General features: G+C 66.8%; 63 protein-coding genes and 2 tRNA genes. 54 read left to right on the forward strand and 11 right to left on the reverse strand.

The features are described from left to right. From AC07O8_RS26515 to AC07O8_RS26675, 33 genes are all read left to right on the forward strand, one after another. On the forward strand, positions 1-93 hold a 93-nt coding region (locus AC07O8_RS26515), incomplete at its 5' end, for an EF-Tu C-terminal domain-related protein (protein WP_495050954.1). Positions 94-227: 134 nt separating this feature from the next. After that, positions 228-542 (forward strand): 30S ribosomal protein S10, encoded by a 315-nt coding sequence (gene rpsJ / locus AC07O8_RS26520; protein WP_067278868.1) that lies wholly within the window; start codon positions 228-230, stop codon positions 540-542. Between the two features lie 306 nt (positions 543-848). Next, the gene (gene rplC, locus AC07O8_RS26525; protein ID WP_297524273.1) at positions 849-1520 is read left to right on the forward strand and encodes a 50S ribosomal protein L3; all 672 of its coding nucleotides are present in this window, start codon (positions 849-851) and stop codon (positions 1518-1520) included. Continuing rightward, a complete protein-coding gene (gene rplD, locus AC07O8_RS26530) occupies positions 1520-2140 on the forward strand; it encodes a 50S ribosomal protein L4 (RefSeq protein WP_495050922.1) in 621 nt (206 codons plus the stop codon). The genes rplC and rplD overlap by 1 nt, the downstream gene beginning before the upstream one ends. After that, a complete protein-coding gene (gene rplW / locus AC07O8_RS26535; protein WP_297524275.1) occupies positions 2137-2451 on the forward strand; it encodes a 50S ribosomal protein L23 in 315 nt (104 codons plus the stop codon). Before rplD ends, rplW begins: the two co-directional genes overlap by 4 nt. Then, positions 2451-3275 carry a 50S ribosomal protein L2 gene (gene rplB / locus AC07O8_RS26540; RefSeq protein WP_297524276.1) on the forward strand — a complete coding sequence of 275 codons (825 nt, stop codon included), beginning with the start codon at positions 2451-2453 and terminating at the stop codon, positions 3273-3275. Before rplW ends, rplB begins: the two co-directional genes overlap by 1 nt. 13 nt (positions 3276-3288) lie before the next feature. Continuing rightward, complete coding sequence (gene rpsS / locus AC07O8_RS26545) at positions 3289-3567, forward strand: 30S ribosomal protein S19 (RefSeq protein ID WP_058933599.1); 279 nt, start codon at positions 3289-3291, stop codon at positions 3565-3567. A gap of 11 nt (positions 3568-3578) precedes the next feature. Beyond that, positions 3579-3908, forward strand: coding sequence for a 50S ribosomal protein L22 (rplV, locus tag AC07O8_RS26550; RefSeq protein WP_067283213.1), 330 nt, complete (start codon positions 3579-3581; stop codon positions 3906-3908). A gap of 15 nt (positions 3909-3923) precedes the next feature. After that, positions 3924-4733 (forward strand): 30S ribosomal protein S3, encoded by an 810-nt coding sequence (rpsC, locus tag AC07O8_RS26555; RefSeq protein ID WP_297524277.1) that lies wholly within the window; start codon positions 3924-3926, stop codon positions 4731-4733. A gap of 12 nt (positions 4734-4745) precedes the next feature. Continuing rightward, positions 4746-5162 carry a 50S ribosomal protein L16 gene (gene rplP, locus AC07O8_RS26560; RefSeq protein ID WP_297524278.1) on the forward strand — a complete coding sequence of 139 codons (417 nt, stop codon included), beginning with the start codon at positions 4746-4748 and terminating at the stop codon, positions 5160-5162. Between the two features lie 14 nt (positions 5163-5176). After that, entirely contained in the window at positions 5177-5374 is a 198-nt protein-coding gene (gene rpmC / locus AC07O8_RS26565) for a 50S ribosomal protein L29 (RefSeq protein WP_088404614.1), read from the forward strand. Then, positions 5371-5640, forward strand: coding sequence for a 30S ribosomal protein S17 (gene rpsQ / locus AC07O8_RS26570; RefSeq protein ID WP_067278841.1), 270 nt, complete (start codon positions 5371-5373; stop codon positions 5638-5640). The genes rpmC and rpsQ overlap by 4 nt, the downstream gene beginning before the upstream one ends. A gap of 162 nt (positions 5641-5802) precedes the next feature. Continuing rightward, on the forward strand, positions 5803-6312 hold the full coding sequence (locus AC07O8_RS26575; RefSeq protein WP_495050955.1) for a peroxiredoxin: 510 nt from the start codon (positions 5803-5805) through the stop codon (positions 6310-6312). Between the two features lie 258 nt (positions 6313-6570). Then, positions 6571-6939 carry a 50S ribosomal protein L14 gene (gene rplN / locus AC07O8_RS26580; RefSeq protein ID WP_058933605.1) on the forward strand — a complete coding sequence of 123 codons (369 nt, stop codon included), beginning with the start codon at positions 6571-6573 and terminating at the stop codon, positions 6937-6939. A 25-nt stretch (positions 6940-6964) separates the two neighbouring features. Continuing rightward, positions 6965-7282: a 50S ribosomal protein L24 gene (gene rplX / locus AC07O8_RS26585; protein ID WP_067278835.1), complete on the forward strand. Its 318-nt coding sequence runs from the start codon at positions 6965-6967 to the stop codon at positions 7280-7282. A 10-nt stretch (positions 7283-7292) separates the two neighbouring features. Next, positions 7293-7832 carry a 50S ribosomal protein L5 gene (rplE, locus tag AC07O8_RS26590; protein ID WP_067278833.1) on the forward strand — a complete coding sequence of 180 codons (540 nt, stop codon included), beginning with the start codon at positions 7293-7295 and terminating at the stop codon, positions 7830-7832. 8 nt (positions 7833-7840) lie between these two features. Then, entirely contained in the window at positions 7841-8146 is a 306-nt protein-coding gene (gene rpsN / locus AC07O8_RS26595) for a 30S ribosomal protein S14 (RefSeq protein WP_067065192.1), read from the forward strand. 23 nt (positions 8147-8169) lie between these two features. Continuing rightward, entirely contained in the window at positions 8170-8565 is a 396-nt protein-coding gene (gene rpsH, locus AC07O8_RS26600; RefSeq protein ID WP_058933609.1) for a 30S ribosomal protein S8, read from the forward strand. Between the two features lie 18 nt (positions 8566-8583). Beyond that, the gene (gene rplF, locus AC07O8_RS26605) at positions 8584-9117 is read left to right on the forward strand and encodes a 50S ribosomal protein L6 (protein ID WP_495050923.1); all 534 of its coding nucleotides are present in this window, start codon (positions 8584-8586) and stop codon (positions 9115-9117) included. A gap of 11 nt (positions 9118-9128) precedes the next feature. Beyond that, positions 9129-9488 (forward strand): 50S ribosomal protein L18, encoded by a 360-nt coding sequence (gene rplR, locus AC07O8_RS26610; RefSeq protein WP_067278827.1) that lies wholly within the window; start codon positions 9129-9131, stop codon positions 9486-9488. A gap of 18 nt (positions 9489-9506) precedes the next feature. After that, complete coding sequence (gene rpsE / locus AC07O8_RS26615) at positions 9507-10025, forward strand: 30S ribosomal protein S5 (protein ID WP_067278825.1); 519 nt, start codon at positions 9507-9509, stop codon at positions 10023-10025. Between the two features lie 16 nt (positions 10026-10041). Then, positions 10042-10224: a 50S ribosomal protein L30 gene (gene rpmD / locus AC07O8_RS26620; RefSeq protein WP_088385516.1), complete on the forward strand. Its 183-nt coding sequence runs from the start codon at positions 10042-10044 to the stop codon at positions 10222-10224. 25 nt (positions 10225-10249) lie between these two features. Beyond that, entirely contained in the window at positions 10250-10681 is a 432-nt protein-coding gene (gene rplO, locus AC07O8_RS26625) for a 50S ribosomal protein L15 (RefSeq protein WP_297524281.1), read from the forward strand. 26 nt (positions 10682-10707) lie between these two features. Continuing rightward, positions 10708-12018, forward strand: a complete 1311-nt coding sequence (secY, locus tag AC07O8_RS26630) for a preprotein translocase subunit SecY (protein WP_088404618.1) — start codon at positions 10708-10710, stop codon at positions 12016-12018. A gap of 120 nt (positions 12019-12138) precedes the next feature. After that, positions 12139-12252, forward strand: a complete 114-nt coding sequence (rpmJ, locus tag AC07O8_RS26635; RefSeq protein ID WP_058933616.1) for a 50S ribosomal protein L36 — start codon at positions 12139-12141, stop codon at positions 12250-12252. Between the two features lie 36 nt (positions 12253-12288). Next, complete coding sequence (gene rpsM, locus AC07O8_RS26640) at positions 12289-12654, forward strand: 30S ribosomal protein S13 (protein ID WP_088404620.1); 366 nt, start codon at positions 12289-12291, stop codon at positions 12652-12654. Between the two features lie 26 nt (positions 12655-12680). After that, positions 12681-13085: a 30S ribosomal protein S11 gene (gene rpsK, locus AC07O8_RS26645; RefSeq protein WP_088404621.1), complete on the forward strand. Its 405-nt coding sequence runs from the start codon at positions 12681-12683 to the stop codon at positions 13083-13085. Between the two features lie 258 nt (positions 13086-13343). Continuing rightward, a complete protein-coding gene (rpsD, locus tag AC07O8_RS26650; protein WP_495050924.1) occupies positions 13344-13967 on the forward strand; it encodes a 30S ribosomal protein S4 in 624 nt (207 codons plus the stop codon). 141 nt (positions 13968-14108) lie between these two features. Further along, entirely contained in the window at positions 14109-15101 is a 993-nt protein-coding gene (locus AC07O8_RS26655) for a DNA-directed RNA polymerase subunit alpha (RefSeq protein WP_067278809.1), read from the forward strand. Between the two features lie 92 nt (positions 15102-15193). Then, on the forward strand, positions 15194-15583 hold the full coding sequence (gene rplQ / locus AC07O8_RS26660) for a 50S ribosomal protein L17 (RefSeq protein WP_495050925.1): 390 nt from the start codon (positions 15194-15196) through the stop codon (positions 15581-15583). A 210-nt stretch (positions 15584-15793) separates the two neighbouring features. Beyond that, a complete protein-coding gene (gene dsbD / locus AC07O8_RS26665; protein WP_495050926.1) occupies positions 15794-17674 on the forward strand; it encodes a protein-disulfide reductase DsbD in 1881 nt (626 codons plus the stop codon). Positions 17675-17741: 67 nt separating this feature from the next. Further along, positions 17742-17818: transfer RNA gene (locus AC07O8_RS26670), tRNA-Met, on the forward strand. A 119-nt stretch (positions 17819-17937) separates the two neighbouring features. After that, positions 17938-18014, forward strand: a tRNA-Met gene (locus tag AC07O8_RS26675). Between the two features lie 46 nt (positions 18015-18060). Here the strand turns inward: AC07O8_RS26675 and selD are convergent. The 4 genes from selD to AC07O8_RS26695 form a co-directional block, all read right to left on the reverse strand. After that, positions 18061-19137, reverse strand: coding sequence for a selenide, water dikinase SelD (gene selD, locus AC07O8_RS26680; protein ID WP_495050927.1), 1077 nt, complete (start codon positions 19135-19137; stop codon positions 18061-18063). A gap of 11 nt (positions 19138-19148) precedes the next feature. Continuing rightward, the gene (locus AC07O8_RS26685; protein ID WP_495050928.1) at positions 19149-19787 is read right to left on the reverse strand and encodes a tRNA-uridine aminocarboxypropyltransferase; all 639 of its coding nucleotides are present in this window, start codon (positions 19785-19787) and stop codon (positions 19149-19151) included. Positions 19788-19794: 7 nt separating this feature from the next. Next, on the reverse strand, positions 19795-20679 hold the full coding sequence (locus AC07O8_RS26690) for a ProQ/FINO family protein (RefSeq protein ID WP_495050929.1): 885 nt from the start codon (positions 20677-20679) through the stop codon (positions 19795-19797). 130 nt (positions 20680-20809) lie between these two features. Continuing rightward, positions 20810-21013, reverse strand: coding sequence for a hypothetical protein (locus AC07O8_RS26695; protein WP_082938792.1), 204 nt, complete (start codon positions 21011-21013; stop codon positions 20810-20812). Positions 21014-21214: 201 nt separating this feature from the next. On the opposite strand from AC07O8_RS26695, the gene AC07O8_RS26700 reads away from it, so the two are divergent. Then, a complete protein-coding gene (locus AC07O8_RS26700; protein WP_495050930.1) occupies positions 21215-21775 on the forward strand; it encodes a thymidine kinase in 561 nt (186 codons plus the stop codon). Positions 21776-21812: 37 nt separating this feature from the next. On the opposite strand, the gene AC07O8_RS26705 is transcribed toward AC07O8_RS26700, so the two are convergent. Further along, complete coding sequence (locus AC07O8_RS26705) at positions 21813-22049, reverse strand: hypothetical protein (protein WP_067278790.1); 237 nt, start codon at positions 22047-22049, stop codon at positions 21813-21815. 344 nt (positions 22050-22393) lie between these two features. Here AC07O8_RS26705 and AC07O8_RS26710 point away from each other — a divergent pair, with 344 nt between their 5' ends. The 5 genes from AC07O8_RS26710 to AC07O8_RS26730 all read left to right on the forward strand — a co-directional run bounded on the left by AC07O8_RS26710 (position 22394) and on the right by AC07O8_RS26730 (position 28071). After that, entirely contained in the window at positions 22394-22933 is a 540-nt protein-coding gene (locus AC07O8_RS26710) for a GAF domain-containing protein (RefSeq protein WP_495050931.1), read from the forward strand. Positions 22934-23202: 269 nt separating this feature from the next. After that, positions 23203-24237 (forward strand): branched-chain amino acid ABC transporter permease, encoded by a 1035-nt coding sequence (locus AC07O8_RS26715; RefSeq protein ID WP_495050932.1) that lies wholly within the window; start codon positions 23203-23205, stop codon positions 24235-24237. Beyond that, positions 24224-26095, forward strand: coding sequence for a branched-chain amino acid ABC transporter ATP-binding protein/permease (locus AC07O8_RS26720; protein WP_495050933.1), 1872 nt, complete (start codon positions 24224-24226; stop codon positions 26093-26095). The genes AC07O8_RS26715 and AC07O8_RS26720 overlap by 14 nt, the downstream gene beginning before the upstream one ends. Before the next feature lies 1 nt (position 26096). After that, the gene (locus AC07O8_RS26725; RefSeq protein WP_495050934.1) at positions 26097-26828 is read left to right on the forward strand and encodes an ABC transporter ATP-binding protein; all 732 of its coding nucleotides are present in this window, start codon (positions 26097-26099) and stop codon (positions 26826-26828) included. 310 nt (positions 26829-27138) lie between these two features. Further along, complete coding sequence (locus AC07O8_RS26730; protein ID WP_495050935.1) at positions 27139-28071, forward strand: HDOD domain-containing protein; 933 nt, start codon at positions 27139-27141, stop codon at positions 28069-28071. A gap of 21 nt (positions 28072-28092) precedes the next feature. Here the strand turns inward: AC07O8_RS26730 and AC07O8_RS26735 are convergent, their stop codons facing one another. Both AC07O8_RS26735 and AC07O8_RS26740 read right to left on the reverse strand, forming a co-directional pair. Further along, the gene (locus AC07O8_RS26735) at positions 28093-29694 is read right to left on the reverse strand and encodes a glycine betaine ABC transporter substrate-binding protein (RefSeq protein ID WP_495050936.1); all 1602 of its coding nucleotides are present in this window, start codon (positions 29692-29694) and stop codon (positions 28093-28095) included. Then, complete coding sequence (locus AC07O8_RS26740) at positions 29691-30587, reverse strand: LysR family transcriptional regulator (RefSeq protein ID WP_495050937.1); 897 nt, start codon at positions 30585-30587, stop codon at positions 29691-29693. The genes AC07O8_RS26735 and AC07O8_RS26740 overlap by 4 nt, the downstream gene beginning before the upstream one ends. Positions 30588-30686: 99 nt before the next feature. Here AC07O8_RS26740 and AC07O8_RS26745 point away from each other — a divergent pair, with 99 nt between their 5' ends. Together AC07O8_RS26745 and AC07O8_RS26750 are read left to right on the forward strand one after the other, a co-directional pair. Next, a complete protein-coding gene (locus AC07O8_RS26745; protein ID WP_495050938.1) occupies positions 30687-31637 on the forward strand; it encodes a DMT family transporter in 951 nt (316 codons plus the stop codon). A gap of 124 nt (positions 31638-31761) precedes the next feature. Continuing rightward, entirely contained in the window at positions 31762-32370 is a 609-nt protein-coding gene (locus AC07O8_RS26750; RefSeq protein WP_495050939.1) for a hypothetical protein, read from the forward strand. Positions 32371-32400: 30 nt separating this feature from the next. On the opposite strand, the gene AC07O8_RS26755 is transcribed toward AC07O8_RS26750, so the two are convergent. Further along, complete coding sequence (locus AC07O8_RS26755) at positions 32401-33066, reverse strand: GntR family transcriptional regulator (RefSeq protein WP_495050940.1); 666 nt, start codon at positions 33064-33066, stop codon at positions 32401-32403. A 216-nt stretch (positions 33067-33282) separates the two neighbouring features. Between AC07O8_RS26755 and yajC the strand changes: the two genes are divergently transcribed. The 4 genes from yajC to AC07O8_RS26775 all read left to right on the forward strand — a co-directional run bounded on the left by yajC (position 33283) and on the right by AC07O8_RS26775 (position 39173). Continuing rightward, positions 33283-33612, forward strand: a complete 330-nt coding sequence (yajC, locus tag AC07O8_RS26760) for a preprotein translocase subunit YajC (protein WP_067278751.1) — start codon at positions 33283-33285, stop codon at positions 33610-33612. Positions 33613-33767: 155 nt separating this feature from the next. Beyond that, on the forward strand, positions 33768-35675 hold the full coding sequence (gene secD, locus AC07O8_RS26765) for a protein translocase subunit SecD (RefSeq protein ID WP_495050941.1): 1908 nt from the start codon (positions 33768-33770) through the stop codon (positions 35673-35675). 36 nt (positions 35676-35711) lie between these two features. Then, positions 35712-36746: a protein translocase subunit SecF gene (secF, locus tag AC07O8_RS26770; protein WP_495050942.1), complete on the forward strand. Its 1035-nt coding sequence runs from the start codon at positions 35712-35714 to the stop codon at positions 36744-36746. A 33-nt stretch (positions 36747-36779) separates the two neighbouring features. After that, positions 36780-39173: a DUF1631 family protein gene (locus AC07O8_RS26775; protein WP_495050943.1), complete on the forward strand. Its 2394-nt coding sequence runs from the start codon at positions 36780-36782 to the stop codon at positions 39171-39173. 119 nt (positions 39174-39292) lie between these two features. Here the strand turns inward: AC07O8_RS26775 and AC07O8_RS26780 are convergent, their stop codons facing one another. From AC07O8_RS26780 to AC07O8_RS26790, 3 genes are all read right to left on the reverse strand, one after another. After that, positions 39293-39745 carry a Smg family protein gene (locus AC07O8_RS26780; RefSeq protein ID WP_297529036.1) on the reverse strand — a complete coding sequence of 151 codons (453 nt, stop codon included), beginning with the start codon at positions 39743-39745 and terminating at the stop codon, positions 39293-39295. 111 nt (positions 39746-39856) lie between these two features. Then, a complete protein-coding gene (gene dprA / locus AC07O8_RS26785) occupies positions 39857-40972 on the reverse strand; it encodes a DNA-processing protein DprA (RefSeq protein ID WP_495050944.1) in 1116 nt (371 codons plus the stop codon). 43 nt (positions 40973-41015) lie between these two features. Further along, the gene (locus AC07O8_RS26790) at positions 41016-42176 is read right to left on the reverse strand and encodes a LysM peptidoglycan-binding domain-containing protein (RefSeq protein WP_495050945.1); all 1161 of its coding nucleotides are present in this window, start codon (positions 42174-42176) and stop codon (positions 41016-41018) included. A 227-nt stretch (positions 42177-42403) separates the two neighbouring features. On the opposite strand from AC07O8_RS26790, the gene def reads away from it, so the two are divergent. The 9 genes from def to AC07O8_RS26835 all read left to right on the forward strand — a co-directional run bounded on the left by def (position 42404) and on the right by AC07O8_RS26835 (position 50804). After that, positions 42404-42916 carry a peptide deformylase gene (gene def, locus AC07O8_RS26795; protein WP_495050946.1) on the forward strand — a complete coding sequence of 171 codons (513 nt, stop codon included), beginning with the start codon at positions 42404-42406 and terminating at the stop codon, positions 42914-42916. A gap of 11 nt (positions 42917-42927) precedes the next feature. Then, positions 42928-43884, forward strand: a complete 957-nt coding sequence (gene fmt / locus AC07O8_RS26800; protein WP_495050956.1) for a methionyl-tRNA formyltransferase — start codon at positions 42928-42930, stop codon at positions 43882-43884. A 142-nt stretch (positions 43885-44026) separates the two neighbouring features. Further along, the gene (gene htpX, locus AC07O8_RS26805) at positions 44027-44872 is read left to right on the forward strand and encodes a zinc metalloprotease HtpX (protein WP_495050947.1); all 846 of its coding nucleotides are present in this window, start codon (positions 44027-44029) and stop codon (positions 44870-44872) included. A gap of 222 nt (positions 44873-45094) precedes the next feature. Further along, positions 45095-45511: a hypothetical protein gene (locus tag AC07O8_RS26810; protein WP_495050948.1), complete on the forward strand. Its 417-nt coding sequence runs from the start codon at positions 45095-45097 to the stop codon at positions 45509-45511. A gap of 203 nt (positions 45512-45714) precedes the next feature. After that, complete coding sequence (locus tag AC07O8_RS26815; RefSeq protein WP_495050949.1) at positions 45715-46497, forward strand: head GIN domain-containing protein; 783 nt, start codon at positions 45715-45717, stop codon at positions 46495-46497. A gap of 102 nt (positions 46498-46599) precedes the next feature. Then, entirely contained in the window at positions 46600-47346 is a 747-nt protein-coding gene (locus AC07O8_RS26820; RefSeq protein ID WP_495050950.1) for an AzlC family ABC transporter permease, read from the forward strand. After that, positions 47343-47672, forward strand: coding sequence for an AzlD domain-containing protein (locus tag AC07O8_RS26825; RefSeq protein ID WP_495050951.1), 330 nt, complete (start codon positions 47343-47345; stop codon positions 47670-47672). Before AC07O8_RS26820 ends, AC07O8_RS26825 begins: the two co-directional genes overlap by 4 nt. 201 nt (positions 47673-47873) lie before the next feature. After that, positions 47874-49067, forward strand: coding sequence for a phosphoglycerate kinase (locus tag AC07O8_RS26830; protein WP_495050952.1), 1194 nt, complete (start codon positions 47874-47876; stop codon positions 49065-49067). A gap of 183 nt (positions 49068-49250) precedes the next feature. Beyond that, positions 49251-50804, forward strand: coding sequence for a M48 family metallopeptidase (locus AC07O8_RS26835; protein WP_495050953.1), 1554 nt, complete (start codon positions 49251-49253; stop codon positions 50802-50804). The last annotated feature ends 97 nt before the right edge of the window (positions 50805-50901 follow it).

Here is a 50901-nt window from a genome sequence, read left to right on the forward strand (position 1 = left end):
GCTCCGATCGCCATGGAGCAGGGTCTGCGCTTCGCCATCCGTGAAGGCGGTCGTACCGTCGGCTCGGGCGTCGTGGCCACCATCATCGAGTAACTCTTTTGCTGGTACCCGTCGGGTACCGGTGAGGCGTGCCACCCGCTTCGGCGGGTGGTGCGTCCCCAGCTCGGCGGCGCCATCGCTGCCTCCGCGATGCCTCAGGCATTGCGTCGCTCTTTGAAGGAAAAGTCATGTCTACCAAGCAAAAGATCCGCATCCGGCTGAAAGCCTTCGATTACAAGCTGATCGACCAATCGGCGCTGGAAATCGTGGAAACCGCCAAGCGCACCGGCGCGATCGTCAAGGGTCCCGTGCCCCTGCCGACCCGCAAGGAGCGTTTCGACATCCTGCGTTCGCCGCACGTCAACAAGACGTCGCGTGACCAGTTTGAAATCCGCACCCATCAGCGTCTGATGGACATCGTCGACCCGACCGACAAGACGGTCGACGCGCTGATGAAGCTGGACCTGCCGGCCGGCGTGGACGTCGAGATCAAGCTGCAGTAATGCGGCCAGGCGCCGGGTGATCCGGCACCTTCCCAAGAGGCGACCTTCCGGTCGCCTTTTTCTTTATGCGCCGACGGTAGCTGGCTTGCGGTGTGGTCAGGGTTGACGCTATACTCCGCAGCTTTTCCGCGCCGGGATTCCTGGTGCGGCTTCGTCGTATCGCCGTCGAAGAGGTCTGGGGCCTTTACCCCTGTCCTCGTCGAAGGAGCGGTGCTTGTCGGCCCGGCCAACCGATGTCGGGTGTGTGAAATGACTTCAGGTGCGCGGCGGTGTCTCCGCTGGTGCATTCGGGGTCAGGAGAAAACCATGAGTCTTAGCAATCGTCTCGGATTGCTGGGCCGCAAGGTGGGCATGATGCGTGTGTTCACGGTCGACGGTGATACCGTCCCCGTGACCGTGCTGGACGTGTCCAACAACCGCGTGACCCAGATCAAGACCGAAGAAACCGACGGCTACAGCGCCATCCAAGTGACGTATGGCGCCCGCAAGGCGTCGCGCGTCACCAAGCCGCAGGCGGGTCACCTCGCCAAGGCTGGTGTTGAAGCCGGTGAAATCATCAAAGAATTCCGCGTGGATGCTGCGGTCGCTGCCGAATACAAGGCTGGCGCTCAAGTCCCCGTGACGCTGCTCGCCGCCGGCCAACTCGTCGATGTGCAAGGCACCTCGATCGGCAAGGGCTTCGCAGGCACCATCAAGCGCCACAACTTCGGTTCGCAGCGCGCTTCGCACGGTAACAGCCGCTCGCACAACGTTCCTGGCTCCATCTCGATGGCGCAGGATCCGGGTCGCGTGTTCCCGGGCAAGAAGATGTCGGGCCACCTCGGCGACGTCACCGTGACCGTCCAGAACCTGGATGTCGTCCGTATCGACGAAGCTCGCCAGCTGGTGCTGGTGCGCGGAGCCGTTCCTGGCGCGAAGGAAGGATTCGTCGTGATCCATCCGGCCGTCAAGGTCAAGGCCAAGAAGGGAGCCAATTGATGCAACTCGAGCTCCTGAATGAGCAGGGTCAGGCAACGTCGAAGGTCGACGCTCCCGACACCCTTTTCGCTCGTGATTACAACGAAGCCCTGGTGCACCAGGTGGTCGTGGCCTATCAGGCGAATGCCCGCCAAGGCACTCGCGCCCAGCTGACCCGCGCTGAAGTCCGTCACTCGACGAAGAAGCCGTTCCGTCAGAAGGGCACCGGCAACGCGCGTGCTGGTATGACGTCCTCGCCGCTGTGGCGTGGGGGCGGCCGCATCTTCCCGAACAAGCCTGACGAGAACTTCTCGCACAAGCTGAACAAGAAGATGTACCGCGCCGGCATGGCCGCGATCCTGTCGCAGCTGGCCCGCGAAGGCCGTCTGGCCGTGGTCGATTCGATCTCGATCGAAGCACCGAAGACCAAGCTGCTGGCCGCCAAGCTGAAGGGCATGGGCCTGGATCACGTCATGGTGATCTCCGACCAAGTGGATGACAACCTCCTGCTCGCCTCGCGCAATCTGCCGAACGTGCTGGTCGTCGAGCCGCGTTATGTCGATCCGCTGTCGCTGGTCTTCTACAAGAAGGTCCTGGTGACGAAGGCCGCGATCGAGCAACTGAAGGAGATGCTGGCATGAGCGCGCCCAAGTTTGCTGATGGCCGTCTGGCCAAGGTGCTGCTCGCTCCGATCGTGTCCGAAAAGGCCACGATGGTTGGTGAAAAGCACAACCAAGTCCTGTTCAAGGTCTTGCGTGACGCCACGAAGCCCGAGATCAAGGCCGCTGTTGAACTGATGTTCAAGGTCGAAGTCGATGCGGTGAACGTCGTCAACGTCAAAGGCAAGACCAAGCGCTTCGGTGGCCGTCAGGGCCGTCGCGACCACGTCAAAAAGGCGTACGTGTCGCTGAAGGCTGGCCAGGAGCTCAACTTCTCCGGGGAGGCTGCGTAATGGCCGTCGTTAAAGTCAAGCCGACTTCGCCTGGCCGTCGTGGCGTGGTGAAGGTGGTGCACAAGCACCTGCACAAGGGCGCTCCCGAGGCTTCGCTGCTGGAGCCCCAGAAGCAGAATTCTGGCCGCAACAACAACGGCCACATCACGATGCGCCACAAGGGCGGTGGTCATAAGCACCACTACCGTGTGGTGGACTTCCGTCGCAACAAGGATGGAATCCCGGCGAAGGTCGAGCGCATCGAGTACGACCCGAACCGCACGGCCCACATCGCCCTGGTGTGCTACGCCGATGGCGAGCGTCGGTACATCATTGCTCCGCGCAACCTGGAAGTCGGTTCGACGCTCCTGAGCGGCGCCGAAGCCCCGATCAAGGTTGGCAACACGCTGCCTATCCGCAACATCCCGGTGGGTTCGACGATTCACTGCGTGGAATTGCTGCCGAGCAAGGGTGCTCAGATTGCCCGCTCTGCTGGTACTTCTGCGGTGCTGATGGCGCGTGATGGTTCGTACGCCCAGATCCGTCTGCGCTCCGGCGAAGTCCGCCGCGTGCACATCGACTGCCGTGCCACCATCGGTGAAGTGAGCAACGAAGAGCACAGCCTCCGTCAGTACGGCAAGGCCGGCGCCATTCGCTGGAAGGGTATTCGCCCGACCGTGCGTGGTACCGCCATGAACCCGGTCGACCACCCGCACGGTGGTGGCGAAGGTCGTACGGGTGAAGGTCAGGCCCCTGTGTCGCCGTGGAACACCCTGACGAAGGGCTACCGCACTCGCAACAACAAGCGCACGCAGACTTTCATCGTCTCGCGTCGCAAGAAGTAAGGGGTAGACCAACATGGCTCGTTCCCTCAAGAAGGGTCCCTTTGTGGACCATCACCTGATGGCCAAGGTCGACAAGGCTGTTGCCATCAAGGACAAGAAGCCCATCAAGACCTGGTCGCGCCGCTCGACGATCCTGCCCGAGTTCATCGGTCTGACGATCGCCGTGCACAACGGCAAGCAGCACGTTCCGGTCTATGTGTCTGACCAGATGGTCGGCCACAAGCTGGGTGAATTTGCTCTGACCCGTACCTTCAAAGGCCATCCGGCCGACAAGAAGGCCGGGAAGAAGTAAGGATGGCGACGATGGAAACCAAAGCAATCGTTCGTGGCGTCCGCCTCTCGTTTGATAAGGGTCGCCTGGTGGCGGACCTGATCCGCGGCAAGAAGGTGGACCAAGCGCTGAACATCCTCGAGTTCACCCAGAAGAAGGCCGCGCTGATCATCAAGAAGGCGCTGGAATCGGCGATCGCCAATGCCGAGCACAACGACGGTGCCGACATTGACGAGCTGAAGGTCACTTCGATCTACGTGGAGCAGGGCACCACCCTGAAGCGGTTCTCCGCGCGCGCCAAGGGCCGCGGCAATCGCATCAGCAAGCCGACCTGCCATATCTACGTGACCGTCGGCCACTGAGCCTGAAGGAAGACTATGGGACAGAAAATTCATCCGACTGGCTTCCGCCTGCCCGTCACCCGTAACTGGGCGTCGCGCTGGTACGCGAACAACCAGAACTTCGCCACCATGCTGGCCGAAGATCTGCAAGTGCGCGAGTTCCTGAAGGCCAAGCTGAAGAACGCCGCCGTTTCGCGCATCCTGATCGAGCGTCCGGCCAAGAACGCCCGCATCACGATCTACTCGGCGCGTCCGGGTGTGGTGATCGGCAAGAAGGGCGAGGACATCGAAAGCCTGAAGGCCGAGCTGACCAAGCGACTGGGCGTGCCCGTCGCCGTGAACATCGAGGAAGTGCGCAAGCCTGAAATCGATGCTCAGCTGATCGCCGACTCGATCACCCAGCAGCTCGAAAAGCGCATCATGTTCCGCCGCGCGATGAAGCGCGCGATGCAGAACGCGATGCGTCTGGGTGCTCAAGGCATCAAGATCATGTCCGCCGGCCGTCTGAACGGCATCGAAATCGCTCGCACCGAGTGGTATCGCGAAGGTCGTGTGCCGCTGCACACCCTGAAGGCGGACATCGATTACGGCTTCTCCGAAGCCAAGACCACCTACGGCGTGATCGGCGTCAAGGTGTGGGTGTACCGCGGTGACCGCCTGGCAAATGGCGAAGCCCCCGTGATCAACACCCCCCCGGGTGCCGAAGATGATCGTCGTCCCCGTCGCAACGCCCGTCCGGGCGCGCCGGGTGGCCGCGGTCGTGGCGACAAGCCTGCCGAAGGCGGCGACAAGCCTGCTGCGAAGCGTGTGGTGCGCAAGCCCGCCGCTGACGGCGGCCAGGCGTAAGGAGAACTCAACATGCTGCAACCCGCTCGTCGCAAATACCGCAAGGAGCAAAAGGGCCGCAACACTGGTGTTGCGACCCGCGGCGCGACCGTCGCTTTCGGTGACTTCGGTCTGAAGGCCACCGAGCGCGGCCGTATCACGGCTCGTCAGATCGAAGCGGCTCGCCGTGCCATCTCGCGTCACATCAAGCGCGGTGGCCGGATCTTCATCCGCATCTTCCCGGACAAGCCGATCTCGCAAAAGCCCGCCGAAGTCCGTATGGGCAACGGCAAGGGCAACCCGGAGTACTACGTGGCTGAGATCCAGCCCGGCAAGGTGCTCTACGAGATCAACGGCGTGCCTGAGGCTCTGGCGCGCGAGGCGTTCACGCTGGCCGCTGCCAAGCTGCCCCTGCGCTGCACCTTCGTGGCCCGCCAGCTCGGCGCCTGATTGGAGAACACCCCATGAAAGCATCTGAACTGCGCGCGAAAGACGTGGCTGCCTTGAAGAAGGAAGTCACCGATCTGCTGAAGGCCCACTTTGGTCTGCGCATGCAAAAGGCGACGCAACAACTGACCAACACTTCGGTGTTGGGCAATACGCGTCGTGACATCGCACGCGCCAAGACCATCCTGGCCGAGAAGAAGGGAGCCGCGAAATGACGCAAGCTCAAGAGAAGAACACCCGCACCCTGATCGGTCGCGTCGTCAGCGACAAGCGCGCCAAGACGATCACCGTGCTGGTTGAGCGCCGTGCCAAGCACGAGCTCTACGGCAAGATCGTGGCCCGTTCCCGCAAGTACCACGCCCATGACGAAAATGGCGAGTACAAGATGGGCGACGTGGTCGAGATCGCCGAAGGCCGTCCGCTCTCGAAGACCAAGAGCTGGGTCGTGACCCGCCTGGTCCAGAAGGCTCAGCTGGTCTGATCGCCAATGTCGCGCGTCGAGCGCGACGTGTGCCACGAGCGGGAAACCGTGTCGTGGCCGGAAATGGCTGGAACATCGGAATTCCCGGTGTCCAGCCATTTTTCATTTTTCGCGGCACACTCTGCCGCTTTCATTCACCGACAACAGAATCAGGAGCACGACATGCTGAAAGTGGGCGATCGGCTGCCGGCCGGCAATCTGCAGGAGTTCATCGAGGTCGAGGGCGAAGGTTGCTCGCTCGGCCCGAACAGCTTCGACATCGAGAAGCTGACCGCGGGGAAGACTGTGGCGATCTTTGCACTGCCTGGCGCGTTCACACCGACTTGCTCTGCCCAGCATGTTCCGGGCTACGTCGCGCAGGCTGAAGCGCTGAAGGCTGCGGGCGTGGATGAGATCTGGTGTGTCTCCGTCAACGATGCATTCGTGATGGGTGCCTGGGGGCGTGAGCAGAAGACGGCGGGCAAGGTTCGCATGATGGCCGACGGCAGCGCGACGTTCACCCAGGCGGCCGGCTTGACGCTCGACCTCGTCGCGCGCGGCATGGGTCTGCGCTCGCAGCGCTACTCGATGCTGGTCAAGGATGGCGTGGTCAAACACCTCAATATCGAAGCGCCGGGCAAGTTCGAGGTCAGCGACGCCGGAACGCTGCTCAAGCAGGCGCAGTCGCTCTGAGGCGCAACAACATCAGTTGACAGGCGGATTGTGCTTGCCGCATAATCCGCAGCTTCGCCGAATGGTGGCTCCGTCGCTCGACGGGTCCTGTGACCAGCGCACAGGGCAGCAGCCTTCGGTTCTAGGTTTCTTGCCCATTTAGGCCAGACGCGGGTCGCCGCAAGGTGACAGGTGATTGGCTTACGGGCCCAAGACTGACCGCTTTCTGGATGGCTGCGATGGTCGCAGTTGCCTGAGCGGGAAAAGTTGGGGACAGACATGATCCAAATGCAATCGCGACTCGACGTCGCGGACAACACTGGCGCCAAGTCCGTCATGTGCATCAAGGTGCTTGGTGGTTCCAAGCGTCGCTATGCACATATTGGCGACATCATCAAGGTCAGCATCAAGGAAGCTGCGCCGCGTGGACGCGTCAAAAAAGGCGAGGTCTACAACGCGGTGGTCGTGCGCACTGCCAAGGGTGTGCGCCGCCAAGACGGCTCCCTGGTCAAGTTCGACGGCAATGCCGCCGTGCTGCTGAACGCCAAGCTGGAGCCCATCGGCACCCGGATCTTCGGCCCGGTCACGCGTGAACTGCGTACCGAGCGCTTCATGAAGATCGTGTCGCTGGCGCCTGAGGTGCTCTAAGCCCCGCTCAGACAAAGGTATTGCCATGAACAAGATTCGCACAGGCGACGAGATCATCGTCCTGACCGGCCGCGACAAGGGTAAGCGCGGCACCGTGACGCTGCGCGTGGACGCTGACCATGTCGTCATCGACGGCATCAACGTCGTCAAGAAGCACGTCAAGCCGAACCCGCTGAAGGGTACGACCGGCGGCATCGTCGACAAGTCCATGCCCATCCATCAATCCAACGTGGCGATCTTCAACGCCGCTTCCGGCAAGGCCGATCGCGTGGGCATCAAGCTCGGCGCCGACGGCAAGCGGGTGCGCGTGTTCAAGTCGACCGGCGAAGAGATCAAGGCCTAAGGGGTAAGACATGGCTCGTTTGCAAGAGTTCTATCGCGAGAAGGTCGTCCCCGGTCTGACCGAGAAGTTCGGCTACAAGTCCGTGATGGAAGTGCCGCGCATCACCAAGATCACGCTGAATATGGGTGTGAGCGAAGCGGTCGCTGACAAGAAGGTCATGGATCACGCCGTGGGCGACCTGACCAAGATCGCTGGCCAGAAGCCTGTGGTGACGAAGTCGAAGAAGGCGATCGCCGGCTTCAAGATCCGTGACGGCGTGCCTATCGGCTGCATGGTGACCCTGCGTGGCGCCACGATGTACGAATTCCTGGACCGTTTCGTGACCGTGGCCCTGCCGCGCGTGCGTGACTTCCGCGGTATCTCGGGTCGTTCGTTCGACGGTCGCGGCAACTACAACATCGGCGTCAAGGAACAGATCATCTTCCCCGAAATCGAATACGACAAGGTGGATGCTCTGCGTGGTCTGAACATCAGCATCACGACGACGGCCAAGACGGACGACGAAGCCAAGGCACTGCTGGCTGCGTTCAAGTTCCCGTTCAAGAACTGAGGTGACCCGTGGCAAAACTCTCGATCAAGCAACGTGAGCTGAAGCGCGCCCAACTGGTCGCCAAGTACGCGAAAAAGTACGCGGAACTGAAGGCCATCATCGACGACAGCAAGAAGTCGGACGAAGAGCGCTATCTGGCCCGCCTGGAGCTGCAGAAGCTGCCCCGCAACGCCAACCCGACCCGCCAGCGCAACCGCTGCGAGCTGACCGGTCGCCCCCGTGGCACGTTCCGCAAGTTCGGCCTGGCACGTAACAAGATTCGTGAGCTGGCCTTCAAGGGCGACATCCCCGGTGTCGTCAAGGCCAGCTGGTAATCGGCAGGTTTAGGAGATTTCGTATGAGCATGAGTGATCCTATCGCCGATATGCTGACCCGCATTCGCAACGCCCAGAGCGTTGAGAAGGCCAGCGTCGTGATGCCTTCGTCGAAGCTGAAGGTCGCGATCGCCAAGGTCCTGAAGGATGAAGGCTATATCGATGATTTCGCGGTGCGTGGCGATGCTGCCCGCCCCGAGCTCGAGATCGCGCTGAAGTATTACGCCGGCCGTCCGGTGATCGAGCGCATCGAGCGCGTGAGCCGTCCCGGCCTGCGCATCTACAAGGGCCGCCACGATATTCCCCAGGTCATGAATGGCCTGGGTGTGGCGATCGTCACCACCCCGAAGGGCGTGATGACCGACCGCAAAGCACGTCAAGCCGGTGTCGGCGGCGAAGTGCTCTGCTACGTCGCATAAGCCAAGGAGAGACAGACAATGTCCCGCGTTGGAAAAATGCCGGTCGTCCTCCCGCAAGGCGTGGAAGTGACGATCAGCGCTGAGAAGATCAGCGTCAAGGGTACCCAAGGTACCCTGTTCGTGGCCGTCAACCCGCTGGTTACGGTCAAGCTCGAAGGCGGCAAGCTGACGTTCGTTCCGGTCAACGAATCGGCTGAAGCCGATGCGATGAGCGGCACGATGCGCGCCTTGCTGGCCAACATGGTCAACGGCGTCAGCAAGGGCTTCGAAAAGAAGCTGAACCTGGTCGGCGTGGGTTTCCGCGCCCAAGCCCAGGGCCAGAAGCTGAACCTGCAGATCGGGTTCTCGCACCCGGTCGTCAAGGACATGCCGGCTGGCATCAAGGTCGAATGCCCGACCCAGACGGAAATCCTGATCAAGGGTGCCGATCGCCAGGTCGTCGGTCAGATCGCCGCTGAAGTGCGCGCGATCCGTCCGCCGGAGCCCTACAAGGGCAAGGGCATCCGCTACGCCGACGAAAAGGTCTCCCTCAAAGAGACCAAGAAGAAGTAAGGAGCCGCGCCATGCTGAACAAGAAGGAACAACGCCTGCGTCGTTCGCGTCAAACGCGTGCTCGCATCGCCCTGCAGCGCGTGGCCCGTCTGACGGTCTTCCGCTCGAACCTGCACATCTACGCCTCGGTCATCTCCGAAGACGGTCAGCGCGTGCTGGCTTCCGCCTCGACCGCCGAGAAGGAAGTCCGCACCCAGCTGTCCGGCAAGGGTGGCAACGTGGCCGCCGCGAGCCTGATCGGCAAGCGCATCGCCGAAAAGGCGAAGGCCGCTGGCGTCGAGAAGGTGGCTTTCGACCGTTCGGGCTTCGCTTACCACGGCCGTGTCAAGGCCCTGGCTGAAGCCGCTCGCGAAGCCGGCCTGCAGTTCTGACGCTCAAAGGATTAGGAAATGGCAAAGTTTCAACCCCGCGCTCAGACCGAAGGCAACGACGACGGCCTGAAGGAAAAGATGATTGCGGTCAACCGCGTCACGAAGGTTGTGAAGGGCGGCCGCACGCTGTCCTTCGCTGCGCTGACCGTGGTCGGTGACGGCGATGGCCGCATCGGCATGGGCAAGGGCAAGGCCAAGGAAGTTCCGGTCGCCGTGCAAAAGGCGATGGAATCGGCCCGCCGCAACATGGTCAAGGTCCAGCTGCGCAACGGCACCATCCAGCACAACGTGGTGGGTGAGCACGGCGCTGCGCACGTGATCATGGCTCCGGCTCCGGCTGGTACCGGCGTGATTGCCGGCGGCCCGATGCGCGCTGTCTTCGAAGTGATGGGCGTGACCGACATCGTGACCAAGAGCCACGGTTCGACCAACCCTTACAACATGGTTCGTGCCACGCTGGACGCGCTCAAGCGCTGCTCCACGCCTGCCCAAGTGGCAGCCAAGCGCGGCAAGACGGTTGAAGAAATCTTCAACTGAGCGCCAGGAGATCGAGATGTCTGAAAAGAAAACGCTCACGGTCAAGCTGGTCCGCAGCCCGATCGGCTGCCGCGCGGATCATCGCGCGACGGTCGTCGGCCTGGGTCTTCGCAAGCTGAACAGCACGAAGACGCTGGAAGACACGCCGGCGGTCCGCGGCATGATCAACAAGATCGCCTACCTGGTGCAGGTGCTGTAAGCACGGCATCGACGAGGAACACAAGATGCAACTCAATACCATCAAGCCCGCCGCTGGTGCCAAGCACGCCAAGCGTCGCGTGGGCCGTGGCATCGGCTCCGGTCTGGGTAAGACCGCCGGCCGTGGCCACAAGGGACAGAAGTCGCGTGCCGGTGGCTTCCACAAGGTCGGCTTCGAAGGCGGTCAAATGCCGCTGCAACGTCGCCTGCCCAAGCGTGGTTTCAAGTCGCTGGCTCGTCCGTTCAATGCGGAAGTGACGCTGTCGGAACTGAACCTGCTGACCAGCGAAGAGATCGACCTGCTGACGCTGAAGGCTGTCGGCCTGGTGTCCGAGCTGGCCAAGTCTGTCAAGGTCATCAAGTCCGGCGAAATCACCCGCAAGGTGAGCATCAAGGGTCTGGGCGTGACGGCTGGCGCGAAGGCGGCGATCGAAGCCGCCGGCGGCTCCGTCGCTTGATCAGCCAAGCACAGGACTAGGCAGCAGTGGCAAGCAACGCATCACAGTTGGCCAAGAGCGGCAAGTTCGGTGACCTGCGTCGCCGCCTTGTGTTCCTGGTGCTCGCGCTGGTCGTCTACCGTGTCGGGGCTCATATCCCTGTGCCCGGCATCGATCCGACGCAGCTCCAGCAGCTGTTCAAGGGTCAGCAGGGCGGGATCCTGAGCCTGTTCAACATGTTCTCGGGCGGTGCGCTGTCGCGCTTCACCGTCTTCGCGCTGGGCATCATGCCCTACATCTCGGCCTCGATCGTCATGCAGTTGATGACGTACGTGGTGCCGAGTCTGGAAGCGCTGAAGAAGGAAGGCGAGGCGGGTCGCCGCAAGATCACGCAGTACACCCGCTACGGCACGCTGGGCTTGGCGATCTTCCAGAGCTTGAGCATTGCTTTCGCTCTGGAGAGCTCGCCTGGTCTGGTGCTGAGCCCGGGCTTCGGATTCCGCATCACTGCGGTGACGAGTCTGGTGGCTGGCACGATGTTCCTGATGTGGCTGGGTGAGCAGATCACGGAACGTGGCTTGGGCAATGGCATCTCGATCCTGATCTTCGGCGGTATCGCTGCAGGTCTGCCGGGCGCCATCGGTGGTCTGCTCGAACTGGTGCGTACCGGTGCGATGAGCGTGATCTCCTGCCTGCTCGTGATCGCGATCGTCATCGGCGTGACCTACCTGGTCGTGTTCGTTGAGCGTGGTCAGCGGAAGATCCTGGTCAACTATGCCAAGCGGCAGGTTGGCAACAAGGTCTACGGCGGTCAGAGCTCGCACCTGCCGCTGAAGCTGAACATGTCGGGCGTGATTCCGCCGATCTTCGCGTCGTCGATCATCTTGCTGCCGACCACGCTGGTGAGTTGGTTTGCGACCGGTGACAGCATGCGCTGGTTGAAGGACATCTCGGACGCGCTGCGTCCAGGACAACCGATCTATGTGCTGCTGTATTCGGCCGCGATCGTGTTCTTCTGCTTCTTCTACACGGCACTGGTGTTCAACAGCCGCGAGACTGCTGACAACCTGAAGAAGAGCGGTGCGTTCATCCCCGGGATCCGTCCTGGAGACCAGACGGCTCGACACATTGACAAGATCCTGTCCCGGCTGACGCTGGCGGGTGCGGTGTACATCACCGGCGTGTGTCTGCTGCCTGAGTTCCTGACGCTGAAGTACAACGTCCCGTTCTACTTCGGGGGCACCTCGCTGTTGATCATCGTGGTCGTCACGATGGACTTCTGGGCGCAGGTCCAGTCCTATGTGATGAGCCAGCAGTACGAGTCGCTGCTGAAGAAGGCCAGTTTCAAGGCCAACTGAAGTCCCTGGGCAAACAGAATATTTGTGTAGTGCTCGCATCGTGTTCCGGGCGAAGTGAGCTTTTTAGCAACCCCCGGATCAACGCTGATTGAGCGAACAGAGTAGGTCAAGGAGCAGACCATGAAAGTTTCGGCATCTGTCAAGAAGATGTGCCGCAATTGCAAGATCATCCGTCGTAATGGCGTGGTGCGTGTGATCTGTACCGATCCGCGGCACAAGCAGCGCCAAGGCTGATTGGCCTAACGACTGCAAGCGAATTAGAGGACGCACATGGCACGTATTGCTGGTATCAACATTCCGCCGCACAAGCACACGGAGATCGGTCTGACTTCGATCTACGGCATTGGCCGTACGACCGCGCAGAAGATCTGCAACAGCTGCGGTATCCCGCTGGACAAGAAGGTCAAGGACCTGAACGACTCCGATCTGGAAAAGATCCGTGAGGAAGTCGGCCGCCTGACCATCGAGGGCGACCTGCGTCGCGAGATGTCCATCAACATCAAGCGCCTGATGGACTTGGGTTGCTATCGTGGCTTCCGCCATCGTCGCGGCCTGCCGGTGCGCGGCCAGCGTACCCGCACGAATGCTCGCACCCGCAAGGGTCCGCGCAAGTCGGCGGCGACCGGCAAGAAGTAATCCGCGGCATCTGAAGAAAGCTAACCATGGCAAAAGCACCCAATAACCAGGCTGCCCAGCGCGTTCGCAAGAAGGTTCGCAAGAACGTTGCCGACGGTATCGCCCACGTCCACGCTTCGTTCAACAACACCATCATCACGATCACTGATCGCCAAGGTGGTGCTCTGTCTTGGGCCTCGTCGGGCGGCCAGGGCTTCAAGGGTTCGCGCAAGTCGACTCCCTTCGCTGCCCAGGTGGCTGCCGAAGTGGCTGGCCGCGCTGCTCAAGAGCAAGGCATCAAGAACCTGGACGTCAAGATCAAGGGCCCGGGCCCGGGTCGCGAATCGTCGGTGCGCGCTCTGGCTGCGCTCGGCATCCGCATCAACTCGATCTCTGATGTGACGCCGGTCCCGCACAACGGATGCCGTCCGCAGAAGCGCCGCCGCATCTAAGCGGTTGCGCTGAACGGTCGCGATCGGTGCGATAATCTCCGGTTCGTTCAGAACATGCCGGCTGGCGCGAGAGCGCCAGCCGGCCGTTTTGCTGAGGGGCTGTAATGCCGCCTCAGCAGGTGTCGGCTGAAACGTCGACCCGGTTGAAGTCCCAGACTTCTTGAAGCCCACCGTCCGAGCCTACAAAAACACTGGCCGGACTCGCGCGTTGCACGGAATGTCTCCGAGCTCGCGTCAGATTGATGAAGGACACGCAAAGTGGCACGTTACCTCGGCCCGAAGGCCAAACTTTCCCGCCGTGAAGGCACCGACCTGTTCCTGAAAAGCGCCCGCCGCGCCATCAGCGACAAGGCCAAGTTCGACACGAAGCCTGGCCAGCATGGCCGCACGTCGGGCCAACGCACGTCCGACTTCGGTCTGCAGCTGCGCGAAAAGCAGAAGGTCAAGCGCATGTATGGCGTGCTGGAGCGTCAGTTCCGCCGCTACTTCGCTGAAGCCGAGCGTCGCAAGGGTTCGACCGGTGTCAACCTGCTGGTCCTGCTGGAATCGCGCTTGGACAACGTCGTCTATCGCATGGGCTTCGGCTCGACCCGCGCGGAAGCCCGCCAGCTGGTCTCGCACAAGAGCATCACCGTGAATGGCGAAGTCGTGAACATCGCTTCCTATCTGGTGAAGGCTGGTGACGTGGTCGCCGTGCGTGAAAAGGCCAAGAAGCAGCTGCGCATCGTCGACAGCCTGAAGCTGGCCGAGTCGATCGGTCTGCCGGCCTGGGTGGCGGTTGACGCGACCAAGCTGGAAGGCATCTTCAAGAAGACGCCGGATCGCGACGAGTTCGGCGCCGAGATCAACGAGTCGCTGATCGTTGAGTTGTACTCGCGTTAATTCTTTCGTGCCTGCCGAGCGGCCCTGCAAGGGCCTGCTCGGCTTTTCCTCGTCCGGGTATCGCCAGCTGTTGAGGGCGTGCCTGGTTGGTCCCTCAGCCTTATCGGTGTAACGAACCGAGGGTATTGAAAGAAAGACCTCATGCAAACGAATTTGCTCAAACCCAAATCCATCACTGTGGAGCCCCTGGGCGGTCATCGCGCCAAGGTGATCCTGGAGCCGTTCGAACGCGGCTATGGCCACACGCTGGGCAACGCCCTGCGTCGCGTGCTGCTGTCCTCGATGGTGGGTTATGCGCCGACGGAAGTGACGATCGCGGGCGTGCTGCACGAGTACTCCGCCATCGACGGCGTGCAGGAAGATGTGGTCCACATCATGCTGAACCTGAAGGGCGTGGTGTTCCGTCTGCACAACCGTGAGGAAGTGACGCTGGTCCTGCGCAAGGAAGGCGAAGGCCCGGTCACGGCCGCCGACATCCAGACCCCGCACGACGTCGAGATCATCAACCCCGATCACGTCATCGCCCACCTGTCGCAAGGCGGCAAGCTGGACATGCAGATCAAGGTCGAGAAGGGTCGCGGCTACGTGCCCGGCAACATGCGCCGCTACGGCGACGAGCCGACCAAGGCCATCGGCCGCATCGTCCTGGATGCCTCGTTCAGCCCGGTGAAGCGCGTCAGCTACGCCGTCGAGAACGCGCGCGTCGAGCAGCGTACCGACCTGGACAAGCTGGTCATGGAGATCGAGACCAACGGCGCGATCTCCCCCGAGGAAGCGATCCGCGCTTCGGCCAAGATCCTGGTCGAGCAGATGGCCGTCTTCGCGCAGCTGCAGGGTACCGATCTGGTCGACGTGTTCGACCAGGCGCCGGCCGCCCGTTCCAGCAGCTTCGATCCGATCCTGCTGCGTCCGGTCGACGAGCTTGAGCTGACCGTGCGCTCGGCCAACTGCCTGAAGGCCGAGAACATCTATTACATCGGTGACCTGATCCAGCGTACCGAGACCGAGCTGCTGAAGACTCCGAACCTGGGTCGCAAGTCGCTGAACGAAATCAAGGAAGTGCTCGCCTCGCGCGGCCTGACCCTGGGTTCGCGTCTCGAGAACTGGCCGCCCCAAGGTCTCGACAAGCGTTGATTTTTTGAAAGAGGACGGGTCTGACGATCCGTCCGGTGCCCCCGGCAGTACCTGATCCGGCTGCTGGCAATAACTGAAGGAAGGAAAGCACCATGCGCCACCGTAACGGCCTCCGTAAACTGAACCGTACCAGCGAGCATCGCGCCGCGATGTTCCGCAACATGGCGGTCTCGCTGCTGAAGCACGAAGCGATCAAGACCACGCTGCCCAAGGCGAAGGAACTGCGTCGAATCGTCGAGCCGCTGATCACCCTGGCCAAGGAAGCGACTGTCGCGAACCGCCGCCTGGCGTTCGATCGCCTGCGCGACCGCGACATCGTCGTGAAGCTGTTCAACGAACTGGGCCCGCGTTTTGCGACCCGTCCGGGCGGCTACACCCGCATCCTGAAGATGGGCTTCCGCGTCGGCGACAACGCCCCGATGGCGTATGTCGAACTGGTGGATCGTCCTGACGCCGCCGAAGGCGAAAGCGCTGCTGAATAAGCAGCGACTCGCTTGCACGCGACAAAGGCCAGCAGCAATGCTGGCCTTTTTTCTTTTGTGTCCGCGATACGCGCAACGCGGGCAGGGCATGGCGCCTGTCCAACGTCAGGCGGCCCCGCTTGGCGCTAAGCTTCGCGCCTTTCCGACCTCCTGGCGACACGAGCCTGACCGGCTCGCACATGCCCCGCGTTCATGACTCCCATTGCCCAGATGCGACGCCTGCTGCCGACGCTCTTCCTGCTGCTGACGCTGGCTTCGGCCTTCCTCGCCGGACCGGCGCGAGCCGACGAGTTCCTCGATCCCGAGCAGGCCTTCAAGATCGACGTTCAACTGACCGGTGATCGCGAGTTCCAGGTGAACTTCACGATCGCGCCCGGTTATTACATGTATCGCGACCAGTTCAAGCTGGACGCCACCGATGCGAAGTTCGGCGACATCGCTTGGCCGGCCCCGAAGCGAAAGTTCGATGAAACCTTCCAGAAGGAGGTCGAGACCTATCGCGATCACCTGAGCATCAAGGTGCCCGTGGAGGCGCTCGCCGCCGGGCCGCTGAAACTGGTGCTGACAGGGCAGGGATGCGCGGACAAGGGTCTGTGCTATCCGCCAATGAAGAGCCAGTTGACTTTGGGCCTGAAGGGTTTCGGGGGCGATGGCGCGGTGAAGATCGGTGCGGCGCCGGATGCGCTCAGCGGCTTTGGCATTGCAAACGCCGTGGCGTCTACTTCTGCCGAGGTGTCGCCGGTGAAGGCGGCAGAAGACGCGCAGACGCAACCTGCGAAGTCGTCGGTCGGGTCGCCGCTCGACGATGTGCTCGCGTCCGGTCGGCTGTGGTTGGTCATCGGCGCGTTCTTCGCCGCCGGCGTCCTGCTGTCGCTCACGCCCTGTGTCCTGCCGATGTTGCCGATCCTGTCCTCGATCATCGTCGGTCAGGGCGAGGCACCCTCGCGGGCCAGGGGGTTCTTCCTGGCATTCAGCTACTCGCTTGGCATGGCGTTGCTCTATACCGCGCTGGGCGTCGCGGCGGGGCTGGCTGGCGGCGGCTTGGCTGCCTATCTCCAGAAGCCCTGGGTGCTGACCCTCTTCGCGCTGCTGCTGGTCGGCTTCTCGCTGTCGATGTTCGGCGTCTATGAGATCCAGTTGCCGAGTCGCTTCACCGGTGGCGTGTCGGGCGCGACGCAGCGTCTGCCCGCCGGCAAGTTCTTCAGCGTGTTCGTCATGGGCGGCTTGTCCGCGTTGATCGTCAGCCCCTGCGTCGCCGCGCCCTTGGCAGGCGCGCTGCTCTACATCAGCCAGACCGGCAACGTGGCGATCGGTGGACTGGCGCTGTTCGCGCTCGCTTGGGGCATGAGCGTGCCCCTGCTACTCCTGGGGCTCTCGGCGGGCACGCTGTTGCCCCGTGCTGGCGCGTGGATGGAGACGGTCAAGTACTTCTTCGGTCTGCTGTTGCTCTCGGTGGCGCTGTGGATCGTCCAGCCGGTGCTGCCGCCGGTGGTCGCGCAACTCTTCTGGGGGGCGCTGCTGGTTGCTGTCGCGGCGCTGCTGGGGCTTTTCCAGCGTACCGAAGGCAACACGCCTCGCGTGTGGTTGCGCAAGAGCGCAGCGATTGCGGCATTGGTGTTTGGCGTTGCACAGTTCATCGGCGTCGCCGCTGGCGGGACGGACACTCTGAAGCCGCTGGCCGGCATCGGCGGAGCCGGCAAGGCCGCCGGCGTTGCGGCGACCGCAGAGACCTCCGCGGTCAGCTTCCGAAAGGTCGCGACGGTCGCCGAGCTTGACGAAGCCTTGCGCAGCGCCGGCAGGCCCGTCATGCTGGATTTCTATGCGGATTGGTGCGTGTCGTGCAAGGAGATGGAGCGCTTCACTTTCACCGATGCACGTGTGCAGGCCAAGCTGGCCGGCGCGCTCCTGTTGAAGGCCGACGTCACCGCGAACAACGCCGGCGATCGCGACCTGCTGAAGCGCTTCAAGCTCTTCGGCCCGCCTGGCACGATCTTCTTCAACGCGAAGGGCGAAGAGCTGACCGGTGTTCGCGTCATCGGCTTTCAAGATGCAGAGCGCTTCCTGCAATCGTTGCAGGCAGCGGGGCTTTGATTCTGGAAAGACTGTCGCCAAAAGTTGAAGCGATGGTCCTTTCCGTGCTACACTCTCCTTCTTCAGTCGCGGGGTGGAGCAGTCTGGTAGCTCGTTGGGCTCATAACCCAAAGGTCGTAGGTTCAAATCCTGCCCCCGCAACCAGAACATTGAACGCTGTCATCGGACAGCGTTGTTGGACGGAACGACAGCCGACAAGGCTTGTGCAATCCGGCCGACGAAACGGCAGATCAGCGGCAGCGCTGATTGCCACGCGGTACAGCCGCGGGGTGGAGCAGTCTGGTAGCTCGTTGGGCTCATAACCCAAAGGTCGTAGGTTCAAATCCTGCCCCCGCAACCAATCAAACAAGGGCCCTCATGCGAGGGCCCTTTGTTTTTTCCGCACATCAATTGACTTTCAGCCGCGCGTCGTCGTCGGGTTCGACCAGGCGACCAATGACCGTGGCCGCGTTGAAGCCGTGTCGCGCGAAGACTTCCAGCACGCGGTCGACGCTCTTTGGTGTGCATGACACGAGCAGGCCGCCACTGGTCTGCGGGTCGCTGAGCAGTGCCTGCGTCTCCAACGGCAGCGAGGCAGAGAGCGCGATTTCGGCGCCATAGGCGGACCAATTGCGCCCGGATGCTCCGGTGATCAGGCCCTCGGAGGCCAGTGATTGGACGCCCTCGAGCAGGGGCACTGCCGCCCAATCGATCTCGATCCCGCAGCGCGATCCGCGCGCGATCTCAAGTGCGTGCCCTGCCAGCCCGAAGCCGGTCACATCGGTCAATGCGTGCACGCCATCGAGTGCCGCCAATTCCGGCCCGGGCGTGTTCAGCTGGGTGGTCGTGTCCAGCATCCGCCGGTATGACGCATCGTCAAGCCTGCCCTTCTTCAGCGCTGCCGACATCACACCCACACCGAGCGCCTTGCCCAGCACGAGCACATCACCGACCCTGGCGTCTGCATTGCGCTTGACGCGTGAGGGATGCACCAATCCCAGTGCCACCAGTCCATAGATCGGCTCCACGGAATCGATCGTGTGTCCACCGGCGATCGGAATGCCCGCCAGGCGACAGACGGAGGCGCCGCCTTCGAGGATCCGTCCGATCGTCGTGGCGCTCAACACCGCGATCGGCATGCCGACAAGGGCCAGCGCCATGATGGGGCGACCGCCCATCGCGTAGACGTCGCTGATCGCGTTGGTTGCGGCGATGCGGCCGAAGTCGTACGGATCGTCGACGATCGGCATGAAGAAATCGGTTGTGGCCACCAGCGCCTGCTCATCGTTGAGCTGATAGACCGCCGCGTCGTCGGCGGTTTCGATGCCGACGAGCAATTCCTTTGGAATTGGCAATCCGCCTGTGCCCTTGAGGATTTCCGACAGCACGCCGGGTGCGATCTTGCAGCCGCAGCCCCCGCCGTGCGACAGCGAGGTCAATCGTGGCTCGGAGGCTGGGGATGGCGTGACAGGGGTGGTGTTCATGGCGTCGCAGCTTACTCCGCGCGGTGGACGAGGTGGGTGGCGGCAGGGCTAGGAGCCAAGCGCCGCTGCAGCGCAACGAAGTCATCCATGGCCTGCCACAGTGGCGCATAACGGACCTCGTCATCGTCGATCGCCGCCAATGCCAAGGCGCAGGCTTCCAGCGTGCTGCGCTGGGAGTCGGCTTGGGCCCGGCGGATGCTGTAGCGCGAAGGCGGTGGTGCCTCGAGGGCGAACCGCGTCAGCGTCTGCAGCCAAGGGTTCAGGGCGAGCAACCGCCGACTGCGGCGCCAAGTGCCATCAAGCACCACCAGCGTTGTGGAAACGGCGCTCGCGACCGTCGAGGCCTCGCGTTGCGGCAGCGAGCGGATAGGCGCGTTATCCGGTGTCCGTGGATAGAGCAGGACCAGACCCTCGACGGATCGCGGTGGGTCGAAGCGCTCACCGACGCGCAACTCGACGCGAGACAAGCACCGCGCCAGCAATGCGGCCGTGCCTTTTGCCTGCACGGCCTCGTCCGGGTCCTGGAGGATGAGCAACGCCGAGCGGTTGTCGACTCGGCGCACACAGGCGCACCAGCAAGCGATGAGCGGCCGCCCGCAGCGCTCGCAGAGGCGGCGTCGGCCGCTCAGTCCACCACGGGTGGCGGACATCGAGGGTTCAGCGTGGTTGCCGCGGGGGTCTGCGCCCGTCGTTCGGGCGACCCGGACCGTCGCGACGCGGCCGGTCTCCCCGATCCCCACGTGGGCCTTGGCCCGGTCCACCAGGCTGGCCCTCGCCACGCGGGCCGCCACGGCGATGGTCGCCGCCGCGGGGCGGTCCGTCGTTGCGTTCCGCCCTCGGCGGCTGCTGCGCCTCTTCTTCGCGTGCCACCTTCAACTGGGCATCCAGCTGTTCCTGTGTCAGGCCTTTGAGCGCGCAGAAGTTGGCCGGCGTGAGCGTCGTGCGCGAGAAGTCGCGCAGCAGTTGGGCGCGCTCCTGACGACCACGATCCTCCTCGGCGCGGCGGGCCTCGGTGACGCCGCGGCGACGGGTCAGCTCTTCCTGCGCGGCCACTCTGTGTTCGTCGCTGAGTTCCCCTGCCGGTTGACCGTCGAGATCGAAACGGGTCTTCGCGCGGGTCAACGCGATCAGGTAGCCGGTGCCCCCCGTGTAGCGGCGCAGGAAGGCCGACAACTGGGCCTTGGTGAACTGGCCCGGCGCGCGCTGCTGGATGTCGGATTGGACGCGCAGCTTCAGCGGCTTCGCGCCGCCGGCAAACAACGCCGGGAACAGCGCCTTCAGCTTGGCCGCGACGGCCTGGACGTCGACACGACCACCGTCGGCTGCCTTCGCCTGGCCAGGTGCCGCGTCGCTGGGAGCGGCATCGCCGGATTCGGCGCTCGCGCCGGCCTCGTCGGAGGCGTCGTCCGCTTCGAGGGCGGGCGACAACGCCTCCGGCACGGCGGCCGTCGGGGCGGCCTCAGTGGTCTCGGTGGCGGGAGCCTTCTGATCGGGGAACTCGGGAGAGGTCACTTCGCCTTGCGGCGGGGTGCTGGAGGGCATGCATCAAGCGGCGCGGGGCCGGCCTTCGGGGAAAAGGGGGGATTGTGCCCATAGCCGCGCGGGCGTGGCAATTCGCGCCGATCGACGGAAGTCGCCCGTCCTGCCTGAGGACGCCTTCCGGCAGGGGGAATCAGGTCTTCGGTTCGCAGGCGGGCTTGCAGACCAGCTCGGTCCGGCCCAGGATCCGCTTGGACTGGAGGCTGCTCGGCGGCCGATGGCGACCGCACTTGAAGCAGGAGCGGGTCTGACCGCTGCCCTGGAACGGCGACCCCCCCAGCTTGGAGGCATAGCGCAGGCCGTCATCCCGAACGGCGGTGCAGGTGTCTTTGCTCATGGTCTCGCTTCGCTTGGCGCTCTTGGTCGCACCGGCGGGTTCGTGTCCCGTCGGCGCATCGATTCCCTCGCGTTCAATAGTAGGTGGGGCGTATGACGCCCCGCTACATCGCTTGCCCGGGGGTAAAAGCACGGTCCGACGAACGGTGGCGTTTACGCCGACAATCGCCCGCTTGCCCCACCGCCCGGGCGTCCGAGAACCATGGCCAAACTGTTTTTCCGCTACGCCGCGATGAATGCCGGCAAGTCCACTGCCCTGTTGCAGGTGGCGCACAACTACGAGGAGCGCGGACACACGGTCCGCCTGTTCACCGCCGGTGTCGACGACCGCTACGGCAAAGGGATGGTCACGTCGCGGCTGGGTCCGCAGCGGGTGGCGGAGGTGTTCAACGGCGAGACGGATTTCCGAGCGCTGATCACGCAGTCGCCGGGCATCGCCTGCGTCCTCGTCGACGAGGCGCAGTTCCTGACGAAGGAACAGGTCTGGTCGCTCCACGAGATCGCGCACATGCGCCATGTGCCCGTCATCTGCTACGGATTGCGGACGGACTTCCGCGGAGAGCTGTTCACCGGATCGGCGGCGCTGCTGGCCCTTGCCGACGAGATGGACGAGATGAAGACCATCTGCGACTGTGGCCGCAAGGCCACGATGAACATGCGTGTCGACGCCACCGGTCGCAAGCAGACCGAAGGGGCGCAGGTAGAGATCGGCGGCAACTCCCGTTACCGCGCGGTCTGTGGACGCTGCTTCAGGGCGTCCTGAGGACAAGGCATCCCGAGGACGCCCGGCAAGCCGGGGCTTACTTCTTGGTCAGCTGCTCTTCCAGTTCCTTGCAGGAAGGAGCGCAGACTGGCTGGGACTTGCCCAGCAGCTTGCGGGACTTCAGCAGCGCCCGAGGACGATGCTTGCCGCAGAGGAAGCACGACATGGTTGCCGCGCCAAACGAAGAGGTTGCCGCGAACGGCGAACCTGGAGCTTTAGAGCGATAGCGCAGACCATCGGCTTCGATGGTCGTCTTGGTCGTATCCTTGGCCACGCTGTTCCTGATCCTGATAAGAGTTTGAAATGCCGCGCCGCCCGTCCCAAGTTCCCCCCAGGGACAGACGGCGAAACCCGTATTTTCCTATAAGCCGGAGCCTCCCCGTACCGGGGCATCGCTAATGACCTCGCGCGAAGGTCGCCCGAATCGGCTCCAAGAGACATTCGTCGCAGCGGTCGGCGCCTGTGTTCCCCCTCTGGCGGACATCCGTTCGAAGGCACTTGGCGCGATCTAGGGAAAACACCTAGAATGCCGCCGCGCCGTTTCAACGTGGCGTCAACAACAAGGACACACAGGGAGCGAGCGCAGCGATGGAAAGGATCGAAGGGCTGTTTGCCGCCATGAGGGCGGCCAGTCAGGAAATGGAATGGCCGGCGACGGAGGCCCGCGACAGCGGCCTGGACGCCGCCATGGAAAGCGCCGGCGAACTGGCCGAGCGCTATGCGCAGGCCGTCAGCGAGGCGCTGTGCGACTACTTCCGCAGCTCGCACGCCAGCCTGTGGCTGCTGGACGGCGAGCCGGGCGACCACCGCCTGCGTTGCCTCGGCGCGCATGCCGTCGACGGCGCGAGCAGTCAGATTGCCGTCTGCGAGCAGCGCGCCTATCCGGGCTATTTCGACGCCTTGCTGTCCGACGGCGTCTTCAACTGCGCCGATGCCCAGGCCGATCCGCGACTGAGTGCCCTGCAACCGCCGCCCACCTGGCGCGCGATGCTGGACATGTCCGGCCAGATCAACGGGAAGACCTTCGGCGTGATTGCGCTCGGGCAGCGCGATGCGGCCCGTGTCTGGACGAAGCGCGAGGAGCTCGACCTGCGCCGCGCCACCGCGAAGGCCTGCCTCCACCTGCACGCGCTGCGGGCCGAGCTCGAGACCGTCTGACCTGACCGCCCCGCTGCCAGGGGGGCATGTGAAGAGACCGTCCAGGCCTCAGAACCAACTTCGACCGACCGGTCGGATTAATGTCTTGCGAAATGTCAATGCGGCATCCACTGACGGACGGCTGAGGGCTTCCCGCTAGAGTCGGTCGCCACACGTCCCATGGACGACCAACCCCCGGGCGACGGCCTTCGGAGCGGTCGCGACGGCGCCGGCATGCATCGGCGACGCGCGGTCAACGGCCTTTGCCCGGCACCACGACAGGAGACAAGGTGGACGGGGCGATTGCAAGCATCCTGGTGCTGGACGGGGTGACCAACGGCGCGATCTACGCGTTGCTGGCACTGGCCCTGGTCCTGGTCTTCGCGGTCACGCGGGTGATCTTCATCCCGCAAGGGGAGTTCGTCGCGTTCGGCGCGCTGACGCTGGCGGGACTGCAGCTCGGGCACACGCCGCTGACGATTCATTTCCTGATCGGGATGGCGCTGCTGGTGGCGGTGCTGGACCTGATCGCAGCCGCGCGTTCCGGACGGATCGCCGCCGCCTGCGGGGGCATCGCGTTGCGGGCGCTGCCCGGCGTCGCGATCGGGCTCTGCGCGCTCTGGCTCGCGCCCATGAAGCTGCCGCTGGTGGCGCAGGCGCTGTTGACGCTGGCGATCGTGACGCCGATGGGTGGCCTGCTGTACCGGCTGGCCTACCAGTCGCTGGCGGATGCATCGGTGCTGGTGCTGCTGATCGTCTCGGTCGGCGTGCACTTCGCGTTGACTGGCCTTGGCCTGGTGTTCTTCGGTGCCGAGGGCTCGCGCAATCCGAGCTTCTGGGATGCCAGCTATTCGGCCGGACCGCTGATGTTCTCGGGCCAGACGCTGATCATCGTGATGGCCTCGGCCGCGCTGATCGTCGCGTTGTGGCTGTTCTTCGAGAAGAGCCTCTACGGGAAGGCGCTGCGCGCGACCGCGGTGAACCGGCTCGGCGCCCGACTCATGGGCATCTCCAGCACCTCGGCAGGCCGCTTGTCCTTCACGCTCGCTGCCTTCATCGGCGCGCTGTCGGGCATCCTGATCAGCCCCACCACGACGATCTTCTACGACAGCGGCTTCCTCATCGGCCTGAAGGGCTTCGTCGCCGCCGTCTTCGCAGGCCTGTCGAGCTATCCGGGCGCAGCGCTCGGCGCGTTGCTGGTCGGCCTGATCGAATCGTTCAGCTCCTTCTGGGCCAGCGCCTTCAAGGAGGTCATCGTCTTCACCTCCATCCTGCCGGTGCTGTTGTGGCGCAGCTGGCGCGACCCGCACCATGAGGAGCATTGACGTGGCCTCCGATCGATCCGCCGCCGTGAAGGCCGACGCCACGCCCGTTTCCGCCGTGGCCCCCTCCGCCGCCTCTCATCCATGGGTGCGACGCGCCGTGCCGGCGCTGCTGCTCGCCGTGCTCGCGGTGCTGCCGCTGCTGCCCGTGCCCGAGTTCTGGATCACGCAGCTGAACTACATCGGCATGTTCGCGCTCGTCGCGTTGGGCCTGGTGCTGCTGACCGGCGTCGGCGGCCTGACCTCGTTCGGCCAGGCCGCGTTCGTCGGCGTCGGCGCGTATGCGACCGCCTTGCTGAGCGCGCGCTACGGGCTGTCGCCGTGGATCGGCCTGGCCGCGGGGATCGTGGTCACCTTGGGCATCGCGCTGGTGCTGGCCTTGATCACGCTGCGGATGTCGGGGCATTACCTGCCCTTGGCGACGATCGCCTGGGCGCTGAGCCTGAACTTCACCATCGCCAACCTGGAGTCGCTGGGCAAGTACGACGGCCTGCTCGGCGTGCCGACGATCACGGTGTTCGGCGTCAGCCTCGCCGACGGTCGCGCGATCTACTACCTGATCTGGCTGTTCGCGCTCCTCGGCGCCCTCGCCGTGCGCAACCTGCTGGATTCGCGCCCTGGCCGGGCGATCCGGGCGCTCGGCGGCGCGACGGTGATGGCCGAATCGATGGGCGTGTCGACCTTCCGCTACAAGGTCGTGATCTTCCTGATCGCCGCGCTGCTGGCGTCGATCTCGGGGTGGTTGTTCGCGCATGTCCAGCGCACCGTGAACCCGAGCCCCTTCGGCCTGAAGATGGGCATCGAATACCTGTTCATGGCCGTCGTCGGCGGCGTGTCGAGCGTGTGGGGCGCCTTCGTCGGCGCGGGCGTGTTCAAGATCATCGAGGACCAGCTCAAGGAATTGCTGCCCGCGCTGCTCGGCAGCAACGGCAACTTCGAGATCATCGTGCTCGGTGTCGTGCTGGTGCTGATGCTGAAGTACGCGCCCCGGGGTCTCTGGCCGTCGCTGCAGATGGCGCTGGCGCGGTGGTGGCCCGCGCGTCCGCGGGAGCGGAACTGGGACGGGGCGGCGCCGCTCGCGTCGCGTCCGAAGCCGGCCGCCGGCTCCGTGCTGCTGAAGGTCGACAAGTTGCGCAAGCAGTTCGGCGGACTGGTCGCGGTGAACGATGTCAGCTTCGAACTGCGCGCGGGCGAGATCATGGGCCTGATCGGCCCGAATGGCGCCGGCAAGTCGACGACCTTCAACCTGGTCTCCGGCGTGCTTCCCGCGACCGGCGGCGAGCTGCGCTTCGCCGGCGAGCCCATCACCGGCCTGCCGGCCCGCCAGATCGCGCGGCGCGGCATGTCGCGGACCTTCCAGCACGTGAAGATGATCGCGGACATGACCGTGCTCGAGAACGTCGCGCTCGGCGGCTACCTGCGCTCCCACAGTGGCACCGCGCGGGCGATGCTGCGGCTTGATCGCGCGGAGGAACGGCGTCTCTTCGCCGAGGCCGAGCATCAGCTGCGCCGCATCGGCATGCAGGACCACGTGCACGAGCTGGCCGGCAATCTGGCGCTGGGGCCGCAACGGCTGATGGAGATCGCGCGGGCGCTGTGCAGCGACCCCTCGCTGCTGCTGCTCGACGAGCCCGCCGCGGGGCTGCGCCACAAGGAGAAGCAGGCGCTGGCGGCCGTGCTGCGCCAGCTGCGCGCCGAGGGCATGAGCATCCTGCTGGTCGAGCACGACATGGACTTCGTGATGGGGCTGACGGACCGCATCGTCGTGATGGAGTTCGGCACCAAGCTGATCGAGGGCACGCCCGACGAGGTGCAGGCCAGCCCCGAGGTGCGCGCGGCCTACCTGGGAACGGAACACTGACATGAGCGAGTTGCTGAAGGTCAGCGGATTGCATGCGGGCTACGGCCGCGCGGAAGTGCTGACGGGCCTGGACCTGCGGCTGCGGACGGGCGAGGTGGTGACCGTCATCGGGCCGAACGGCGCCGGCAAGAGCACGACGCTGAACGCGTTGATGGGCGTGCTGCCGGCCAGCGGGCAGATCGTCTTCGACGGCGAGGACATCCAGGGACTGAGCCTGGAGGATCGGGTGATGAGGGGCCTCGCGCTCGTGCCCGAGAAGCGCGAGCTCTTCACGACGATGTCGGTGGAGGACAACCTGGTGCTCGGCGGTTTCCGCCCCATGCGCCTGGGCGTGAAGGGCTGGCGCGACGAGCTGGAGCGCGTCTACGCCTTGTTCCCGCGCCTCAAGGAACGCCGCGTCCAACTCGCCGGGACGCTGTCCGGCGGCGAGCGCCAGATGCTCGCGGTCGGACGTGCGCTGATGGCGCGTCCCAAGCTCCTGATGCTCGACGAGCCCAGCCTGGGGCTGGCGCCGCTGATCGTGAAAGAGGTGTTCCGCATCGTCGCGCAGCTGCGCGAGGCCGGCGTCTCCATCCTGCTGATCGAGCAGAACGCCCGCGCGGCGCTGGAGGTCGCCGACTACGGCTACGTGCTCGAGACCGGCGAGATCGCGCTGGAGGGCCAGGCCGCCGATCTGGCGAAGGATCCCCGCGTGATCGAGACCTACCTCGGGTCGAGCCGCAAGCCGCAGTGAACCCGCCCTGGCGTGACGGAAACGCCGTACGTCCGCGCCGCCCACCCCGAATCGGGGGGAGAAGCGTGACGCCCACGAAACACCGGCACGAGGACGGCCGACCATAATTCGCCGAATCCGCGCCATGGCTCTGCTGTCCTCCCTCCGCAAACTGTTCACCGGTTCCGCCGACCCCAAGTCGACTGGCGGAGCCTCTGCCACGGGCGGCGCAGCCAGGGGCGCACCGACCCCGCCTCCGCCGGCCAAACCGGTCGGAGCCCCCCTCCCGCCCGCGCTCTCGCCGGTGTCCTCGCATTCGCAAGGCCCCAGCATGGTGTCGACCCAGACGGCGGTGTACAGCGGCGGTGAGATCGTCTTCCCCAGCCTCGATGCCTCGCCGGAATGGCTGCACTTCAGCACCCGGCTGTTCGGACTGTCGCGTCTGAAGGACGTGCCGCCTTCCTCCGGCGAGCAGGGCCTGATGCAACGCCTGCAGGCCCAGCGCGGCTCGCAGTGGGCCGATCTGCTGCCCCGGCTGCCCGCCGTGCTGCCGCAGCTGATGCGCCTGGTGCGACGCGGCAACGTGTCCTCGGCGGAGTTGGTGCAGCTGATGTCGCGCGATCCCAGCCTGGTCGGCGAGCTGATGCGGCTCGCCAACTCGCCGCGCTACCGCACCGAGCGCGAGATCACGGATCTCGCTGGCGCGGTGATGGTGCTCGGCCAGCAGGGCCTGGACCAGTTGGTGATGAGCGTCGCGATGCGGCCGCTCTTCCATCAAGGCAAGGGGCGCTACGGCAGCCGCTCCGGCACGCTGCTCTGGGACCTCAGCGAGCGCACCGCCTTCGCGACGGCGCGCCTGGCCAATGCAGGCGATGACGAATTCGCCGCCTACCTCGCCGGGCTCAGTTCGCAACTCGGGCTGATGGCGTTGCTGCGCGCGCTGGACGGGATGTCCGCGCCGTCGGTGCCGCCGCTGGATCGCGAAGGCCTGCATCGCCAACTGCTGCCCTTGACGGCCACCTGGTCGGCGCAGATCGTCGAGCATTGGGGATTCCCGGCCCAGGTCGCCGAGGCGCTGGCGCCGAGACCGGGCCGGGGCGCCGAGTCCGCCGTCCTCGCCCACCTGGTGCGCCAGGCGCAGGCGGTCGCCTTGCGTCAGCTGATGCAGCCGGGACTGCAGTCCGCGCAACTGGGCGACTGGTCGGCCGCGCAGCAGCGCTGCTACGCGGACCTCGAGCGCGAGTTCGCCGCCGGCGAGGCCTGAGTCCTCGGGTGCCGGGCGCCTTCAGGCGCCGCGGCTTCTCGCCAGTCTCCAGGCCATCAGGCCAAACGCACTTTCGAAGAGCAGGGCCAGCGCCGCGGCCGGCAGCGCGCCCGCGAGCAGCAGGGTCTGGTCGTTCAACGCCAGACCGGTGACGATGCGCTCCCCGTAGCCCCCGGCGCCGATGAACGCCGCCATCGTCGCCGTCCCGACGGACAGGCTCGTGGCCGTGCGCAAGCCCGCGAGCATGACCGGCAGGGCCAACGGCAGTTGCACCGAGCGCAGCACCTGACCCCGCGTGAGCCCGAGCGCGCGTGCGGCGGTGGTCAGGCCCTCCGGCACCTCGCTGAGGCCGACCGTGCAATTGCGCAGCACGGGCAGCAGGGCATAGAGCGTGAGCGCGACCAGCGCCGGCACCGGCCCGATGCGGTTCATCGCCCAGATCAGCAGCGCCAGCATGGCCAGCGAAGGCACCGTCTGCAGCAGCGCGCAGACGGCCAGCAGCGCCTCGCGCCAGCGCGGCCACGGGTGCAGCGCGACCGCCAGCGGCACGCCGACCAGCGCGGCCAGCGCGACGGCGCCCAGGACCAGCGCCAGATGCTGCAAGGTGAGGCGTCCGAGATCGGGTCCGGTGAGTCTCGACCACAGGCCGGACTTCGCTGTCTCAGTGCTCGTCGAGGACGAGGCGGTGCCCGATGCGGATCCGGACGCGGATGCGGATGCGGATGCGGTCGAGCCGGAGGCCGCGGCGGTCTGGCCGTGAGCCGCCAGGAACCCGCGCGCTATCGCATCGAACGGCTGTCGCTCGACTTCGGCCTGCGCGTTCATCGCGATCATCGCGGTCTCGTCGATGCGTCCTCGCAGGGTCTGCAGCGCCGCCCAGGCACGCGGATGACGCTGCGGCAGATCGAGGCGATACAGCAGCACCGCGTCGTAACGCGGGAAGAAGTGTCCGTCGTCGGCCAGCACGGTGAGGTCGAGCGCGGCGATCTGCGCGTCGGTCGTGTAGACGTCGGTGACATCGATCTGCGCGTCGGCGAGCGCCCGGTAGGCCAGTCCGTGGTCGAGTCCCGCCGGCGTCTGCGGCAGCGCGTAGCGCTTCGACAGACCCGGCCAGCCGTCGGCGCGCCCCAGGAATTCGTTGCTGAGGCCGAGCTTCAGCGTGGCCTGTGCTTTCAACTGCGACAGCGTGGTGAGCCCGAGTTCGCGCGCCTGGGCCGATCGCATCGCCAACGCGTAGCCATTGTTGAAGCCGAGCGGCACGCCGATCGCCAAGCCCAGCGGCCGGAGCTCCGCCTGCAGCTGGTCGAGCGGCGCGCCGGTGGACGCATGGCCGAGGATCTCGCGCTCGATCGTGCCGAGGTATTCGGGATAGACGTCGATGCTGCCCGCCTTCAGCGCCGCGTGGACGATGGCGGTGTTGCCCAGGCCCTGTCGGATCTCGACCTCGGCGGTCGGATCGTCGGCGCGCACCGTCTGCGCGAGCACCTCGGCGAGGATGTAGCTCTCCGTGAACCGCTTCGAGCCGATACGCAGCGGCTCGCCGGCCCAGGCGCCCGACGCGCCCGCGAGCGCCGCGCAGACCATCAGGAGAAGCAGCGGCCGCAGCCGTCGGATCAGCGTCATCGGCGCAGCATAGTCGAGCCCGTCCGGTTGCGCGCCAGCGTGCGCAAGACCTGGCCCGCGAACGCGTCGGCCGCCGCCGAGCCGGTCGAGGCCTTGCTGCGCATCAGCACCACCGACATCGCCGGCAGCGAGGTCGCCGGCGGCATGCCGTGCCGTTCGTCGAGCAGTTCCATGCCCTCGGGCACGCTGCAGCGCGTGAACAGCGCGATCGCCAGGCCGCTTTCCACGGCGGCCAGCATGCCGGCCGGACTGGCGCTGTCGCAGACGATGCGGTGCGGCCGCTTCAGGGCCGCCAGCGCGGACAGCGCCGCCTTGCGCGCCAGGCTGCCCGATTCATAGACCGCGACGGGCAAGGGCGTCTGCCGCCAAGCTTCGAAGCGCGGCGCCCCGAACCAGGCCAGCGGCTCGTCGAACAGCGGTTGCCCGCGCCCGGCGCGATCGCGCGTCACGACGGCCACGTCGACTTCGCCGCGGGCCACCCGGGGGATGAGCACCGTCGACTGCTGGCAGACCAGGGTCAGTTCCACGGACGTGTGGCGACCGGCGAAGTCGCGCAGCACCGGCGTGAGGTAGGGCAGGGCGTAGTCTTCCGGCACGCCGATCGTGAGCCGGCCGTGCAGCGTCTCGCGCTGGAGTGCCTGCACCGCCTCGTCATGGTGGGCGATCAGGCGGCGCGCATGGCCGAGCAGTTCGCGTCCCGCCGGCGTCAGGTCCAGCCGGCGTGGCGTGCGCACCAGCACCGGCTGGCCCACCGCCTGCTCCAGCTTGGCGATCTGCATGCTCAGCGCCGACTGGGAGCGGTGCACCAACACGCCGGCGGCCGTCAGCGAACCCGCATCCACCGCCGCCACGAAGGCGCGGAGCCAATCCAGTTGAAGATCGGTCGAGGGCATCAGGTCCTCCGCCCCGCCGGGGCATCCATTCGATTCCCCGATGCTAAGCGTGACGAGGATTCGTTTTGCTGAATCGCAGCGTCGGCTCAGACTCGGCGCATGTCCTCTTCACTCGCTTCTTCTTCCGACGCTGCCGCGCCCGTTTCCGGATCGGAGGATCGACGCCAGCGCGAAGGACAGGCTCTCATGGTCGGCGGCGGCCTGCTGCTCGGCACGATCGGCGTGTTCGTCGAAGAGGCGGCGCAGGATCCCGCCACCACGGTGTGGTTCCGCTGCGTGTTCGGGCTCGCGGCGTTGCTCGCGTGGGGAGCCGCGCGCGGTCAGCTCGGCGAGCTCGTCCGGTTGCGGGGGCGCACATTGGGCGCCGTGCTCGCGGTGGGCGTGCTCACCGTCCTGAACTGGGGACTGTTCTTCGCGGCGATCCCGCGTTGCTCCATCGCGGTGTCGACCGTCGTCTTCCATGTGCAGCCTTTCTGGTTGATGGCGATGGGAGCGTTCTGGCTGCGTGAACGCGTGTCGCGCGCGCAGTGGGCGGCCGCGGCCATCGCCTTGGGCGGTCTGGTCCTGGCCACCGGTATCGCGGATGAGGTGTTCGCATCCGCCGGTGTCGAGGGCGGCGCCCTGCAGCGGCCCGGTTATGCGCTCGGGGTGGGCATGTGCCTGCTGGGCTCGTTGACCTACGCGGCGGCGAGCTTCATCGCCAAGCGCGAGGCCGAACGCGCCGGCTCATTCGCCCTGTCGGCGGGACAGTGCGTCGTGGGCGCCGTCGTGCTGCTGCCGTGGCCGCTGATGCACGGGCTGCCGACGGTCGGCGCCGCCTGGGGTTGGCTGGCGGGGCTCGGCATCCTGCATACCGGGCTGGCCTATGTCGTCCTGTACGCCGGCATGGCGCGGCTGGTCACCGGACGCATCGCGGTGCTGCAGTTCGTCTATCCCGGCACCGCCGTGCTGGTCGATTGGGCGGTCTATGGCCGGGCGCTCAGTCCCGCGCAGATGGTCGGTGTCGGCCTGATCGCCGCCGCGCTGTGGACCCTCAGGCGTCGCGCCTGACGGACGCACCGCGCCTCCCTCCCTGCGGCCTGTCCGTCCGGGGATGCAGTTGGTCGCCGCGTCAGCGCCAGCGGTCCCGCCGGTTCGTACAGTGCGTCGCACACCACGAACCAGGGAGCGTCCCGTGATCCAGCCGTCGATCTCTTCGCCGTCCTCGCTGTCTTCGCTGTCTTCGCCGCCGAACCCATCCCCCGCCTCCCGGCCCTCCGCGCGGACGGCCCGCGCGACGCTGCTGATCGGCGCCATCACCCTGACCCTCGGTGCCTGTGCCCAACCCGCGCCGCCGCCGCCCACCTCGGAGGGGTTCAGCGCCGGCATCAGCGTGGACGCCAGAGCCGACGGGGTCGACCTCGACACGCCGCTCTATCCCGGCGCCGTGCCCTACAAGGACCGCGACGAGGACAAATCGAGCGTGCAGATGAGCTTGTGGGGCGGGCTGTTCGGCATGCAGCTGGCGGCCGGGAAATACCAGAGCAAGGACGACGTCGACCGCGTCGCGAAGTTCTATCGCCGTGCGCTGTCGCGCTACGGCACGCCGCTGGATTGCGGCGCCGCCGACGCGCCGCGCGGCAAGCCGAAGGACGGCGGGCCGCTGACCTGCGACGACGACAAGCCCGATGCGGGCGGACAGCTCTACAAGGTCGGGCTGCCGAAGAATTTCCGCGTCGTCTCGGTGAAGCCTCTGCCGGACGGCACGACGCAGATCAGCGTCGCCCGCGTGCGCTTCCGCTGAGCGGTCCCCGGCGGGGTCCTGACGGCAGGTTCAGACGATCACCTGCTGCGTGAACGCGCGCAGGTGATCCATCAGGACGTCCGAGGCGGCCGCGGCGGCCTCTCCGTCCCCACCCGCGATCGCCTCCGCCAGCCGTTGATGCGCGCGTGCGCCCGCGGCGACGTCGCCCAGGTGCCGGTAGGCGTACCAGAAACGTCGGCACTGGATGATCATCGGCAGCACCGCCGCCACCGCGTACCGGTTGCGGCATGCGGTGTGGTTGACCCGGTCCAGCGCCTGGTCCACCCGCATGTAGGCCTCGAGGTCGTGCCGCTCGGCGGCCTCGGCCATGAGGGCCGCGCAGGCCAGCAGCGCCGAGCGCTGTTCCGGCGACGCCCGGCGGGCGGAGCAGCAGGCGATCAGCCGCTCCAGCGGCCGGCGCGCTTCCAGCAGGTCCAGGTGTTCCGCCAGCGGCATGTCGCTGACCAGCAGGCCGCGCCGCGGCTGCTGCGCGATCAGCCCGCTGGCGACCAGCCGCATCAGCGCCTCGCGCGTCGGCGTGCGCCCCAGTCCGATCCGCGCGATCAGTTCCGACTCCACCACCGGCGCGCCCGGGCGCAATTGCAAGGTCGCGATCAGCGTCTCGATCGCGTCGTAGGCCTGGTCCGCCTGGCGACGCTTGTCGATGTCCTGCAGCTCAAGGGTGTCTGAAGTCATGGGCGCGCATCATCGCAGGTCCCGCGTGCGGGTAACTCCGGGGCAGTATCGGATTGAGTTTGCACAGGTCAACCCCAGTTAAATCCGCGTCCGGCAGGCGCCGGGCCGGCCGGACGGGCCGCATACAATCACCGGTTCTTCCGTACGCCAGGACCTCGTGTCCGGCGGCGCTCCGGCCCGCGGGCCGACGCCAACGCAATTCCTGAGGATATCGACGTGTTTATCTCCAACGCTTTCGCCCAGGCCGCACCTGCTGCCTCGTCCGACCCCACGGGCGGCTTCCTGCAGATGCTGCCCCTGGTGGCCGTTTTCGTCGTCATGTACTTCGTGATGATCCGTCCCCAGATGAAGCGCCAGAAGGAGCACAAGACGATGGTCGAGGCCCTGGCCAAGGGCGACGAGGTCATCACCGGCGGCGGCATGCTCGGCAAGGTCGTCAAGATCGGCGAGCAGTACCTGACCGTCGAGATCGCTTCGGGCGTCGAGATCCAGGTCCAGCGCACGTCCGTCGTGCAGGTCCTGCCCAAGGGCACCGTCTCGAAATAATTCGAAACCCCGACCCGGGGCGGCCGCGATCCGCGTGACCGCTCCCTGACGACCCGGCCCGTGCCCCGCACGCGCCGGGTCGGTTTTCAGAGGCGCCCGACGGCCCGATGCCCCGCATCGGCGGACACGGCGCCTGGTTTGCAGAGGATGTCCTCATGAACCGTTATCCGCTGTGGAAGTACGCGCTGCTCGTCGTGGCGTTGCTGGTGGGCCTGATCTACACGCTGCCCAACCTGTTCGGCGAAGCGCCGGCGGTGCAGGTGTCCAGCGCCAAGGTCGTCGTCAAGATCGACGACGCGGTCCGCCAGCGTGTCGAGCAGGCGATCACGCAGGTCGGCGTCACGCCGGACTTCGTCCACCTGGAAGGCGGCTCGATCCGCGCCCGCTTCCATGACACCGACGCCCAGATCAAGGCCAAGGACGCGATCTCGAAGGCCCTGAACGGCAACGAGACGAACGACCCGACCTACATCGTCGCGCTGAACCTCGTGTCGCGCTCGCCGGCCTGGCTGACCGCGCTGCACGCCTTCCCGATGTACCTGGGCCTGGACCTGCGCGGCGGCGTGCACTTCCTGATGCAGGTCGACATGAAGTCGGCGCTGACGAAGAAGGCCGAGTCGATGGCCTCCGACGTCCGCACGATGCTGCGCGACAAGACCATCCGCCATGCCGGCGTCACCCGCGAGGGCAACGACGTCGTCATCAACTTCCGCGACGAGGCCGTCCGCACGCAGGCGCAGAACCTGCTGCGCGACCAGGTGCCCGATTTCGCCTGGACGCCGTCCGGCGCCGGCACCGAGTTGCGCCTGACCGGTTCGCTGACGCCCAAGGCGGTGGTCGCCGTCCAGGACGCCGCGATCAAGCAGAACATCACGACGCTGCACAACCGGGTCAACGAGCTGGGCGTCGCCGAGCCGGTGATCCTGCAGCAGGGCCGCGACCGCGTCGTCGTCCAGTTGCCGGGCGTGCAGGACACGGCCAAGGCCAAGGACATCATCGGCCGCACCGCGACGCTGGAAATGCGCATGGTGGACGACAGCGCCGAGGCCACGGCCGCGCTGGCGGGCACGGGGCCGGTGCCGTTCGGCACCGAGCGCTTCACCGAGAAGGACGGCGTCACGCCGATCATCGTCAAGCGCCAGGTGGTCGTCACCGGCGACAACCTGAACGACGCGCAGCCGAGCTTCGACGAGAACCACCAGCCCTCCGTGACGCTGAAGATGGACGCCAAGGGCGCCCGCATCGTCAAGGACGTCTCGCGCGAGAACATCGGCAAGCGCCTGGCGATCCTGCTGTTCGAGAAGGGCAAGGGCCAAGTCGTGACCGCACCCGTGATCCGCGGCGAGCTGGGCAACAGCTTCTCGATCACCGGCGGCGCCATGTCCACGCAGGAAGCCAGCGACACCGCGCTGCTGCTGCGCGCCGGCTCGCTGGCCGCCCCGATGGAGATCATCGAGGAACGCACCATCGGCCCGTCGCTGGGCAAGGACAACATCGACAAGGGCATCGCGTCGGTGACCTGGGGCTTCGTCGCGGTGGCGATCTTCATGTGCCTGTACTACATGATGTTCGGCGTGTTCTCCGCGGTGGCGCTGGGCTTCAACCTGCTGCTGCTGCTGGCGGTGCTGTCGATGCTGCAGGCCACGCTGAGCCTGCCGGGCATCGCGGCGATCGCGCTGGTCCTGGGCATGGCCATCGACGCCAACGTGCTGATCAACGAGCGGGTGCGCGAGGAACTGCGCGCCGGGCTCGCACCGCAGCAGGCGATCCACGCCGGCTACGAACGCGCCTGGGCGACCATCCTGGACTCCAACGTGACGACGCTGATCGCGGGCCTGGCGCTGCTGGCCTTCGGCTCGGGTCCGATCAAGGGCTTCGCCGTGGTGCACTGCCTGGGCATCATCACCTCGATGATCTCGTCGGTGATGTTCTCGCGCGCGCTGGTCAACCTCTGGTACGGCGGCCGCAAGCGTCTGAAGTCCGTCTCCATCGGCACCGTCTGGAAGCCCGGCACGACCGCGCTCCCGACCGAATCGGCGGCCGAGGCCGTCGAGGCCAAGTAACAACGGCTGCGGCCCCTGAAGCGAGCGCAACCCGCCATGGAATTCTTCCGAATCAAACGGGACATCCCGTTCATGAAACACGCGTTGATCCTCAACGCCGTGTCCTTCCTCACCTTCGTCGCCGCGGTGTTCTTCCTGGTCACGAAGGGCCTGCACTTCTCGATCGAGTTCACCGGCGGCACGGTGGTCGAGGTCCAGTATGCGCAGGCCGCCGACATCAACAAGACGCGTCACACCGTCGAGCAGATGGGCTTCGGCGAGATCCAGGTGACCAACTTCGGCACCTCGCGCGACGTCATGATCCGGCTGCCGGTCAAGCCCGACGTCAAGCAGGACGTGCTGGTGAGCCGCGTGTTCGCCGAGCTGTGCAAGTCGGAGAACGGCAGCGTCGTCGAGCACCAGGAGATCACGCCGCAGGGCGAGGCCGTGACGAGACAGGCCTGCGCGGTCGGGACCGCCGAGCCGCTGAAGCTCACCCGCAGCGAGGTGGTCGGCCCGTCGGTCGGCGCCGAGCTGGCGCACGACGCCGCGATGGCGCTGGGCTTCACCGTCATCGGCATCATGCTGTACCTGGCCTTCCGCTTCGAGTGGAAGTTCGCCGTGGCCGGCATCATCGCCAACCTGCACGACGTGGTGATCATCCTGGGCTTCTTCGCCTACTTCCAGTGGGAGTTCTCGCTGGCGGTGCTGGCGGCGATCCTCGCGGTGCTGGGCTATTCGGTGAACGAGTCGGTGGTCATCTTCGACCGGATCCGCGAGGCGTTCCGGAAATACCGCAAGCTCAACACCCACGAGATCATCGACCACGCGATCACGTCCACGATCAGCCGCACCATCATCACGCACGGCTCGACGCAGATGATGGTGCTGTCGATGCTGCTGTTCGGCGGCCCGACGCTGCACTACTTCGCGGTGGCGTTGACGATCGGCATCCTGTTCGGCATCTATTCGTCGGTCTTCGTGGCCGCGGCGATCGCGATGTGGCTGGGCGTCAAGCGCGAGGACCTGGTCAAGGCGGGTCCCGCCAAGCAAGGCGACCCGGACGACCCCAACGCCGGCGCGGTGGTGTAGTAGAGTCATCCGCACTCCTCAAACTCACGCTCGATGACCGCCGCCGACGCAAGATCCCAGGCCCTGGCTTCGCAAGCGCGGCGCGTCCACACGGAGGTGCTGCTGCGAGGACTGCCCGCCATGGTGGCGGTCCTGACCACGGCGGTGCAGGACCAGCTCTCGCAGCCGGCCGAGCACGCGCTGCAGATGGCCCGCCGCGACGCCTTCGAGGCGTGGCAACGCGCCTCGACCCCCTGGCATGCGCGGCTGGGCAAGTCGCTGCGCCACGCGTACCACCATGGCGCGGGCGACTCGCGGTCCGCCTCGCTGTCGTCGCGCCCGCAGAACCTGACCCTCGTCAGCGACGACACGATCGAGCGGGAGATCATCGCCTCGCGCCTGGCGCTGGCGATGATGGACAAGGCCAGCTGGGAATTCAGCGACCTGCGCAACCGGATGCAATCGCTCGAGCGCATCGAGGATCTTCCGCAGCAGGACCTGCTGCGTGCGCAGGTGCTGGCGCGGCTGGTGCTCGACGCCTGGTTCGAGGCGGGGCTGAGCAGCTCGGTCTGGCAGATGCTGCAGCGCTGGCTGCACCATGAGTGCTCCCAATTGCTCAACGAGGCCTATCACGAGGCCAACCACTGGTTGATCCAGCAGGGCGTGATGCCCGAGGTGGACCTGCGGCCCTTCATCCGTCGCAACGCGCCGGCGGGGGGCATGACGCAGGCCGCGCCGCTGGGTCCCGCGCAGGGCCCGGGCCAGGCGCATGGCGGCATCGCGCCGCAGGCCGGACAGCTTGGGCAGTCGGGACAGGCCGGCGCCCAGGCGGCCGGTCCGGCGGGCACGCCCGCCAGCCAGTCGGCCCAGCAGGTGATGGCGCAATTGCAGCGCGTGCTCGCGCGGCATGTGCCCGAACTGGCGCAGGCACCGGCGCCGACGCGTTCCGGCATGCCGGCCCCGGGACCGGCGACGCGCAGCGGGCTGCCCGCCGCGCCGGCCGGTCCGGGCACGATGGCCGGCCACCCGGGTGGTCCGCCGACACGCGCCGGCTCGCCGCGGCTGAGCGCCGCGATCAATCATGCGCAGGAAGCCGTGCAGCGGCGCGCGGACAAGGTGGTGACCGTCGATCAGCAACTGACGGCGCCGCAGGCGCTCGACGAGATCCGCCACCGCAACCAGGCCCTCAAGCAGGTCCTGAAGAACGCCGCCGACACGCCGGCCGAGCGCGCCACGATCGAGCTGGTCGCGCTGCTGTTCCAGGCCATCCTGCAGGAGGAACGCATCCCGCCGGCGATCCGCGTCTGGTTCGCGCGGCTGCAGATGCCGGTGCTGCGGGTGGCGGTCAGCGAGCCTGATTTCTTCGCCACGGACGACCACCCCGCGCGCCGCCTCATCGACCGGATGGGCTCCTGCGTGATGGGCTTCAGTACCTCGACCGCCGAGATCGGCGACGCCCTCGAGCGCGAGATCAAGCGCGTCGTGCAGGTCGTCGAGGCCTATCCGGACACCGGCCGACGGGTCTTCCAGACGGTGCTGACCGAGTTCGAGAAGTTCCTCGATCACTACTTCGAGCAGGAGAACGAGGTCTCGAAGAAGGGCGTGTCGCTCGCGCAGCAGGTCGAGCAGCGCGAGACGCTGGCGATCCAGTACACGATCGAGCTGCGCAAGATGCTGTCCGAGGTGCCGGTGCAGGACGGCGTGCGCGACTTCCTGTTCCAGGTCTGGGCGGATGTGCTGGCCGTGACGGGCGTGCGCTCCGGGCCCCAGGCCGAGCAGACGAAGGCGATGAAGCGCGCGGCCGCCGACCTGATCTGGTCGGCCAGCGCGAAGGTCTCGCGCGAGGACCGGGCCGAGGTCATCCGGCGCCTGCCGCCGCTGCTGAAGACGCTGCGCGACGGCATGGGCCACGCGGGCCTGACGCATGAGCGCCAGGACGAGCACATCCGTTCGCTGAACAATGCCCTGGCGGCCGCGTTCACGGCCAAGACCGCCGCGATCCCGCGCGAGCGGCTGGACGACTTGATGAGCCAGCTCGAGACCCTGGAAGCGATGCTGCCCTCGCCAGAAGCCGGCGAGATCAACGAGACGCTGGTGCGAGACCTCTCCAGCCACGAGTGCGAGGGCTTGGAGGTGGTCGCCGAGGGCGGCGCCGCGCCGTCGACGGCGATGCTGGCCTGGGCGCGCGAGCTGCAGGTCGGCAGCTGGTACATGCTCGACTACCGCGGCCGGGTCGAGCCGGTCCAGCTGGTCTGGCGCGGGCTGCGGCACCACCTCATCCTGTTCGTTTCGCCTCAAGGGCGGGGCGTGCTGTTCCAGGTGAGCCGGCTGGCCGCCTTCCTGCAGGCGGGACTGATGCTGCCGGCGCAGGACGAATCGCTGACCGTGAAGGCGACGCGCAATGCGCTCGCCAAGCTCGAGGTCGATCCCAGCCGCCTGCTGGCCTGACGCGGGTCAGGCGCCGCCGTCCGCCCATGAAAAAACCGGCGCCGCGATGCGGGGCCGGTTCTGCGGCTCGATCTCTGTTGTTCGATCTCTGTTCCGCGGGCGGCGGAGGGCTCAGTGGATCAATGGATGAGGCGCTCTTCCGGGGCGACGAAGAGCTCGTCGAGGATGAGCGCATCCGGCTCCTCGCCCAGGCTCCAGAACACCATCAACACGATGATCTTCAGGTCTTCCAGATCCAGCGGACCGCCGGGGATGGCCATCGCGCGATCGATCACCATCTCGCGCATGGCAGTCGGCAGCACGCCGGCCGAGGCCAGGAAACTGATGAAGCCGATCGAGCTCTCGCCCAGGTGATCCTGTTCCTCGCGCGTGTAGACGCGCATGCTGCGTTCGCCGGGCTCGCCGTGGTGGGACTCGGCCGCGCCGGCCAGACCGTCCAGCCACGACAGGGCGTCACGGATCTCGTCGTCCTCGAACCCGACCGCCGACAATTTCCGGGTCAGTTGCGCGTGATCCGGGCAGGCGTCGGGGCGCCAATAGGTTTCGTACAGGTAGACGAGGACGTCAAACATGGCGGGGACTATAACCGACGCTCCGAAAGCCCTTCCGGCCGAAATGAACGGTCCGGCGCCTGGAATTTCCCCCTCCGGACCCCCCGGATGCTGCGTTGGCGGCACCGCTGTTCACGTGGCGCGGCGGCGTTGAAACAGGGCGCCCGGCAAGCGGGCCACGCGGCCTTCCAACTCCAGATCCAGCAGCGTCGCGTTGAGTTCGTCCTGGGCCCAGCCGCTGCGCTGGGCGAGCTGTTCGAGTGACACCGTGTCCCGGCCGATCGCACGGAGCAGGGGGTGGTCCTCGTCGACCTCCACCGGGACGGGCGCCGGCTCATCGGCGTCCAGGTCCAGCGGTGCCGTGCGGGGCAGGCCGCCGACGGGCAACTCGTTGAGCAGGTCGTCCAGTTCCTGGACTAGGCAGGCCCCCTGCTTGAGCAGATGATGGCAACCCTTGGATTGCGGCGCATGGATGGGGCCCGGCACGGCGAAGACCTCCCGCCCCGCTTCGGACGCCTGGCGGGCAGTGATCAGCGATCCGGATTTCATGGCCGCCTCGACCACCAGGCAACCCTCCGCCAGCCCCGCGATGATGCGGTTGCGTTGCGGAAAATTCGGCGCCATCGGGGGCGTGCCGACAAAGTACTCGCTGACCAGCAGCCCGCGGCGCGCGACGTGGCGGGACAGGTCCGCGTGTTCCAACGGGTACACCTTGTCCGGCCCGGTGCCGAGGACCGCGATCGTGCCGCCCGGCGTGTTCAGTGCGGCCTCGTGCGCGGCGCCGTCGATGCCCTGCGCCAGCCCCGAGACAACGCAGAACCCTGCTTCTCCCAGGCCGGCGGCGAAGTACCGTGCGTTCTCATCGCCTTGCGGGCTCGGACGTCGACTGCCGACGACCGCCACGCAGCGCTGGCCGAGCAGCTCGCGCCGACCCTCGAGGTAGAGCATCAGCGGAGGATCCGCCGTGTGCAACAGCGGCAGCGGATAGTCGGGAGCGCCGAGGAGCAGGATCGAGCGGCGTTCACCGCCAGCCAGCCAGTCTTCGGTGCGGCGGACCAGCCGGTCGAGCTGGTCCGGGCCTTGGGTCAGCAGGGCGGCTTCTTCGGCCGTCACGGCGGCGCCCCATCCGGCGCGCCCCGCCCGGAGGGCGGTGCCGGGAGCGCCGTGGCGAGCGAGCAGCCGCCGCGCCGCGCCGCGTGAGACGCAGGACAGCAGATGCAGCCAGTCGCGCAGTTCGTCGGGGCTCATCCGTGCGGTCCTGAAGGCGACCCGGTCCGGAGAGCCGCCGCGCTTACGGCTGAGTGAAGCGGTCGCCGGCGACGACCGGTTCCTGGACCGTCAGGATCAGCGCATACGACACGCGGTCGAACACCTGGAAGACGAACAGCTGGCCGTGACGCTCGTCAGGCAGCTTGATCTCTTCGCGGCGCGCGGTCGTGGGATCGCGCACGACGCGGCCCATGTGCCACAGCGCCAGCACGTGGCCGCGCTCCAGGCCGTCGCGCTTGCCCTTGTTCAGCGCCACGATCTGGTTCTGCCCGGCGGTGATCGCATCGCCGTAGACCGAGATGATGGAGCCGTCGATGGCGCCCTGCGGCGCGTGGGGCACATAGTTCGTGTAGCCGCGTTCCGGCACCGGCGCCAGGCGGTCGCCCGGCTGCGCCTCGATGCGGTTCAGCGTCAGCGTCAGCGTGGACGGGACTTCATCCTTCGTGCCGGCGCCGCTGCCGGCGCGGGTCAGATCGGCAGTGCCGACATAGACCGCTTCGTAGCCGAGCACTTCCTTGGTCATCGGGTCGCGCAGCGGGCGCGGCTCGCGGAAGATGCGGAAGCTGTGTGCATCGGCGGCCAGGTTGCCGCGGGCGTAGGCCAGGTCGCCCTTGCTCATCCAGACGCGGTTCTCCTGCGCCGACACGATCCGGGGCGCGGTCGCCAGCTCGTTGTCGTTGAGCACCACCGCCTCGTTGAGGAAGGGCTCGATCAGGTGCTGGGGGATGGCGGCGATGGAGCCGTCGTACAGCGATTCGGAGCGCACGCGCGGCGAGAGCTTCACCGTGCTGCCCGGGGCGCCGGTGCCCACGTCCCGGCCCAGCTGGAGGCGGGCGCGGCCGTCGGCCTTGATCAGCATCAGCACCTGGCCGGGATAGATCAGGTGGGGATTGCGGATCTGGTCGTTGTTCATGCCCCAGAGCTCGGGCCAGCGCCACGGGCTCTTGAGGAAGATGCCCGAGATGGCCCAGAGCGTGTCGCCCGCCTTGACCGTGTAGGTGTCGGGCGCGTTGGGCGCCAGCTCGGACAGCGGGACGCCGGCCTGCGCGACCTGTTGCGCCGTCTGGCGCTGTCCCTGGGTGATGGGGAAGTCCCCCGCCGCAAACGACGGTGCGGCGGCAAAGGTGCCCGCCAGCAGGGCTGCAGAAATCATCGTCAAGCCCAGCGGCCGCCTTTGCGTCATTACTTGTTCTCCGCGCGCCGAGATCGAAGGCCCCTCGTGGCCAGTGGCGCTTTTGTGACGAGGGCCAGACTGACCGCCAAATCGGCGAAAATCAACCGTCTCGCTGGCGGCGATTCTGCCCCGGTTCAGGGGGCCCGGCAATGAACCGGCCCGCCCTCCCTTGCAAGCCCTTACAAACCGGCGTTGTGTGCTGTCCACAGCCGCGCACCGCGCCCCGCGTCCTCACCATGGCGAAACTTTCCATTCTTCGATACCCCGATCCGCGCCTGCACACCGTGGCCAAGCCCATCGCCACGGTCGACGACCGCCTGCGCGCGCTGGCCGACGACATGCTGGAGACGATGTACGACGCCGACGGCGTGGGCCTGGCCGCCACGCAGGTGGACGTGCACGAGCGCCTGCTGGTCATGGACGTCTCCGAGGAGCGCAACCAGCCACTGGTGCTGATCAATCCGGAGCTCGTCGCCCGCAGCGAGGAGATGATCGAGGGCGAGGAGGGCTGCCTCTCCGTGCCGACGATCTACGACAAGGTCATGCGCCACAGGAAGGTCACCGTGCAGGCGCTGGACCGCGACGGCCACACCTTCCAGTTCGACGCCGAAGGCCTGCTGGCCGTCTGCGTCCAGCATGAGATGGACCACCTCGCGGGCAAGGTGTTCGTCGAATACCTGAGCCCGCTCAAGCGCGAGCGCATCAAGACCAAGCTGGTGAAGAAGGCCCGCGAGGACGCGAAGTCCTGATGGCCGCGCCATTGCGCGTCGCCTTCGCCGGCACGCCGGAATTCGCGGCCGTGGCGCTGCAGGCACTGCTCGCTGCCGGGTTCGAGGTCCCGCTGGTGCTGAGCCAGCCCGATCGTCCGGCCGGACGCGGCATGAAGCTGCAGGCCTCGCCGGTGAAGCAGCTGGCGGTGGCGCGTGGCATCGCCGTGGCCCAGCCGCGCAGCCTGCGGCTCGACGGCAAGTTCCCCGAGGAAGCGCAGGCGGGCCGGCAGGCCCTGCTCGACGCGCGCCCGGACGTGCTCATCGTCGCCGCCTACGGGCTGATCCTGCCGAAGTGGGTGCTGGACCTGCCGCGGCTGGGCTGCCTGAACATCCACGGCTCGATCCTGCCGCGCTGGCGCGGCGCCGCGCCGATCCATCGCGCCATCGAGGCCGGCGACGCCGAGACCGGCATCACCATCATGCAGATGGACGAGGGCCTGGACACCGGCGACATGCTGCTGCTCGAGCGTCTGCCGATCGCCGCGGCGGACACGACCGCGACGCTGCACGACAAGCTGGCGGCGCTCGGCGGCCGGCTGATCGTCGAGGCCCTGGAGCTCGCCGCCTGCGGCGGCTTCCATCCGGTGAAGCAGCCCGAGGCGGGGGTCACCTACGCCCACAAGATCGAGAAGGCCGAAAGCCAGATCCGCTGGACCGACGACGCCGCGCAGATCACGCGCCGGCTTCGCGCCTTCGACCCGTTCCCGGGCGGCGTCGCGCAGCTCGACGGCGAGTCGGTGAAGGTCTGGCGCGCCGAGGTGGTCGAGGCCGCAGGCCTGCTCGGCGAACCGGGGCAGGTGCTGGCGGTTTCGCCGGAGGGGCCGATCGTCGCGTGCGGCGCCGGCAGCGTCCGGCTGACCGAACTCCAGCGCGCCGGCGGCAAGCGCCTGCCGGCGGCGGCCTTCCTGCAGGCCAGGCCGCTCCAGGCCGGCGCCCGGTTCGCTTAACCCTGACTGAATCGTTGGTGAAACCGGCCCGGGGCCGGCTTGAACCTGCCCGCCCCGCCGTCACTTGGGACATCAGGACGGTGTACCGTCCGGGTGGATTTCCCTTCGCGGCTGCGGCCGCTGTTTTCGAGGAGTGATTGCAATGTTCAACCTGATGAAGACCGCCATCCTGATGGCCGCCATCACCGCGCTGTTCATGGTGATCGGCTCCCTGCTGGGCGGCCAGACGGGCATGCTGATCGCGCTGGTCGTCGCGGTGGGCATGAATTTCTTCAGCTACTGGTTCTCCGACAAGCTGGTGCTGAAGATGTACAACGCCCAGGAGGTCGACGAACGCAGCGCGCCGCAGTTCTACAACATGGTCAAGGAACTGGCCGGGCGCGCCCAGCTGCCGATGCCCAAGGTCTACCTGATCGAGGAGAACGCGCCCAACGCGTTCGCCACCGGCCGCAATCCGGAGCACGCCGCCGTCGCCGCGACCACCGGCATCCTGCGTGTGCTGTCCGAGCGCGAGCTGCGCGGCGTGATGGCGCACGAGCTGGCCCACGTGAAGCACCGCGACATCCTGATCTCGACCGTCAGCGCGACCATGGCCGGCGCGATCTCGATGCTGGCCAACTTCGCGATGTTCTTCAGCCCGCGCGACAGCGAAGGCCGTCCCGCCAACCCGATCGTCGGCCTGCTGGTGGCCATCCTGGCGCCGATCGCGGCCTCGCTGATCCAGATGGCGATCAGCCGCGCGCGCGAGTTCGAGGCCGACCGCGGCGGCGCGGAGATCTCCGGCGATCCGCAGGCGCTGGCCACGGCGCTGGACAAGATCCACCGCTACGCCCAGGGCATCCCGCTGGAGACCACCGAGCGTCATCCGGAAACGGCGCAGATGATGATCATGAACCCGCTGTCGGCCGGCGGCCTCCGGGGTCTGTTCAGCACCCACCCGTCGACCGAGGAGCGCATCGAGCGCCTGATGGCGATGGCCCGCCGCTGAACCGCGCCCGCTGACCACCCTCTGAACGGCCAGCGCCCCCACCCCCTGACCCGTCGCCCCGCGCGACGAGGGGGTCGCGCCGAGGGGCTCCGGCGCCACGAAACACCGCCTCCTGGCGGTGTTTTTCATTGGATCGGGCTGGGCGGGGTCGACGGCACAATGGCCCGATGCCGCCGGTGCGCCTCGTTCAAGCGCCTGTCCCCGGCGGCCGAAAAGGACAGCATGAAGGCCTCTTTCCGTTCCCTGACCGTTTCGGCGGCGCTGCTCGGCGCCGCCGCGCTGCTGGCCGGCTGCGATCAGCTCGGCATCGAGGATCCCGCCAAGGTCGCGGCGGCCAAGCAGGCCGAGGGCAAGGCCATCGGCGGCGCCTGCCGCAACGCGTTGCGCGCCATCGAGGACTGCTACGCCCTGAACCCGAAGGCCCAGAAGGCCGCGGTCTACGACGGCTGGCGGGAGATGGACGAGTACATGCGCGAGAACAAGCTCGAGGGAACCCGTCCGCAGGTCGCGAATCCGCAGGCCAGCCGGCCTGCGGGCGCGGCCTCCGACGACGAGGAGGAATCGCCGCGCTCCGCCAAGGGGCAGGTGGGCGAGAAGGCCGCGGACAAATCCTCCGACAAGGGCAAGGGCGGACACTGACCGGCCGCCGGAAGCCTCGGTGCGGTCCCGGCCGCGTCTGACCGCCTGGGCGCGGCACGGCGCCCCGCGGTAGCGCCGGGTCGTCCGGAACATCGGTCAGCCGCGCAGTTGATCCCGTGGATGGTGCAGTTCGTCGTCGCCCGGTCGCGGGGCAGCGGCGGCGCAACGAAGATACGATCATCCGAAAGATCAGGAGATCGTTCATGACCACAACAACGTCGTTCCGTGCCACCCGCCGTCTGTTCGCCATCACCGCGTTGAGCCTGGCATCCGTGGGGGCTGTCGGCACCGCGCACGCCTGGTCGTTGAGCTTCGGCAGCTCGCAACGCATCGAGGGCAACGGCGAGGTCGCCGCCGACGCCCGCGACGTCGGCGCGTTCGACGTGGTCGCGCTGTCGGGGGACTTCAAGGTCCTCGTGCGCCAGGGGTCGGCCGACAAGGTCGAGGTCAAGACCGACCGTAACCTCTTCTCCTACATCGAGACGAAGGTCATCGACGGCAGCAAGGGCCGCACGCTGGAGATCTCGCCCAAACGCGGTTTCAGCCTGAACGCCCGCGGCACACCGACCATCACGCTGGATATGCGCCAATTGAGAGGGCTGTCGATCTCGGGCTCGGGCGACATCCGCGTCGAGGCGATGAAGACCGGCAACCTGGACGCCAGCATCGCCGGCAGCGGCGACCTGCGCGTGCAGGGCCTGGAGGCCGACCACGTGACGCTGCGCGTCGCCGGCAGCGGCGACATGCTGTTCAACGGCAAGGCCAATGCGCTGACGGTGTCGGTGGCCGGCAGCGGCGACGTCAAGACCCGCGAGCTGGTCGTCGACGAGGCCAAGGTCAGCATCTCCGGCAGCGGCGACGTCACCGTGGCGCCGACCCGCAAGCTGGACGTGCGCATCGCCGGTTCGGGCGACGTCGGTTACGTCGGCAGCCCGGAGATCAGCCTGTCCAACGCGGGCTCGGGGTCGGTGCGCAAGCTGAAGTGACGGCCTGACGCGGCGCCCCGGGGGCGCTGTGTGGACGCCCCTCGACGCGACAGCGGGCGAGGGGCGATTCGTTCGTGCAGCGCGCAGACGACAATCGCGCCCATGGCGGAAAGACTCACGGCGCTGGCGCGCCACCCGGAATTCAAGCGTGGCGCGAAGGAGATGCTCGGCATCACGCTGGGCATCTCGGCGTGGGGGCTGGTGACCGGCGTGGCCATGGTCAAGAGCGGCCTGGGCGTCGGGCTGTCGCTGCTGATGAGCCTGACGGTGTTTGCGGGCAGCTCACAGCTGGCCGCGCTGCCCTTGCTCGCCAGCGGCGCGCCGCTGTGGGTGCTCTGGGCCACGGCCTTCTGCGTCAACCTGCGCTTCGTCATCTTCAGCGCCCAATGGCGCCTGTACTTCGAGCCGCTGCCACGTGCGCAGCGGCTGTTGATCGGCTACTTCGCGGCCGACCTCAACTACGTCGCCTTCCTCAAGCGCTTCCCCGACCTGAAACCCGATCCGGAGCACCAGCTCCCCTACTTCTGGGGCGGCGTGGCGACCAACTGGTTCGCGTGGCAGATCCCGGCCATCGCCGGCATCCTGCTCGCCGACCGCATCCCGACGAACTGGGGCCTCGGTTTCGCCGGCGTGCTGGCGCTGCTGGGGCTGAGCTACTCGCTGCTGAAAGACCGCAACACCTGGGTCTCCGCCGTGGTGGCCGGCTGCGCGGCGGTGGCGGCGTATGCGCTGCCGCTGCGGCTCAACATCCTGGTGGCGATCGCCGCGGCGGTCGCCGTCGGCTTGCTGATGGAGAAGTGGCTGCCGCCGGCGGCCCCGTCCAACGCTTCCAACGGGAGATCCGCATGAACGTGTGGGAGGCGGTGCTGGGCATCCTGGGCATGGCGCTGATCACGATGGTCACGCGCAGTTTCTTCATGATCCCGGACCGCGAGATCCCGCTGCCGCAGTGGGTGCGTGACGGCCTGCGTTACGCGCCGCTGGCGGCGCTCGCGGCGGTGATCGTGCCGGAGATCGTCATGACGCAAGGCGAGCTGATCCACACCTGGAAGGACGCGCGGCTCTATGCGACCGCGGTCGGCACGGCCTACTTCTTCTGGAAGCGCGGCATCCTCGGGACCATCGTCAGCGGCACGGCGGTGATGCTCACGTTGAGGATAGTCCTGGGCTGGTAAGCCCGCCCGCGAACGGCCGGTGAGCGCACGCGCGCGGCCGGCGGTCGCCGGTTTCAGCGGCGTTCCGTCACCCGCTCGGACGAGGGTCGTCGTCACGCGGCTGTTAAGCTGCGGCCCGATTTGCCGGCGTTCGCATGCTGCGTCTCCGCCATGCGCGCGAGCCTCCGGCGCACTGCTTTCCAACTACTCGAAGCTCATCCCATGAACGTCTTGCGATTCGCCGATCTGATCGCCGCCGGCAAGGTGGCCGACCAGCGCGTCTTCATCCGCGCCGACCTGAACGTGCCGCTCAACGATGCGGGCGAGATCACCGAAGACACCCGCGTCCGCGCCTCGATCCCCGCGATCGAGATGGCGCTGAAGGCGGGCGCCGCCGTGATGGTCACCTCGCACCTGGGCCGCCCGACCGAGGGCGAGTTCAAGCCCGAGGACTCGCTGGCACCCGTCGCCAGGCGCCTGGGCGAGCTGCTCGGCCGTGAGGTGCCGCTGGTGGCGAACTGGGTCGACGGCGTCGATGTCAAGCCGGGTCAGGTCGTGCTGCTCGAGAACTGCCGCGTCAACAAGGGCGAGAAGAAGAACGACGAAGCGCTGTCGAAGAAGATGGCCGCGCTGTGCGACATCTTCGTGCACGACGCTTTCGGCACCGCGCACCGCGCGGAGGCCTCGACCTATGGCATCGCGCAGTTCGCGAAGATCGCCTGCGCCGGCCCGCTGCTGGCGGCCGAGATCGACGCGATCACCAAGGCCCTGGCCAATCCGAAGCGCCCGCTGGTGGCGATCGTGGCGGGCTCCAAGGTGTCGACCAAGCTGACCATCCTGAAGTCACTGTCGGCCAACGTCGACGGCCTGATCGTTGGCGGCGGCATCGCCAACACCTTCCTGCTGGCGGCCGGCCTGAAGATCGGCAAGTCGCTGGCCGAGCCCGACCTGGTCGGCGAAGCCAAGGCCGTGATCGAAGCCATGAAGGCGCGCGGCGCCGCGGTGCCGATCCCGGTGGACGTGGTGACGGCCAAGACCTTCGCCGCCGACGCGACGGCCACGGTCAAGGCCGCGACCGACGTCGCCGACGACGACCTGATCCTGGACATCGGCCCGAAGACGGCGGCCCTGCTGGCCAAGCAGCTCAAGGCGGCCGGCACGATCGTGTGGAACGGTCCGGTCGGCGTGTTCGAGTTCGACGCCTTCTCCCACGGCACCGAGACCATCGCGCGCGCCATCGCGGCGTCGGACGCGTTCTCCATCGCCGGCGGCGGTGACACGCTCGCGGCGATCGCCAAATACGGCATCGAAGACCAGGTGGGCTACATCTCCACCGGCGGCGGCGCCTTCCTCGAAGTGCTGGAAGGCAAGACCCTGCCCGCGTTCGAGATCCTGGCCAAGCGCGCGCAGGGTTGAAGACCCTCACCACCGCCGCTGCCCTTCTTTCTCCCTCTCCCGCTTGCGGGAGAGGGCCGGGGTGAGGGCCAGCGGCGGAGGCAGTACGGCAGTCGCGCGGCTGCTGAACATCGAGGGCGCCGACGAGCGCCCTTTTCTTCGACCCGGTCCCACGCAGGACGCGGGCGCAGAGGGAGGAGGATCATGAGCGACATCGACGGAGCGACGCCTGCGGCGCGAGGTGCGGAGACCGGCGTCGCGCCGGTCTGGCTGGCGCTGGCCGCGCTGGCGGCCTCGTTCTTCCACCAGCTGATGCTGCTGGTGCCGGCGGCGCTGGTGACCTTGGCGCCGGCCGCGGTGTTCGACAACTGGCTCTTCTGGGGCGCGGGCGTGCTGGGCTTCGTGCTGATGGCCTGGCTGGCCCAGCCAAGCTGGCACGGATCGCCGCAACGCCTGACCCGCGAGCAGGCGCCGCGGCTCTACGACCGCGTCGACGAGATGACCGATGCCATCGGGGCTCCACGCCTTCATGCGATCGCGATCGACGACAGCATCAACGCGGGCGCGCTCGAAGAACATCGGGGCGTCTCGTTGCGGCCGACCCGGCGCGTGCTGATCCTCGGCCTGCCGCTGCTGCGCCTGCTGGACACCGCCGCGGCGGAGGCCGTGATCGCGCATGAACTGGGGCACTTCTCGCGCCGGCATGGGCGGCTCGGGCATTGGCTCTATCGCACGCGGGCGGCCTGGACCGCCTGGGCGGCAAGCGTTCGCGAGGACGAGGACGACAGCAGCCCGTGGGATCGCGCCGGCGCGAACTTCGCGGCGCTCTTCCTCCCGTGGTTCAGTCGTGCCTCGGAAGCTCATTCGCGGCGCTGTGAGTTCGAGGCCGACGCGCTGGCGGCGCAGTGGGCGTCGCCGGATGCGTTGGCACGTGCGCTGCTGTTAATCGAGATTGCCGTGATGCGCCAGAGCGATGCGCCCACTTCGCTGGACTTGGAGGCGCTGCGCGAGAGCGACGAGCCGCCAACGCAGTGGGCCGATCAGCCGGTCAAGGAACTCGTCGAACGTCCGCCGACGCCGGAGGAAGTCGCCGAAGCGCTGCGCCACCGCCAGCCGCAAGGGAGTCATCCGCCGCACCGCCAACGGATGGCGGCGCTCGGCGTGGTCGGAGAGTCGATCGGTCTGCGGCCGCCCGCTTGGGAAGAAAGCGCTGCCGCTCAATGGCTGGGCGGCGTGTGGTCGGAGCTCTGCCAAGCCCAGGGGCCGTGGGCAGGCCCTGGCGAGCGCTTGAGCTGGGCGATGGCGCATGAGGCGCTGGTCGGGTTCGACTTGGCCACGCCGCCCGAGTTGTCCGCGTTGCCGGCGCCGTCGGACGAGGCCGCCTGGCGTCGCCTTCATCGTCGGCAGGCTGCGGCCCAAGATGCCATCGAGCACGGGCGGGTTCAACCTTGCGAGCTCGCGCTGCCGCGGGTCGAGGCGCTCCGTCGGGCCGTGTCGGTCAACCCGGCCATCGTGCAGACTTGGCTCTTCGACGTGCCGGTCGAACCGCCGGTGTCGGCCATCGTGCTACGTGTCGATCCGGAACGGATGATCGCGATGAAGCTCACCCTTGAGCAGGTCGCGGCGACGTTGGCGTTGACGATGAGACTCGTGCTGCCCGCGGGGCGCGACTGGATGCCGCGCTTCAGCTACATGACCGAGGGGCTGCCCCCTGAATTGCAGGCGCGTGTCGATGCGACACCGCGCCTGAAGGGCTGAATGGCGTACTGCGTCGGCCGCTGGCCCTCACCCCCGCCCTTGTATGTAGCAAAGTACGCCCAGGCCGCCACAGGCCGACCAGCCCAGGGTAGGCGCT

The organism is Roseateles sp. GW821-FHT09G09 (genome assembly GCF_059415965.1).

Excerpts from the sequence above, each read along its gene's own strand:
- rpsJ (WP_067278868.1), top strand. The coding sequence starts at position 228 with ATGTCTACCAAGCAAAAGATCCGCATCCGGCTGAAAGCCTTCGATTAC.
- rplC (WP_297524273.1), top strand. The coding sequence starts at position 849 with ATGAGTCTTAGCAATCGTCTCGGATTGCTGGGCCGCAAGGTGGGCATG.
- rplD (WP_495050922.1), top strand. The coding sequence starts at position 1,520 with ATGCAACTCGAGCTCCTGAATGAGCAGGGTCAGGCAACGTCGAAGGTC.
- rplW (WP_297524275.1), top strand. The coding sequence starts at position 2,137 with ATGAGCGCGCCCAAGTTTGCTGATGGCCGTCTGGCCAAGGTGCTGCTC.
- rplB (WP_297524276.1), top strand. The coding sequence starts at position 2,451 with ATGGCCGTCGTTAAAGTCAAGCCGACTTCGCCTGGCCGTCGTGGCGTG.
- rpsS (WP_058933599.1), top strand. The coding sequence starts at position 3,289 with ATGGCTCGTTCCCTCAAGAAGGGTCCCTTTGTGGACCATCACCTGATG.
- rplV (WP_067283213.1), top strand. The coding sequence starts at position 3,579 with ATGGAAACCAAAGCAATCGTTCGTGGCGTCCGCCTCTCGTTTGATAAG.
- rpsC (WP_297524277.1), top strand. The coding sequence starts at position 3,924 with ATGGGACAGAAAATTCATCCGACTGGCTTCCGCCTGCCCGTCACCCGT.
- rplP (WP_297524278.1), top strand. The coding sequence starts at position 4,746 with ATGCTGCAACCCGCTCGTCGCAAATACCGCAAGGAGCAAAAGGGCCGC.
- rpmC (WP_088404614.1), top strand. The coding sequence starts at position 5,177 with ATGAAAGCATCTGAACTGCGCGCGAAAGACGTGGCTGCCTTGAAGAAG.
- rpsQ (WP_067278841.1), top strand. The coding sequence starts at position 5,371 with ATGACGCAAGCTCAAGAGAAGAACACCCGCACCCTGATCGGTCGCGTC.
- AC07O8_RS26575 (WP_495050955.1), top strand. The coding sequence starts at position 5,803 with ATGCTGAAAGTGGGCGATCGGCTGCCGGCCGGCAATCTGCAGGAGTTC.
- rplN (WP_058933605.1), top strand. The coding sequence starts at position 6,571 with ATGATCCAAATGCAATCGCGACTCGACGTCGCGGACAACACTGGCGCC.
- rplX (WP_067278835.1), top strand. The coding sequence starts at position 6,965 with ATGAACAAGATTCGCACAGGCGACGAGATCATCGTCCTGACCGGCCGC.
- rplE (WP_067278833.1), top strand. The coding sequence starts at position 7,293 with ATGGCTCGTTTGCAAGAGTTCTATCGCGAGAAGGTCGTCCCCGGTCTG.
- rpsH (WP_058933609.1), top strand. The coding sequence starts at position 8,170 with ATGAGCATGAGTGATCCTATCGCCGATATGCTGACCCGCATTCGCAAC.
- rplF (WP_495050923.1), top strand. The coding sequence starts at position 8,584 with ATGTCCCGCGTTGGAAAAATGCCGGTCGTCCTCCCGCAAGGCGTGGAA.
- rplR (WP_067278827.1), top strand. The coding sequence starts at position 9,129 with ATGCTGAACAAGAAGGAACAACGCCTGCGTCGTTCGCGTCAAACGCGT.
- rpsE (WP_067278825.1), top strand. The coding sequence starts at position 9,507 with ATGGCAAAGTTTCAACCCCGCGCTCAGACCGAAGGCAACGACGACGGC.
- rpmD (WP_088385516.1), top strand. The coding sequence starts at position 10,042 with ATGTCTGAAAAGAAAACGCTCACGGTCAAGCTGGTCCGCAGCCCGATC.
- rplO (WP_297524281.1), top strand. The coding sequence starts at position 10,250 with ATGCAACTCAATACCATCAAGCCCGCCGCTGGTGCCAAGCACGCCAAG.
- rpmJ (WP_058933616.1), top strand. The coding sequence starts at position 12,139 with ATGAAAGTTTCGGCATCTGTCAAGAAGATGTGCCGCAATTGCAAGATC.
- rpsM (WP_088404620.1), top strand. The coding sequence starts at position 12,289 with ATGGCACGTATTGCTGGTATCAACATTCCGCCGCACAAGCACACGGAG.
- rpsK (WP_088404621.1), top strand. The coding sequence starts at position 12,681 with ATGGCAAAAGCACCCAATAACCAGGCTGCCCAGCGCGTTCGCAAGAAG.
- AC07O8_RS26655 (WP_067278809.1), top strand. The coding sequence starts at position 14,109 with ATGCAAACGAATTTGCTCAAACCCAAATCCATCACTGTGGAGCCCCTG.
- rplQ (WP_495050925.1), top strand. The coding sequence starts at position 15,194 with ATGCGCCACCGTAACGGCCTCCGTAAACTGAACCGTACCAGCGAGCAT.
- dsbD (WP_495050926.1), top strand. The coding sequence starts at position 15,794 with ATGCGACGCCTGCTGCCGACGCTCTTCCTGCTGCTGACGCTGGCTTCG.
- selD (WP_495050927.1), bottom strand. The coding sequence starts at position 19,137 with ATGAACACCACCCCTGTCACGCCATCCCCAGCCTCCGAGCCACGATTG.
- AC07O8_RS26685 (WP_495050928.1), bottom strand. The coding sequence starts at position 19,787 with ATGTCCGCCACCCGTGGTGGACTGAGCGGCCGACGCCGCCTCTGCGAG.
- AC07O8_RS26690 (WP_495050929.1), bottom strand. The coding sequence starts at position 20,679 with ATGCCCTCCAGCACCCCGCCGCAAGGCGAAGTGACCTCTCCCGAGTTC.
- AC07O8_RS26695 (WP_082938792.1), bottom strand. The coding sequence starts at position 21,013 with ATGAGCAAAGACACCTGCACCGCCGTTCGGGATGACGGCCTGCGCTAT.
- AC07O8_RS26700 (WP_495050930.1), top strand. The coding sequence starts at position 21,215 with ATGGCCAAACTGTTTTTCCGCTACGCCGCGATGAATGCCGGCAAGTCC.
- AC07O8_RS26710 (WP_495050931.1), top strand. The coding sequence starts at position 22,394 with ATGAGGGCGGCCAGTCAGGAAATGGAATGGCCGGCGACGGAGGCCCGC.
- AC07O8_RS26720 (WP_495050933.1), top strand. The coding sequence starts at position 24,224 with ATGAGGAGCATTGACGTGGCCTCCGATCGATCCGCCGCCGTGAAGGCC.
- AC07O8_RS26725 (WP_495050934.1), top strand. The coding sequence starts at position 26,097 with ATGAGCGAGTTGCTGAAGGTCAGCGGATTGCATGCGGGCTACGGCCGC.
- AC07O8_RS26730 (WP_495050935.1), top strand. The coding sequence starts at position 27,139 with ATGGTGTCGACCCAGACGGCGGTGTACAGCGGCGGTGAGATCGTCTTC.
- AC07O8_RS26735 (WP_495050936.1), bottom strand. The coding sequence starts at position 29,694 with ATGACGCTGATCCGACGGCTGCGGCCGCTGCTTCTCCTGATGGTCTGC.
- AC07O8_RS26740 (WP_495050937.1), bottom strand. The coding sequence starts at position 30,587 with ATGCCCTCGACCGATCTTCAACTGGATTGGCTCCGCGCCTTCGTGGCG.
- AC07O8_RS26745 (WP_495050938.1), top strand. The coding sequence starts at position 30,687 with ATGTCCTCTTCACTCGCTTCTTCTTCCGACGCTGCCGCGCCCGTTTCC.
- AC07O8_RS26755 (WP_495050940.1), bottom strand. The coding sequence starts at position 33,066 with ATGACTTCAGACACCCTTGAGCTGCAGGACATCGACAAGCGTCGCCAG.
- secD (WP_495050941.1), top strand. The coding sequence starts at position 33,768 with ATGAACCGTTATCCGCTGTGGAAGTACGCGCTGCTCGTCGTGGCGTTG.
- secF (WP_495050942.1), top strand. The coding sequence starts at position 35,712 with ATGGAATTCTTCCGAATCAAACGGGACATCCCGTTCATGAAACACGCG.
- AC07O8_RS26775 (WP_495050943.1), top strand. The coding sequence starts at position 36,780 with ATGACCGCCGCCGACGCAAGATCCCAGGCCCTGGCTTCGCAAGCGCGG.
- AC07O8_RS26780 (WP_297529036.1), bottom strand. The coding sequence starts at position 39,745 with ATGTTTGACGTCCTCGTCTACCTGTACGAAACCTATTGGCGCCCCGAC.
- dprA (WP_495050944.1), bottom strand. The coding sequence starts at position 40,972 with ATGAGCCCCGACGAACTGCGCGACTGGCTGCATCTGCTGTCCTGCGTC.
- AC07O8_RS26790 (WP_495050945.1), bottom strand. The coding sequence starts at position 42,176 with ATGACGCAAAGGCGGCCGCTGGGCTTGACGATGATTTCTGCAGCCCTG.
- def (WP_495050946.1), top strand. The coding sequence starts at position 42,404 with ATGGCGAAACTTTCCATTCTTCGATACCCCGATCCGCGCCTGCACACC.
- htpX (WP_495050947.1), top strand. The coding sequence starts at position 44,027 with ATGTTCAACCTGATGAAGACCGCCATCCTGATGGCCGCCATCACCGCG.
- AC07O8_RS26810 (WP_495050948.1), top strand. The coding sequence starts at position 45,095 with ATGAAGGCCTCTTTCCGTTCCCTGACCGTTTCGGCGGCGCTGCTCGGC.
- AC07O8_RS26815 (WP_495050949.1), top strand. The coding sequence starts at position 45,715 with ATGACCACAACAACGTCGTTCCGTGCCACCCGCCGTCTGTTCGCCATC.
- AC07O8_RS26820 (WP_495050950.1), top strand. The coding sequence starts at position 46,600 with ATGGCGGAAAGACTCACGGCGCTGGCGCGCCACCCGGAATTCAAGCGT.
- AC07O8_RS26825 (WP_495050951.1), top strand. The coding sequence starts at position 47,343 with ATGAACGTGTGGGAGGCGGTGCTGGGCATCCTGGGCATGGCGCTGATC.
- AC07O8_RS26830 (WP_495050952.1), top strand. The coding sequence starts at position 47,874 with ATGAACGTCTTGCGATTCGCCGATCTGATCGCCGCCGGCAAGGTGGCC.
- AC07O8_RS26835 (WP_495050953.1), top strand. The coding sequence starts at position 49,251 with ATGAGCGACATCGACGGAGCGACGCCTGCGGCGCGAGGTGCGGAGACC.